This window comes from Klebsiella sp. RCJ4, assembly GCF_009025755.1.
GTDB classification, from domain to species: Bacteria; Pseudomonadota; Gammaproteobacteria; order Enterobacterales; family Enterobacteriaceae; genus Klebsiella; species Klebsiella michiganensis.
In genome coordinates this window covers 56,411-109,863 of record NZ_WCIN01000021.1, presented here as the reverse complement: position 1 = coordinate 109,863, position 53,453 = coordinate 56,411, and the positions used below count along the sequence as shown (strand labels likewise).

The window sequence follows — 53,453 nt, the reverse complement described above, 5'->3', positions numbered from 1 at the left end:
ACTCAGGAACAGATCGACGCCATTGTGGCGAAAGCCGTCGATAAAGCCCTGGCCGAACGCCAGGCGAAAATCGACGCCGCGGCTGATAAAAAAGTGGATGTTATCACCAACCCGCAGACCACCGCGGCCACGCCGGATATGGCGATCCCCTTCGGCCTGAAGTTCAGCGGCTACGCCCGCTACGGCGCGCAGTTCCAGACCGGCGATCAGAAGTTTGTCGGCGTCGATGGCTCCTATAACGGCGCCTCGGCGATCGGCCGTTTAGGCAACGAAGGCAACGGCGGCGAATTCCAGATAACCAAAGCCTTCAGGAGCAGTAAAGGCGCTATCTGGGATATCAACGTCATGTTTGACCACTGGAGCGATGAAGTTAACCTGAAAAAAGCCTACGTCGGCGTCACCAACGTGCTGGAGTCTAATCCCAACGCCTATATCTGGGCCGGCCGCGACTTCCATCAGCGCCCGCAGCAGGGGATCAACGACTACTTCTGGATGAACCACGACGGCCAGGGTGCCGGGGTGAAGAACTTTGATATCGGCGGCGTGCAGTTTGACGTGGCGGGAGTGTCGCAGGTGGAGTCCTGTAGCCCGGAAGTGATGGCGGACGAGGCCAACCCGTCGCGCATCACCTGTACCGGCGGCTCCGGTACCGGCGATAACGGCCACTACGCCCTGACCACCAAAACCCACAACATCAAGGCCGGGCCGATCGACGTTGAGGTGTACGCCAACTACGGTTTCGATTCGAAAGCGGTGGACAGCGACGAACGTCTCGACGCCTGGCAGGGCGGGCTGGTGCTGAGCCACACCAACGACAGCGGCGTCAATAAAGTGATCCTGCGCTACTCCGATAACTCGGATAACAGCGTCTACAACAAAACCGATGACCTGACCGCGATTTACGCCAGCTTTGAAGGGCTGCATAAATTCACCCGGCAGGCGCAGATCGAATATCTGCTGGCCTTCCACGACTATGACAACGGCAAGGATAACACCGATAACCGTAAAAACTACGGCGCCATTGTCCGTCCGATGTACTTCTGGAACGATGTGCACTCCACCTGGCTGGAAGCGGGCTACCAGCGCGTCGATTACGACCAGGGCGGCGATAACCACGGCTGGAAGCTGACGCTGTCGCAGAACATCGCCATCGGTATGGGGCCGGAGTTCCGCCCGATGCTGCGCTTCTACGTGACCGGCGGCCAGGTGGATAACAAGCGCACCGCGAAGGTTAACGGCATCAAAGATGAGCAGCTGGATTCGTTAAACCTTGGCGGTATGTTTGAGGCGTGGTTCTAGAAGCCGATGGATCCAACAACGAAGAGGCTGGCGTGCGCCAGCCTCTTCGCGCGTTCAGCTATCTCAATGCACCGTCAGGCGCAGGGCCAGGTCCTGCGGGTAGGGATCAAAGTAGTTCTGCGTTTGCAGATAGCGATCCGGGTATTCGGCCAGATAGTGCTTAAGCAGCGTTAACGGCGCAAGGATAGGCAGCAGCCCGGAGCGATAGTTAAGGATCACCTCCCGCAGCTCGCCGCGCTGGCGGCTGTTTAGCTGGTTACGAAAGTAGCCCTGAATATGCATCAGCACGTTGGTGTGGTTTTTACGCGAGGCGGGCTGTTTCAGGATCGTCATCAGTTTTTCGCGGTAGATCGCAAAGAAAGCCTCCAGATCCTGCCATTCGTGGAGCGAGGCAACGAACGGGCCAATCTCGCGGTATCCCGCCTGATGGTGGGCCAGCAGCTGCAGTTTATAGCGGCTATGGAAATCCAGCAGCGCGCGGCGCGTCAGGCCATTTTTGTGCAGACAGTTAAGCTCGTGCAGGGCGAAGACCCGTTCGACAAAATTTTCACGCAGCACCGGATCGTGCAGGCGGCCATCTTCTTCCACCGGCAGCCACGGATATTTCTCCATCAGCGCGGCGGTAAACAACCCTGTGCCTTCTTTTCGCCCGCGATTGCCCTTTTCATCGTACAGCCGCACGCGCTCCATGCCGCAGCTGGGCGATTTGGCGCAGACGATAAATCCCGATAGTGCGCCCAGGGTCGAGAGGTGGGCGCTGGCGAAATCGGCCATCTTCTCCGTCACGTCGTCGTGCGGTGCATGCGTGAAGCGCATGCGGATTTCCCCTTCGGTCGTTTGCACCAGCCGCAGCGCCGGGCGCGGGACGGGGAGGCCGATAGCCATCTCCGGACAGACGGGTTTAAACGCCACCCACTGCGCCAGCTCGTTCATCACAAAGCCCATGCGCTTATGCCCGCCGTCGAATCGTACGGCAGAACCGGTCAAACATCCGCTGATCCCAATGACAGGTTGTGTGTTCATGGCGTAGTCCTCTTTTATTGTGCGGTTCGGGTGAAGAAAAGGGTCACGGTGGCGACGGTAATGCCAAATTTCTTCATCTCGGTTTTGTTGAACAGGTGCGCGTCGTCCTGCAGGAACATCCAGTCGTCGAAGTGCAGGAGCCAGGTGCTACCGCTGGCCGTCACGTTCATGCTGTAGCGCCAGTGAAAAGCGTTGCCCGCCGCCTGGCCGGTCGCCACGCCGGCAATGTCGCCCGCGGTGCCTTCATAACGGTGGTCGCCGGTGCGGCGAATGCGCCATACCCGCTGCTGCTTTTCGCCATCATCGTAAATAAAGCGTTCGTGGAGCGTCAGCGTGTCGCCAACAACGTCGCCGTCAATGGCGACATGGAAGCGGCGCAGCTGTTTGCCGTTGCGATCCTGAACCATCCCCCAGGCTTCCGTTTTGCCCTGAAAGTAGTGGAAAATGTCCAGCGCCGGCTGCTGCTGGCGGTAGTCGGTCACTTCGGCGCTGCAGCCCGCCAGCGCCAGCATCAGCAGCGCGAGGCCAAGGGTCAGAATGCGTTTCATGATGTTCGCTCCGCGGTAAGCTGCACAACGCTGATGGTGCGAGCGTTAAACCCGGCTTCGCAGTAGCCGAAGTAGTAGAGCCACATGCGGCGGAAGCGATCGTCAAAGCCGAGCTTCTCAATATCCTGCCAGGCGTGGATAAATCGCTGCCGCCAGTGGGCCAGGGTGCGGGCGTAGTCCGGCCCCATATCGAACAGATCGCGCACCACAAAATCGGTGTGCCGCGTCATCAGCTCGTTCATCGCCGTGATGCTGGGCAAAAAACCGCCGGGGAAGATGTAGCGCTGAATAAAATCCACGTTTTTGCTGTAGCCGCGATAGCGCTGATCCTGGATGGTAATGGCCTGGATAGCCATTCTGCCGCCCGGGCGCAGCCGCGCCTGGCAGGTGCGAAAGAAAGCCGGCAAATAGCGTTGCCCCACGGCTTCAATCATCTCCACCGACAGCAGCTTGTCATACTGGCCGGTCAGATCGCGGTAATCGCAGAGCAGTACCTCGACGCGATCCTGCAGCCCGGCGCGGGCAATTCGCGCGTTGGCCCACTGGAACTGTTCCTGCGACAGGGTGGTGGTGGTGACCCGGCAGCCGTAGTGGCGGGCGGCGTATTCGGCCATCGCCCCCCAGCCGGTGCCAATCTCCAGGAGATGATCGCCGGGCGTAAGCGCCAGACGCTCGCAAAGGCGCGCCATTTTGGCCCGCTGGGCCTGGGTGAGATCCTGGCCGTCGTCGGTAAACAGCGCGCTGGAGTAAAGCAGCTCGTCGTCAAGGAAGTGGGCGTAAAAGTCGTTGCCCAGATCGTAATGGGCGGCGATATTTGCCTTCGCCTGCGCGCGCGAGTTGCGGCGCGTCCAGTGGCGCAGCCGCTCGACGGGCTTGCCCAGCAGCCGGAAGCCGCGCTCCAGCCGCCCCAGTACCTGGCCGTTACGTGCCAGGATCTGCAGCAGCGGCGTCAACTGCTGGCTCTCCCATTCGCCGTCCATCCAGGCCTCCGCGGCGGCGAGGCTGCCTCCGGTCAGTAAACGCCGGTAGACGCCCGAGGAGAGCACGTGCACCTCGGCGCGCAGCGCGGCGGCGGGGTCGCCAAAATGAAAGGTCTGCGCCCCTTCGCGTACGGTGAGCGCCCCTTCGCGAATGCCGCTCAACAGACGAAAGAGCAACCAGCGCGCGATACGCACGTTGCGCGGGATATCGGGTTCAAGCGCAAAGACAGGATCGGTCATGAGCGTTCACTCCTGCTGACAGGATGGTTGTACAGCGGCACGCGCTTGAGCCATAGCCGCAGCGCCTGCCAGTAGATCGCGAGGACGGTTTTCAGCGTCATCAGCGGAATGCGCAGCAGCAGCCCGCGCAGGCTGGCCCGCGTTAAAGGCGCGCGGCTCAGGGCCAGCGTGGCGTCGAAGACTTTCGCGGCCTGATGGTTCTCGATATGCATGTGCAGCGTTTTACCGGGACTGTTAAAGCGCCAGAGGTAGACCATATCCATCGGGTTAAACGGCGAGACGTGAAAGGCTTTCGCCAGCGGGCGCGCCCGTTGACCGTCTACCGCGTAGTAATGGCGCTCATTCCACGGCGTGTTGCGCACTTCGGCCAGCACCCAGCGCAGGGTACCGGCGCCGTCGTAGCAGTAGTAAAAGTTGACCGGGTTAAAATGAAAGCCCAGGTAGCGCAGTTGGGTCAGCAGCATGACGCGGCCATCCGGGCGCGCGCCGGTCAGGCTTTCCAGCCGGTTCAGAACCTGCGCTTTCAGCGGCGTGCCCAGCGGATAATCCGCATCGTAAAAAGAGGCGGCAGCAAAGCGATTGCGGCGGATACCCGCTTCGCCGAGCCGATCCAGCTCATCCAGATCGAACCAGGCCATAAAGATGTGATAGCGAAAGTGGTGCGCTTTCGGCTGAAGACGGCGGTGGCGTAATACGCCCTGATAGAGGCAGCTGTTCATGTCAGAGGTTCTCCGCCGCGATGATGCCGTTGACCACATCGAGGGCGCTGCGCACGCCATCTTCATGAAAACCGTTGTACCAGTACGCGCCGCAGAACCAGCTTCGCTGGCGGCCGTTAATCTCTTCGCGCCGCATCTGGGCGGACCAGCTTTGGGGATTAAATAGCGGGTGTTCATAGACCATACGCTTCCAGACGAAGCGCGGGTCCACCGGCGCTGGCGGATTGAGGGTGACGCAGAACAGCGGGGCGTCGGCAGGCAGGCCCTGGAGAATATTCATGTTATAGGTGACGCAGGCGCTGGCCTGATCCTGTTCGCTCAGGCGATAGTTCCAGCTGGCCCAGGCGCGCTTGCGCACCGGCAGCCAGCGGGGATCGCTGTGCAGGACCACCTCGTTTCGCTGCCAGCCGATATCCCCCAGTATTTCGCGTTCGGCGAGCGTCGGGTCCGCCAGCATGGCCAGCGCTTCGGCAGAGTGGCAGGCGAAGATCGCCTGATCGAAGTGCTGCTCCCCCGATGCCAGCTGGAGCGTGACGCTATCCTGTTGACGGATCACGTTCTGCACCGGCGCATTGAGGCGCAGGCGCAGGCGATCGCCGGACCGGGCAAGCAGGGCGCGCACGTATTCGCGCGAGCCGCCGGGCACCACGTACCACTGCGGGCGCTGGCGGATATCCAGCAGGCCGTGATTATCAAAGAAGCGCAGGAACAGCGCCAGCGGGAAGCGGCGCATCTCCTGCAGCGACGAAGACCAGATAGCGGCCCCCATCGGCAGGATATAGTGGCGTGCGAAAAAGGGGCTAAAACGGTGCCGCTCAAGGAAGGTCTGCAGCGTGGCGCCCGGGTCGAACGCTCCCGCCAGAGCCTGCTTCGCCAGGCGATTAAAGCGGACGATCTCCGTCAGCAACCCCCAGAAGGCCGGCTTTAGCAGATTGCGCCGCTGGGCGAAAAGCGAGCTCAGGCTGTGGCCGTTATACTCCAGCCCGCTTTGCGGATTGTGGACCGAAAAGCTCATCTGCGTTTTTTGACCGCTCAGCCCAAGCTCGTTAAGCAGGCCCATAAAGCGCGGATAGGTGCGATCGTTATACACGATGAATCCGGTATCGATGGCCCAGGTACCCTGCGGCGTGGCGATATCCACCGTGGCGGTATGCCCCCCCGGCGTGGACGCCGCTTCGAACAGGGTCACTTCGTGTTGCCCGGCAAGGCGCCAGGCGCAGGTCAGCCCGGCAATGCCGCTGCCAATAATCGCGATTTTCATGGGCGCACCATCCTGCGCAATAGCCTGCGCTGAAGTCCTTCAGGAAGCCCGGCCAGCAGGCGCAGAAGCAGGCAAAAGCCCGTCGGGAAGGCGATACGATCGTGCCCTTTCGCCAGGCCGCGGCGAATCGCTTTAACCGCCTGCTCCACGCTCACCTGGCCGGGCATAGAAAAATCGTTTTTACGCGTCAGCGGAGTGTCAACAAACCCCGGCGAAACGACCGTGACGGCGATCCCTCTTGGCTCCCAGTCCAGGCGCAGACTGTTGGCAAACCAGGTCAGCGCCGCTTTCGAGGCGCCATAGGCTTCGGCCCGAGGAAAGGGTAGCCAGTGCGCCATCGAGCTCACCAGCACCACGCGATTCCCGGCTGACAGCTGCGATTGAAGCGCCGCCAGGCAGTTCACCGGCCCGAGAAAATTAGTGGTGATGACCCTTTCAACCAGCCCGGCATCCACCGTTCCGTGATCGAGATATTCGCAGGTCCCGGCGCAGAGAATGATCAGATCGGCGCGGCAATCAGCGAGCGTCTGGCGACAGGCATCCCTGTCCGTCATATCGAAAGAGCGGACGCTGATGTGGGGACTGTGCTGCTGTAGCGCCGACAGACGCGACGGATCGCGGCCGCAGGCGATAACCCGGTGGCCGTCCGCAGCGAAGGACCTGGCGAGCCCGGCGCCAATGCCGGAGCTGGCGCCGGTGATGAGCACCGTCATCATGACCGCACCCTCCGTTTAGCGCCGCGCACCGCCCATCCCAGCAGGGGAAGGTGTTCGTACAGCATCTCCCCGGCGTCGTAGTAGTCACGCTGGTGAATAATTCGTTCGTCTTCAACGGTGACCACCGAGCAGCCCGCAAGCTGTAGCGCCTTCCCCCCGGCAAGTCGCGGATGCGACCAGTGCATGGTCCAGGCGACGGCAAAACGTTGACCTTCGCAGAGTGGGGCATCGAGGGTGAAACGGCAATGATCGACGTTGGCCAGCAGGTGCGAAAGATAATCCTGGATCGCGGACAGCCCCTGGTGTTGGCCAAAAGGATCGATCAGCACCGCATTCGTGTGGTACAGCGCGGCCAGCGCCGAAGGCGGCTGGGTATCCAGCGCGGCGTAGTACGCGCTAAAACGACTGATGGCGGACGACGAGGGACTCATAGGTCACTTCCTGAGTAAACAATATGGCATAGTTAAAACTTACACAATTAATATTATTTGTCCAAGTTTGGACTAAAATATTTTTTATTTTCATTGATTATCAGTTGGTTAATAACGTGTCTCTGAAGCATGCTTTTGTGGGGGTTGGAGAGAAAAGAAGAGTCAGCGGGCTTGTGCGAAAAAAGAAGAGGGGCAATTCTGAGGGACCTGCTCGTTGCGCCACGGAGCGGTGGCGCACGCAATTACAGCGCAACAATCTCCAGAGAGACAACCTGCTGCCAGCGTTCAACCTGTTTCTGGCGGGCTGCAGAGAGTTTACCGGTCGTCACCAGCAGCCATTTGCGATCCGGCAGGATCTCCGGCACCAGGGTCGCGGGGGGAGAGGGAAGGATGTCGATGCGGTGGCCCTGACCGGTGCGTTTGAGCGCTTCGAGCCAGATTTCGCAGGCGTCCGTCAGGTGCCAGCCGGTGATCAGATAGTTATCGCCGGGCGCCTTTTTGTCCCCTTCGAGGCAAAAAGAGGTGTAGGCGATAATGATGCCGTCGAGGATTTCGCGCAGCGTCATGATGGCGGGTACGTTGGCGGAAACCTGGCTACGCAGCGGGCGCAGCACTTCGGTGACCAGCTCGGGGCGGGGGGATTCACGACCGGCGTCGTAAATCAGCTGGCGCAGGGATTCGATTTTCCCCTCTTTAAGCCGCTGGAGCATGCTCTCCTGCAAGGTGATCCAGTTATTCGTCCGCCGTGCGCCAGGGCGCGCCAGCAGGGGCTTTACCTGGCTGACAGGTACCCCTTTTTTTACCCAGTCGAGGATTTTAAGCGCCTGCTGGATATCGTCATCGTTATACAGGCGATGGCCGCCATCGGTACGCTGTGGTTTAAGCAGGCCGTAGCGACGCTGCCAGGCGCGGAGCGTCGTCGCGTTTATGCCGCAAAGCTGCGCAAATTCTCCGATGGAGTAGGTCATAAGGTACACCTGATAATCAACAATACTCTCAATAATATACTACGAATAGCGGCGGGTTGAGTGCATTCCACGCGTTTGCAAACTGTAGCCTCTGCCGGAACTTAGTGAAAAGAAAAAGGAGAGAACAAATAAATCGCCACCATCCCTGAGAGGCTGACGATCGTGCTGATGATGAATCGGGTTCTGAACGGCTGCTTTTGCGTTTTGTGGCGGAACAGCTGTTGGCCGGCTATCGCGCCAGCCCAGCCGCCCAGCACCCCGAACGCCAGCAATGTGGCTTCCGGTACTCTGCGCCAGGCCCTGCGCGCCGCCATTTTATCCACGCCATAAATCACCAGCGTCAGTACGTTAATCAGCAGCAGCCATACAGCAAAGGGCCAGGAGGTAAAAAAGCTACCGATCGCTGCGAAGATCAGTAGCAGCCAGCAACACCGGTTGAGATGCATAATATGAGCCGCGGTTATTTTTCAGCGTGAATGCAAGCCGCATTATACGCATTACCCGCGACGAGAAAACTCCGCTGCTCGTATCGGATTCAGTGAGCTTATTTCGTCGGTTGACGGCTGGTGAGCAAAGTCATACCCACCGCGGCAAGCAGCAAAATGCCGCTTAAGCCAAACGCGCTTTGCCACCCCAGGCGGTCGAATGCCCAACCTCCAGCGGTTGAACCCAGCGCGATCGACAGCTGAATGACGGCGACCATCAGGCCGCCACCCGCCTCGGCATCACTGGGCAGGGTCCGCGCTATCCACGTCCACCAGCCGGTTGGCGCCGCCGTCGCCAGCATTCCCCATAAGCTTAACAGCACGGCAACGGTCCAGGCGTGGTGTCCTACCAGAAGCAACGTGCCGGCGATGAGGGCCATCAATAAAGGGATGGTCATTAAGGTCTGATAAAACCGGGCGTTGAGGAGTGTTGAAACGCCCAGGGTGCCGATAAAACCCGCGACGCCGATAGCGAGCAAAATCAGGGACAGGCCAGAGGCGCTGACGCCGGTCACCGCTTCCAGAAACGGCCGCACGTAGGTAAATAAGGCAAACTGCCCCATAAAGAAGAGTCCGCAGGCCAGCAGACCGATTGCGACGATGGAATGTCTGAGCAGGCGAAGCACGGAGCCGCGCGGCCGGCTCGCTTTATCGCTTTCCATCGCAGGCAGGCTGAAGCATTGCCAGATGAACGCGACTATCGCCAGCGGCACGAGGCAGAAAAAGGCGCCGCGCCAGCCGACGGTGGCCCCCAGATAGCTGCCAAGCGGCGCGGCCACGACGGTCGCCAGCGCGTTGCCGCCGTTGAAAATCGCCAGCGCGCGGGGAACCTGGTGCGTGGGGACCAGCCTGATGGCGGTGGCCGCCGACATCGACCAGAATCCCCCGATAACGATGCCAATCAGGGCTCTTCCCGCCATATAGATCGCATAGCTGTGGGCCAGCGCGACAATCATTCCCGAGACCGCCATCAGAACCGTCAGCCCCAGCAGAAGGTGTTTACGATTCAGACTTCCGGCAAGGTTAGAGATAGTCAGGCTGGTCAGCACCGCCAGGGCGCCGGAAATCGCAATGCCCTGGCCTGCCAGCCCCTCGGTGATGTTTAGCTCTCCGGCGATCGGCGTCAGCAGGCTGACCGGCAGAAACTCGGAAGCGATGAGGACAAAAACGCACAGCGTCATGGCAAAGACGCCGCCCCAATGGGCGTGCGGTTGAGGGGGTGGTGTATGACGACTCAGTGTGGACATGATAGGGGTATCTCTTTATTTTTCCGGCCAGATTCGGGTGCGGCCGGAGCGGACGCTATTCTTGAATAACGACTAAAACGTGGGTAAACGTCATGCGCGGGCGAGGGCAAGCCGCCCGCGACGATCGGGCGGCTTCCGGCCGTTATCTCAGGTTGGTTTTGAAAAACTGTTCAAATCTGGCAAACGGGATTTTACCGGCCGCATTATCATAGAGATCGACATGGTTCGCGCCGGGGACAATCACCAGCTCTTTCTCTTTGCTACCGATGGCCTTAAAGGCGTCTTCGGCAAAATAGCGTGAGTGGGCTTTTTCTCCGGTCACGATCAGCGTCGGGATAGTGACTTCACTGGCATAGCTCAGCAGCGGCATATTCATAAACGACAGCGGCATGGTTGCATTCCACGCGCCGGTTGAGTTCACGGAGCGGGCGTGGAAACCGCGCGGCATCCGGTAATAGTCAAAAAACTCTTTCAAAACCGGGTTCGGGTTGGCCGGCAAGGTTTCCGGCAGAATACGATCGCCTGCGCTGACGTGACCTTTCTGATCGACATAAATATCATGCCCGCCCGGCGCGAAGGTGCCGCTTTCCGCATCCTTCCAGCGCTGCGCGTTCAGATACTGCAAGACGGCGCGGCGATCGGCGGTGGTATAGCGGTCTTTACCGTCGCCAACGCCGTGGCCCATCGCGCGGCTCATGTCGTACATGACGCTGGTGGCCACCGCTTTCACCCGGGTATCCATCGCGGCGTCATTCAGCGCCATACCGCCCCAGCCGCAGATGCCGAGCAGGCCAATTCGGTTGCGGTCCACCTCGTTTTGCAATCCTAAGAAATCCACCGCCGCGCTGAAATCCTCGGTGTTGATATCCGGAGAGGCGACGTTACGCGGATGGCCGCCGCTTTCCCCCGTATAAGAAGGATCGAAGGCGAGGGTGACAAAGCCCTGTTCCGCCAGGGTCTGCGCATACAGACCGCTGGACTGCTCTTTCACCGCGCCGAAGGGGCCGCTGACGGCAATCGCCGCCAGCTTGCGCTCGCCGCGATCTTTCGGAATGTAGAGATCGCCGACCAGGGTGATCCCATAGCGGTTCTGGAAGGTCACCTTACGGTGAGTGACTTTCGCGCTTTCCGCGAAGGTTTTGTCCCATTTTTCGACCAGCGAAACGGGCGCGTTTGGATTGGTTGTCCCGGCATAGCTCATGGTGGTGACTCCACTTAGTGACGCGCATAGCAGCATGGCAGGCATGGCGGCCGTCAGTTTTCTGGTAAACGCTTTCATTAATCATTCCCCTAAAACAGCTTCCAGATACAGGTTTCATACGGACAACGCTGCGGTGCTTTGTTGCAATGCGCTGATTATAGTTAGCAGTCAGAGTGCTGATTAGCGGGTGAAAAGTGCTAAGATTCATATCATATTGTTATAAATTACGGCGCAGGCGCGGGAGGAATCATGGCAAAACGGGAAAACTATAACGATCTGTACCTGTTTATGCTGGTGGTGCGGGAGGGCAGTTTTACCGCCGCGGCGCAGCGGCTTGGGCTGGCGCAATCCGGCGTCAGCCGTGCGGTACGTGAACTTGAAGAAAGGCTGGGGGTACAGCTTCTGGTGCGTACCACCCGTAAACTCTCGCTCACCCAGGCCGGCGAGCAGCTCTATCGAACCGTTGAATCCGGCTTTGATGCGTTAGATTCGGGGCTTTCGACTCTGGCGTATTATCGCAACACCCCCACCGGTACCGTCCGCATCAATGCCAGCCAGCACGCCATTGATAAAGTGCTTCTGCCAAAGCTTTCGGTGTTCAAACAACGCTATCCCGATATCCGGCTGGAACTCATCAGTGAAAGCCGGTTTGTCGATATTATCGCGGAGCGATTTGATGCCGGGGTGCGTCTGGGGCCGGAAGTCGGCGGCGGTATGGTCGCGGTGCGCATTTCACCCGATATGGAGATGGTCGTTGTCGGCACGCCCGAGCATTTTCGCCGCTACGGTTTTCCGCAAACGCCGGCGGACCTGGTGGTTCATCCCTGTATCGCGTACCAGTTTGGCGACGGGACTATTTATGCCTGGGAACTCAATCAGGACGGTAAAAAAATCACCCACCGGCCGCAGGGACAGTGGGCCTTTGCCGACAGCTATATGGAAGCGAAGGCCGCCCGGCTGGGGTTGGGGCTGGCCTATGTCCCGCAGGAACTGGTTGCCGATGACTTAGAGCGAGGCGCGCTTATCAGAGTCCTGCAGCGTTACAGCCAGCGGCTGGAAGGCTCTTTTCTCTATTATCCCCATCGTAATGTGTCGCCCGCGCTGCGGGCGGTGATAGACACGCTGAGAATCTGAGCAAGCAGGACCCAGAGTCGGGCGCGGATCGTTGACCGGGTTTAAGGCAGTAACCGCATGCATTTATCAATCATTGTGGTTTTGCGCGGGGATGAGTGCCTTAATCCCGTTTTTCACAATAAGCTTTCTAACCACTCGGTAAATACCCGCACTTTGCGTGAGAGATGGCGGTGCGGATACAGGAGTGACAATTTGCGATCGGGGGTAGGGTTGTCAGGTAAGACTTCCACTAACAGGCCGCGATCGAGATAAGGCTGTAAAAAAACGTTCATTCCCTGGACTAATCCCAGCCCTGCCAGGCCTGCCGATAAATAGGTTTCAGAGTTATCGATGACCAGCTTGCCGGGAAGCGTCATTTCAACTGTTCCTTCTGGCGTAGAAAACGTCCACGGCATAATTTGTCGGCTGCTGCTGTTAATCCAGTTGATGGCCTGATGCTGCTGTAGATCCTCCAGCGTTTGCGGCACACCGTGGCTGGCAATATAGGACGGGCTGGCGCAGGTCGTCATTTTAATATTGCCTAACTTACGGGCGATATAGTCCCCGTCGTCCAGTTCCCCCACCCGCAGTAAGCAATCAAGACCATCGCGCAGCATATCCCGGCGGAGGTCTGAGCTACTGAGGATGATTTCGACGCCAGGGTGCTGGCGATAAAAATCAGGCAGATGGGGGACGACCAATAACGTCGCAAAAGCGACGGGCATATCCACGTGAAGCTGGCCGCGCAATACGCTATCGCTCCCAAACGACTCCAGCAGCGCATCTGCCTGGGCCAGTAAAGGTTTACTCTGCCGATAAAACGCTTCGCCGTCAGGCGTCAGGTTGATGCGCCGCGTTGTTCGCTGCATCAAACGCGTGCCGCAGTGCTGCTCAAGCAGCTGCAATGCCTTAGTGACGGCAGGACGATGAATTTGCAGGTTCTCCGCTGCCTGAGTAAAGCTACCGGACTCGACAATTTCAATAAAAATGCGTATCGATTCAAAGAGGTTTATTTGCATAGCGGGCTTCTTTTACCGGGATCGGGATATCATATTGTTACTGATTTTATAATAGTGATGCACTTTTTCGGCTATTTTTCTAAATAATATAACGTCCTACACTCCTTCCATCATGAAACTGAACCGCTCCATAGCGCTATTGTGAAGGATATTACCCCATGAAAAATAACCGAATCTGCCAGATCCTGAATATAGAAAAACCTGTTATTCAGGGGCCGTTATCGTGGTTGACCGATGCCCGTTTAGTCGCCGCTGTCAGCAATGCCGGCGGGCTTGGTGTGCTGGGACCGAATGCCGGTTTAACCGCTGAGACCGCGGTGTCCACGCCGGAAGAAACCGCCGAAAAAATGCGTGAAGAGATTCGCAAAACCAAACGGCTGACCGAAAAACCTTTCGGCGTGAACCTGATCCCCGCGGCTGAAAACGATATCTGGACCCCGCCTATTTTGCAGGTGATAAAAGAAGAGAGCGTCAGAGCCGTGGTGTATACCGGCTACGGTGAAGGAGCGCTCATACCTGCGCTGTTCAACGAATTAAAAGAGGCGGGCATTGCTATCATCTATCGCGATATTAACCCGACGCCTGAAAATACCCGCCTTGCTGAAGAAGCGGGCGCCGATATCATCGTCGCGACCGGCTTTGATGAGGGAGGTACATTGCCGGGGACCGCGCTGGGAACCTTTTCTATCGTGCCGCTGATCGCCGATGCGGTGAAGCGTGTTCCGGTGATGGCCGCGGGCGGTATTACCGACAAGCGCACCGCCAGAGCGGCGCACGCGCTCGGCGCTGAAGGGATATTTGCCGGTTCGGTTTTTATCGCGACGGAAGAAAGCAGAGTGCCGCGGTCGGTCAAAAATAAAATTATTGCCGCCAGTGGCCTGGATTTGCTGCTTTTCCGCACGCTGCCCCATTACTATCGCTCTCTGCCGGGCAGACTGGCCGAAAAACTGGTGGCGATGGATAAAGCCGGCGCCAGCAACGAGGCGCTCGGTGAAGCAATGGGGGGATTACGCGGCCTGCGCGTCGGCATGCTGGAAGGCAATGCCGATGAGGGCTATATCGCGCTCGGCACGGGTATCGGCAGCATCCGCAGCGTCAAAAGCGTAGCGGAAGTGGTCGACGCGTTAACCGTGAGTTAGCGCTCCTCAAGAGACGCAGGCTGTTCAGCTAAATCATCCGCTTGTTAGCGTGTCTGACTGAGAATAATACGGTCGAATAGACGGTCGCCCAGCCAGACGCGCAGACAGATAAGCATTTTTGCAAACCTACCCGCGGCATAGCGCGTACGTGGATTCTTACTTTTAATGGCGCTTGAAACGACATCCGCGATAACCTTCGGATCGCTGCCTGTCCCGTGCCCGTAAGTTTTTTTGATCGACGCGGCCACCATTTTCACCAGTTGGCCATAGGGGCCACTGTGTGAACGTTTGACGATGCTTTCGCTGGCAGCATCACCGAAGCCTGTCTCTATCACCCCCGGCTCGACGATCGTGACCTTAATCCCAAATCCGGCGACCTCCAGGCGCAGGCAGTCTGACCATCCTTCGAGCGCGTGTTTTGTGGCGTGGTACCAGGCACCAAGGATGCTGTACATCTTCCCTCCCATCGAGGAGATGTTGACAATATGCCCGCTACGTCTGGCTCGCATTGCAGGGAGCAGTAGCTGCGTCAGCCGTGCGGCACCAAAGAGGTTAACCTCAAATTGATAGCGTGCTTCATCAATACCGATCTCTTCTACGGGTCCATACAGGCCAAAGCCTGCATTATTGATCAGGACATCCACTCCCCCGGTTTGCGACAGAATGGCGTTTACACAGGAGACAATCTCCTCATCCCTGGCTATATCCATCCGTAACGGCTGTGCGCCAAGTTCGGCCAGATCGGCCATTTTATCGATGCTACGGGCGGCAACATATACCTGGTAACCATCCTGAATCAGGCGACGGGCAATAGCTTTACCCATCCCTGACGATGCGCCGGTGACCAGCGCGGTTTTCTTTTCCGGAGCGAACATAAGGACCTCGTTTCATGGACTGGCTACAGTTTGCCTGCAGACAGGCTCTTTTCATCTGGCCTTGTGCGCCAGTACGCTTGCTAACGGCGCCATTCGCTTCAGATCAGAAAGGAAGCCGCCTTCTGTGGAAACGACAGGAGGTAACGCGATTCTTATGGCAAGTCGGTGCTTAACAACCGCGTCATCTCGTTTGTTTAACCTGATGAGCTCTTTCCATTAAGACGCATGCTCCCTCTGACGGTTTCCGGCGTCTGTCCGGTCCAGGCCATAAATGCGCGATAGAAGGAGTTTGGATCTTCAAAGCCAAGCAGGAATGCAATCTCATAGCCGGAGAGATGGGTATGACTCAGATAGTGCCGCGCCAGGTTCTCCCGGCAAATATTGACCAATGTACGAAAATTTCCTCCCTCACTTTCAAGTCTGCGTTGAAGCGTACGTTTGCTCATACCGAGACGCTCCGCCGTTTTCTCAATAGTGGCTTCGTTACCGGGAAGAAGCTCAAGAAGTACCGCCTGTACGCGTTCAGTTGTTGAGGCCGTTTCATCTAACGTGCTGAGACGGCGGCGCAGCTCTGGTTCAAATATTTGCCACATTCCTTCGTTCACCGTTAAAAACGGGCGGAGGGCATCAGCGGCGGAAAAGCTGATGGCCGGTTTTTCTCCATGCGCTACGGCAGTACCGAAAAAGCGGGTAAGGTGGCCGTCCTGTATTCTGGCGGGAAGCTGAGGGAGCGTGACTTTCACTGCTGTGACCGGTTCGCGAGTGGCAAGTTTTAGCAGCCGCAGTAAGAAAGCAAGTTCTGCTATCTGCAGGGACGAAGGAATGTTTATCGCTGACAGCCAGCGCGGTGAAACGGTAAGGATGCCGCTGTGTTCTACGACTATTTCCAGAACCATTGGGGCGATGAGTTGCTTATATCTGGCCAGTCGCTGAACTGCCTGCATCATATTGGTGCTGCATAGTGCGGCGAAAAGCGGGGGATCAAAGACTTCAGCAGAGACTCTTTCTACCAGGGGTAAGGGAAAAGCAGGATCGTTTGTTTCTACCTCAAGGGCGCGCCAAAAACGAATATACTCCTCAATATTAAGGCCGCGCTCTGTCCTCGAAAACGTGTCGTCGGGCAATCCTGCTTTGCGCAGTAGGTGTTGAGGCTCTAAACCGGCATCTTTTAGCAGCGCCTTCCAGCCGATATTGAGAGAGATAGTACGGTTATGTGCCATTGTCAGGTTTCCGCTGGATGAGTGTTGTCCGGGTGCGATTCTTTTCCCGGAGAAGAGCATAACGTTTCAATCCTGGCGGTAACATTCATAAAGCGCCACAATTGTGGCAAATCACGCCAAATGAGAGGCGGCTGTACACCTTCCCGGAATCATTGAGTCATCCATGGGCGGCCTCTCCAGCCTGGGCCCTGGATTCATTCACGCTACCTGCGCGCCAGCTGGCGAGCATCGTGGTGTGAAAATAAAGCTTGCTATCAATCGCCATCTGTGTGATCAATAGCAAGTTGATTTACTACACAGATGCGGTAATAAACGGTTTAGCGAAGCAGTTCTCATCTCAAGCGTTATCCACAGATAATCCTTCTTTAGACTCTCCTTATCGTGATTAATTAAGCTCTGTGACGCGAATAATGTTAAAGTTTTTTGAACCTGCGACAACGATGACGGTCTAAACCCGAGTAGACAGGCTCAGAAGCTGGCGCAAACGGTGATAGTGAAGGAAAGCCCTTGTATCTCCCGTTTAGCGTGAAAAGTGCATAAGAGATAGCGTTATCCCAAAGCACACGATTATTTTATTGAAATCTACCGAACATTACGTGCCCTCGGGCAAACTAAGAAATTAACAACATTAAAAAATCGCTGGTGCAGTAATAGAGTTCAGTCTGAAGTGCGCTTCAGATGTTTCTATAAGAAGTAATGACAATGATGTCATTGTTATTCTCAACCATTCAGAGCAGCGTTTTTACGCTGTGACAGAAAAGCCGGGAAGGCGTTTTCTGTGAAATATGGCTAAATGTCCCTGCGGTAGAGAATGTTGTAGCAAAAAGAGGCTAACATCATGATTGACCACATTCATTTCAGATGCCCATGCTGTCATGGGTCACAGTACAGAACATCCACCTACGATGTTTCTGAAAAAAATCCGTTTGGCGCGAAATGCATTTTTTGTAAATCCGCAATGATTACATTTGATAACATCGCACCGCATATTTCCAGAAACTCGGCATCGCTGGCGTTACGGAAGTAAGAAAAGGCCCCGAAAAGGGCCTTTGATATCTGCAAATACCCTAAATAATTCGAGTTGCTTAAAGGCGGCCAGGACGTGAGCTTCAAGAAGCATAGATAACACCTTATCCAGGCGGCCCGTAAGGGCGAGACTCATGGATGAACCGAGTAACAAAGCCAACACATAAGCCGCTTGAAGTATGACGGGTATAGTAAGCATTATTACCATTTTGATCGGGCTGCCTGCGGGCAGCTTTTTAGTTTGTTTAAATTTAAATCACGCCGTACTTTTCTTCTCTTTGCCGATGTGCGTCAATGCGCAGCTACGCAATTCTTACGGAAATCTTGTTGCGTTCTATAATTCTTAAACCAGAACTAATCAGGTATTTCTATGCATATCCTACCGCCCGTCCGTCCGGAAGAGAGTATCCAGCGCTTAACGGCGCTCCTGACGCCAATTGCTGAAAAAATGGTCGTTGTGCCGCGGAAACGCATGACCTGGACGCATAAAAATCAACCGCAGTTGTTCCTTTTCCTTGACGGCGAGCTCTCCATACTCCGGGCCTCGGACGGTCTGTTGATTGTCACGGTTTACCACCCACACCTGTTTGGTATTGCCGAGATGATCCAGCCGGTACGCGGCCATCAGCTGCGTGCGGAAACCGAATCGACAATACTGCGCGTTGATGCGCAAAAAGCGATGGAAGCCTTTCGCCAGCACGGCGTTTGGGAAGACGTCGCCTCACTGTTGTCGTACCACACGGCTTATCTTTTCTATCGCGACGCGCTCGTCGTACAGCAGCGAACCTATGCCGTTATCCGCAATCATTTGCAGGAAATGGGCCAGCTACCCGAAGAGACCCGGATGCGGGTCTCTATCCTGGATTATATCCAGGAACGTACGCACTTATCACGCAGCAGTGTATTAAACGTGTTGTCGGCGTTAAAAAGTGGTAATTATATTGCTTTTAAACGGGGAGGGTATTTGACGGGGTGAATAAATTACCCGAGCGTTTTTAGCGCTGGCAGTTTGTCCAAAATTAAATAATAAAACGATTATCAGCGCGACGCTAATATTCTATTGTAGGCCCACTTAACTTTTGACGATGACATTTATTCGACAACGGGTCGACAATGGGATGATTATGAAGAAGACGCTTATTACGTTAATTATTGCTCATACTTTTACGGCGACTGCCGCTTTTGCTGCTGCGGAGACTGGAACCTGGTACGCGGGGTCTAAATTTGGCTGGTCGCACTACGGCGACTCCAGCACCGATCGGCAAGTCGATGTTGACCGCGATAACGTCGGCGGCGGTGTGTTTACCGGCTATCAGATTAACCCCTGGCTGGCGGTTGAAGGTGGATATGACTATTTAGGGAATATGGGCATCAATGGTCGCCATGGCGCAGCCGGTTCGCAAATGAAAAGTCAGGGGCTACAGCTTTCGTTGAAGGCCAGCTACAGCCTGACCAGCGACTGGGATCTGTACGGCCGGGCCGGCCTGATGGGCTACCGTGCGGAATCCAATGTGAATGGAAAAAATCGATTTGATACGGGCGTGCGTCCGGTGCTGGCTTTCGGTACCGAATATGCCTTTAATGACAGATGGTCGGGGCGCCTGGAGTACCAGTGGGTCAACAATGTGGGTAACGAAAACCAAATTGGCGTGAGCAGCGATGTGAGCTCCGTGATGGCCGGCATTAGCTACCGCTTTGGGCAATAAACGCATCGTACGGGAAGAGTCTCCTTTGAATAAAAGGGGCTCTTTATCTGCTAATGGTATACCTATGGTCATAATTACAGTATAGAACTGGTAGCCACAGGACCCGATAAAGTGTGATCGTGATCAACATTGATAATCGCCAATGCCTTTAAATATGATACAGGGAAAATAAATGTAATATATTAATGGTGATTTTATGGCAATTAAGGATTTTTTTAAACAGACCACACCTGGACGCCGTCGTTATGGCGTAGCGTTATTTGTCGGGGTAGTGGCAGGGATTATGTCGGCATTTGTTAAATGGGGCGCTGAAGTTCCTTTACCGCCGCGTACTTTCTCCGGTGGCAGAGATGAATTTAACCCACCTTATCTTTTCTTACGCGACTATCTGGGCATTGACCCGACGCATACGGTTTATACTTTTTCCGAACACATCATCAATCCGGTGATGGTTACGCATATTATATTCTCATTGGTATTTGCCGTTGGCTATTGTGTCGTCGCGGAGGTCTTTCCGAAAGTTAAATTATGGCAGGGGGCATGGGCCGGGATTGTCGCAACTATCGCCGTACACTGGATTTCCTTTCCGTTACTGGGCCTGACCCCCTCTTTATTGAATATTCCTGCCGATGAATATATTTCGGAACTGGTGGGGCATATTTTTTGGTTCTGGGCCATTGAGATGATTCGTCGCGATCTTCGCAACCGCATCACCCACGAACCGGACGCTGAAGTGCCTCTTGATGCGCCGTTCAGATAATTAATCCCCACAGAGCCCGCGATCTCGCGGGTTGTGTGGGGCGGGACGTAGAGATCAGGACAGAGATGAAGGCATTGTATTCAGCGCGAAGTTGAGGATCTTCTCGCCATCATATGAGGCATAGGGCAAGCTTTCAATCACGGCAATTTCTTGTGGTAAATGCAGTGCGCTAATAAATTGTTCAACCTTATACTGGATATGCGGCGCAACCAGTACGCCATCATAGGCAGGCGCGACGCTAAAGAAATTTTCAACCCCAACGGCGCTGATTAATAAATCTAATTGCCGATCGTCAGCAATTTTTTGCATTTTGCGGGCAATAATCCCTGCCGTTTCGCCAAACAGACAGCATATTAATAGTTTTTTCACGATTTAACCCTCGGTGAGATAGCGAAGCTACACTATTCCTCCTTTACTCACGAAAATGCGCGATGTATCAATATTTGAGGTTAATTTCTGCGGATATTTTTATTATGACGGAGAGCATCACAGATGCGAAAAACGTATGCCTCTGTGATGCTGTGAATGGCAGGGATGACTCTCAGGCTACCTTTTTTTACGTGAAATCAGGAAGCGATCGCCGGCTCGCGTGAGCTTCGTTCCATTTGTACAGTACTCGATAGCAAAATTAAAAAACTCATCAGAGTCGAGCTCGAAATCCAGTTCGAGTTTAATGGCGTCGCCGGACTGCAGAAGCTGCTTTGCCTGTTCCAGATTGCTGGCTTTTACTGTTCCCATCTCTTCACCTCGTTTTAGCGCTGGTGGCGTCCGGGGGCTATCCTACAGGCTTTGTTTTACGATCGCGTGACACGGCTTATTATTTGCGCTTTCTGCCGTTCGCCAGCCGTTGCCATCGCTATGGATAAGCCGATAGCGATGGCCCGGGGTTCAATCTCAGTCGACGTTATTGAAGTAGTCCCGCGCCGCCGCCTCAACGTTCTTTGCCTCAATGCCCGTTTTCTCGGTGATGGAGGCAATAAACGGCTTGAACTTCTCCGTCATCACATGACCTCCGTCCCAATGAGCGACATAAAAACGGCACTGATAACGATAAAAGTGGAGAGTTTTGTCTCCTAACGTGTAATACATATGAATCTCCGGTTCAGTATGTCGGGTGGACAACAACAAGCGATGAGCAAAGCACGCATCAACGGATTCTATCCTCCTCCCAATTCGCGGAAATTTCCAGCATGCCGTACAAAACCATCTGGAATACGTAGGGGGGAGGCATTCTCCAGCCCCGTGCTATGCAACGCCTTACGCAAAATTCAGCGCAACTTCAACGGCTTCACGCCAATCTCCGACAGGCGACTTGAAAAACGTAGATGAACTATCGATACTGTATAAAAACACAGTATTATAACGGTGAGTCTATTATGTTGTTCTATAAACCGGTTGAGTTGCGTCAGATCGTGTCGATTCCGCTGTTTAGCGACCTTGTCCCATGCGGTTTTCCCAGCCCTGCGCAGGATTATATTGAGAAGGGAATCGATCTCAATGAGCTTTGTATCAGCCATCCCGCGGCAACCTATTTTGTCATGGCGACAGGCACCTCAATGGTGGATGCCGGTATTTATGAAGGTACGCTGCTGGTGGTGGATCGCGGCCTGAAAGCGAAGCATGGGGATATCATCATTGCCTCAGTCGACGGTGAATACACGGTTAAGCGTCTTTGTACGCACCCCATCATGCAGCTCTTGCCGATGAACCCGGATTTTCCGCCAATTGTGCTGCGCAACGACGGTGAAGCGCTGGAGATTTTTGGCGTTGTCACTTTCAGCATCAACAGGCTCCGCTGATGTTTGCCCTGGTCGATGTGAATTCATTTTACGCCAGCTGTGAAATAGCCTTTCGCCCTGACTTACGCGGGCGTCCGGTGGTGGTGTTAAGCAATAACGATGGCTGCGTCATCGCCAGAAACCATGAGGCGAAACTGCTGGAAATTCCAATGGGCGCGCCGTATTTCAAAGTGAAATCACAGTTTGAACGTCATCAGGTAGCGGTGTTTAGCAGCAACTATGCCCTTTATGGCGATATGTCCCATCGCGTCATGACGATTCTCGAAGAACTGGCGCCCGCGGTGTATCAATATTCCATTGATGAAGCGTTCGTAAATTTGACCGGGATCCATCGTTCTGAGGAGCTTGAGGCGTTTGGTCGCCACGTGCGTAGTACATTACTCCAGAGTACCGGCTTGACGGTAGGGGTGGGGATCGGGCCGACGAAAACCCTGGCCAAGCTGGCGAATTATGCGGCCAAAAGGTGGCCAAAATTCGAGGGCGTTGTCGATCTCTCATTGCCGGCCAGGCAGAGAAAACTGCTGGAGAAGGTTGCCGTCGGTGAAATCTGGGGAGTGGGGCGACGGATTGCGAAAAAGCTCAATGACATGGGGATTACGACGGCTCTTCAGCTGGCCGAGACGCCCGCTTCGCTGATCAGAAAACATTTCAGCGTTGTAATGGAGCGCACCGTGCGGGAGCTGAGAGGCGAGTCGTGCCTTGAACTGGAAGAGTATATGCCGACTAAACAGCAAATTATCTGCTCGCGTTCCTTTAGTCAGAAGGTGATTGAATACGGGGCGATGCGCGAAGCCGTCTGCAGCCATGCGGTCCGCGCCGCCGAGAAGCTGCGCGCGGAGCACCAGTACTGCCGCTATGTTTCGGTCTTTGTGAAGACCAGTCCGTTCGCCGGTCATGAAGTCTATTACAGCAAAGACGCCGGCACGAAAATCCACATCCCGACGCAGGATAGCCGGGATATCGTCGCTGCGGCGCTAAAATGCCTGGATACTATCTGGCGGGAGGGATGCCGATATCAAAAGTGCGGCGTGATGCTGGGCGATTTCTTTAGCCAGGGGGTGGCGCAGTTAGGCCTGTTTGACGACTATCAGCCGCGAGCGAATAGCGAACAGCTGATGACGGTGCTTGATTTAGTTAACCGACGTGAAAAAGGCCAGCTCTGGTTTGCCGGGCAGGGAATCGAGCGCAGCTGGGAGATGAAACGGCATATGCTGTCGCCAGCCTACACCACCCGATTCAGCGATTTGCTGCGGGTGAAACTGTAGGCTGGTATGAAAGGGAGTGGTTATCCGGAGCGGCGCTCCGGACGACAAACCGTCAAACATATCGCGCAGCGCTTATTGCAGGCCCGCCAGTTCATCGGCGGTCAGCGCTAAAGTTTGCGTTGTTCCGCTTTCGGCAGACTGCGCTGCGGCTTCCAGTACCGCCATGACGGCGAGCGCTTCTAAGGGCGATACCGGGTTGCTGATTTTGCCCGTCAGCGCATCGCGGACGTGAATATAGTACTGCCGCTGATCGCCTCGTGGCGCGCTGATTTCACTGGCGCGCAGGTTGGCATCAAACACCACCAGGCTATCGTCGTCTTCGCCCCAGCTTTCGCTGCCCGGGACCACGCCCGCCAGCAGCTGGCTCTCCTGCTGGTCAGTGCGTTGTTTGACGACGCTACCTTTATCACCATGGACGGTAAAGCGGGATACGCCGCCCGCGACCAGCATGCTGCAGTGCAGAACCACTTTGTGCTGCGGATAGTTCAGCACCACGTGCGCCCAGTCGTTGATTTCCGCGCCTTCACGCAGGGTGGCGATATTCCCCTGCACCGACTGCGGCAGGCCGAACAGCTGCAGCGTCTGGTCGATCAGATGTGGACCTAAATCAAACCACAGGCCGCTGCCCGGTACGTTCTGCTCCCGCCAGCGGACGCGCACTTCTGGGCGGAATCGGTCGAAATGGGATTCAAAATGTTTAACTTTGCCGATGAGCCCCTGTTCGATAACCTGCTTCACGCCCAGATAATCGCTGTCCCAGCGGCGGTTATGGAATACCGACAGTACCCGCTGTTTCTCTTCCGCGAGGGCAATCAGTTCGCGAGCCTCCTGCATATCGAGGGTAAAGGGTTTGTCGACGACGACGTGCTTGCCGGCGTGTAAAGCCAGACGGGCAAGCGGAGCATGGGTTGCGTTAGGAGAGGCGATAACCACCAGATCGACATCCGGATGCTGGATGGCCTCTTCAGGCGATGCGATGACGGTGACTTCTGGCAGGTCACGTTTCACTTTCTCTTCATCACGCGAGGCGACAATCGCCAGATTCAGGCCGTCGACGGACTGGATCAGCGGGGCGTGAAAAGTTTTGCCGACGAAGCCGTAGCCAATCAGGGCAATATTAATGTTCTTACCGGTAGTCATAAGCATCTCCGCGTTATTAAGCATCAGCGATATGGAGCTGTATTGAGTCGTTATCCTTCAGTTCGTCCCAGGGGCGATCGAGGAAGAGCTGATGGATGTCGGCGAGTCCGGCAACCTGCCAGGGCTCGCAGTGATTCAGTTTCATATGATCGGCAACCAGCCAATGTTCCGCGCTGGCCGCCAGCATGGCGCGCTTGACTTCAGCATCCGCCTCCTGACTGGCGCTGAGGCCGAGGTCGGCGTGGAGCGCGCAGGTGCCGAGAACAGCGATATCCGCCCGATAGCGTTCCAGCAGCGAAACCGTAGCGCTACCGGCAAACAGGCGCTGCTGCATATCCCATTTCCCCCCCAGCAAAATAAGCTGAATATCCGCACGGGTGCTGAAGTGCTGGGCAATATCTAAAGAGGGGGTAATGACCGTCATTGGGCCCTGTATCTGGGTGGCGACGGCCAGCACGGTGCTCCCGGCGTCAAGAAACAGCGTGGATCCGCCGGGGATCTTCTCCGCCACCATTTTACCTAAGCGCTTCTTGGTATCCGGTAGCAGGGTGTTCCTGTTCTGCCGATTCATGGCGGAGAGATTGAGCGCGATAGCGCCGCCGTGGTTTTTCTGGGCGAGCCCCTGTTTTTCGAGGTCGCTAAGATCCCGGCGCAGCGTATCTGCAGAAACCTGCAGTCTGTCTACCAGCTCACTGATCGTGATCTGGCCTTTTTCACTGAGAATATCAATAAGATATTTTTGCCTGGCCGTTTTATGCATCGTTTGAATCCGCAAAATGCTGCAATAACTTGCATAATACAGCATTTTGCGGAAAAAGAAATCCGCACAACGCGCGGCTGCGGGGATGAGTTAATGAAGACTTTTATACGGGATGGCTTGATCAAGGGCTGAAGTCACCGTTTGAATCCACGAGGCGTGGAGGCGATAAGTCGGGATTGCAGAAAAAGACAAGCGATGAATAGTCTAAAATGATACCGAGAAATAACTTGAGTTAATGAGTGTGTTTATATCAAAATTCACTATCAGCAGCGATAGCGCTGGTTTTTGCTAGCGCTTCGTCGTGAGCTGGACTTGCTGGCGACGGTCCGGTTGGCAGAAATATAATTCATATGGATGGCATGACGTTTTCTCACTATTTCCGTTTGGGTTGAATGCTGAAAATATTAATCCCGGATGGGGCACCTCGAAGTTAATTGGTGAGGGGAATGCCCGTCACGCCAGATAGCTATTTTACTTAAAGTTCGTTGAGTGCCCGTTCTCAGGTCAAAAAATAATGTTTATGTATATCGTGTTTTTTAAAACGACGATAGCTGTACTGTGCGTATCGTTAGCTATCTGGATAATACTTGATTTACTTTCGTCAGCAGGCTAAATCGATGTTGAATATTGTTATTAAAAATAATAATCAGTTCTTTAATTTGGGATTTCATTTTTTATTGCAGGCGCTCTTCCCGGAATACGCATTCTCTACACAGGTCACCGCATCGCTTAACGAACGGCTCGTGCGTGATGCAGATGTCGTCGTACTGGATTTATGCCGCGGGGAAGAGTTCGTATGTCATCCAGAGTTGTTAAACCGTAAACCGGGATTGCTGATCGGCGTGGTTGCCAGGCTAAATCATCGAGGGAAAGGCGTTTTGCCGCTCTGCTTGAAGGAGATAGTTTTTGTTGGGCGCGATGAGAAGCTCTCTCAGGTTATTGCGAAAATTAAACTTTCATGGGTTCTGACGCCTCCGTCAGCAAAAGAAAAGCTGGCGCTTCGGTGCGATAGTTGCCCGCAGAGGACGCTTTCCCCGCAGCAGAGAATCATCGCGGCGGCAATTTATCAGGGGTTAACGGTGAACACGATTGCCAGTAAGCTATCGCTTTGCAATAAAACGGTTTTTGCCCACAAGCGTCTCATTATGTCTAAATTTGATCTACGCAATGATTTAGACCTCGTACTATTGCTGCGTCATCTGGATAACGCACGCTGGGTTGCGAAAGATAATTCTTAAAACTTGCAAACCGGCAAGATCGCTCTATTCTTATTTTGCTTACTAAAATGGAGGAAAAAGCAATGTGTACTAATTTGCATGACAACGCTCGTCAATACGCAGAAGAGAAAAAATGAACGGCTCCTGCTAGCCTGCCTTCCCGTCAGCCCAGCGTCTGGCGGCAGGTGATAATGCAGGTTAGACACCGTATTGCAAAGTTCATCAGCAACCCGCCGCCGGCGGGTTCTTTTTTTCAGCCCTCCCGCTTTTCGCCAGTGAATTCAGCAGCATGCCCTGATTAGCTCTTGCGTAACCGTCGCGTAAGGCTAGACTACGGAAATGTGCATGAGTTAACGGAGGTCCAGTGGACGCCATTAAGGGATCGGAACTGAACGTGCCGGATGCCGTTTTTGCATGGGTGTTCGACGGGCAGGGCGGCGTAAAGCCGTTGGTCGATAGTGACACCATTGATAAAGAGCATCCTTGTTGGCTGCATCTCAACTATACCCATGTGGATAGCGCGGAATGGCTGGCATCGACGCCGCTGCTGCCCAATAACGTGCGTGACGCGTTGGCCGGGGAGAGCACTCGTCCGCGAGTGACGAGGATTGGCGATGGGGCGTTAATCACGCTGCGCTGCATCAATGGCAGTACCGATGAGCGCCCGGACCAGCTGGTCGCGATGCGTCTTTATATGGATGAGCGCTTGATTGTCTCCACCCGGCAGCGCAAAGTCCTGGCGCTGGACGATGTGCTCGGCGATTTGCGCGAGGGCAACGGTCCGGTTGACGGCGGCGGCTGGCTGGTGGAGGTCTGCGATGCGCTGACCGATCACGCCAGCGAGTTTATCGAGCAGCTTCACGACCGGATTATCGATCTGGAAGATGATTTATTGGATCAGCAGGTTCCGCCGCGCGGTTTCCTGGCGCTGTTGCGTAAACAGCTTATCGTCATGCGCCGCTATATGGCGCCGCAGCGCGATGTGTATGCCAGATTAGCCAGCGAGCGTCTGCCGTGGATGACGGACGATCACCGGCGCCGGATGCAGGACATTGCCGAACGTCTGGGGCGAGGTCTGGATGAGATTGATAGCTGCATCGCCCGCACGGCGATTATGAGCGATGAGATCGCGCAGATTATGCAGGAGTCGCTATCGCGAAGAACCTATACGATGTCGTTGATGGCCATGGTTTTTCTGCCCAGTACCTTTTTAACCGGTCTCTTTGGCGTCAACCTCGGCGGCATTCCCGGCAACAGCTGGCATATGGGTTTTGCCATTTTCTGCCTAATGTTAGTCGTTCTCATTGGGGGTGTTACATGGTGGTTGCATCGTAGTAAATGGCTGTAAAGAATCGTCTTTTGTCGCGATGATGATGGTGAAAACCCGGCAATGTTTGAGCGAAATCAATAAACCATCTACCCATTCAGGGCAATATCTCTCTCGCAGGTGAATGCAACGTCAAGCGATGGGCGTTGCGCTCCATATTGTCTTACTTCCTTTTTTGAATTACTGCATAGCACAATTGATTCGTACGACGCCGACTTTAATGAGTCGGCTTTTTTTTTGCGCTCTGTTTCTCAGCTTCTACGCTTAACGGGTGTACCCGCCCACAACCGGGAGTCAATATGCGTAATGAACAGCTGAACTCAATTCCCATTCCGCCGGAACCTAACGATCCGGTACCGGTCCACGATCCCAAACCTCGCCCGCGCCCGTTACCCGACCCGCCGCCTGACGATGAGCCGATTAAATTGTCGCATCGGGAGCGGAGATCTGCGACGATACGCGCCAGCAGATTGTCCGCCCCTAAATGTAATGCGAGAAATAATTGTGACCGCTTTTTCAACTCTGAATGTTTTGCCCGCCGCCCAGCTAACTAACCTGAATGAACTGGGGTATCTCTCGATGACCCCGGTTCAGGCCGCGGCTTTGCCGGCGATTCTTGCGGGTAAAGATGTCCGCGTGCAGGCAAAAACCGGCAGCGGTAAAACGGCGGCATTCGGCCTCGGGCTACTTCAGCACGTTGACGCCTCGCTGTTCCAGACGCAGTCGCTGGTGCTGTGTCCGACCCGCGAGCTGGCGGATCAGGTCGCCGGCGAGCTGCGTCGGCTGGCGCGCTTCATGGCGAATATCAAAATTTTAACCCTCTGCGGCGGCCAGCCCTTTGGCGCCCAGCGCGATTCGCTACAGCATGCGCCGCATATTATCGTCGCCACGCCGGGGCGGTTGCTCGATCACCTGCAAAAGGGCACTGTATCGTTAGATGCCCTACAAACGCTGGTGATGGACGAAGCGGACCGCATGCTGGATATGGGCTTTAGCGATGCCATTGATGAAGTGATCCGCTTTGCGCCGGCTTCGCGCCAGACGCTGCTGTTTTCCGCCACCTGGCCGGAAGCGATAGCGGCAATCAGCGGCCGCGTACAAAACAACCCGCAGACTATTGAAATTGACGCCGTTGATGCACTGCCGGCTATCGAGCAGCAGTTTTTTGAAACCTCGCAACACGGCAAAATCGCGCTGCTGCAAAAGCTGTTGAGCCAGCATCAGCCCGCCTCCTGCGTGGTGTTCTGCAACACCAAAAAGGATTGTCAGGCCGTCTGCGACTCGCTAAACGCCGCCGGGCAAAGCGCGCTATCGCTGCATGGCGACCTTGAACAGCGCGATCGCGACCAGACGCTGGTGCGCTTTGCTAACGGGAGCGCGCGCGTGCTGGTGGCGACCGATGTTGCTGCGCGCGGGTTAGATATCAAGTCGCTTGAGCTGGTGGTGAACTATGAACTGGCCTGGGATCCGGAGGTTCACGTACACCGTATTGGCCGTACCGCCCGCGCCGGTGAAAGCGGCCTGGCGATTAGCCTCTGCGCGCCGGAAGAGGCGCAGCGCGCAAATATCCTTGCCGAAATGCTGCAAATGAAGCTCAACTGGATGAGTGGGCCGACGAATAGCAGCGTTGTGCCACTGCAGGCAGAGATGGCCACGCTATGCATTGATGGCGGCAAAAAAGCGAAGATGCGCGCGGGCGATGTGCTGGGGGCGTTGACCGGTGATATCGGTCTTGAGGGTGCAGATATCGGTAAGATCGCCGTTCATCCGGCGCATGTCTACGTTGCCGTGCGTCAGGGCGTCGCGCATAAAGCGTTTAAGCAGCTACAAAACGGGAAAATTAAAGGTAAAGCCTGCCGGGTTCGTTTGCTGAAATAAGCGCGGAAAAGGCGTCTCAGGCGCGTACCTGAGACGCAAAGACGTTATTTTACTTCCACAACATTCAGGCGCAGCTCATCCAGCTGCGCGTCATCTTCTTCCGGCTGCCAGCCGGCCGGCTGCATCGGAATCTCTTCACGATCGAACGCCAGATCGCCGCCGTCAACGACCGCAGAGCCGTGCTGAATGCTTTTAAAGTCGAACAGGTTGACGTCGCTGAGATGGGAAGGCACCACGTTCTGCATCGCGCTAAACATCGTTTCGATGCGCCCTGGATAGCGTTTGTCCCAGTCACGAAGCATGTCGGCAATGACCTGGCGCTGGAGGTTGGGCTGCGAGCCGCACAGGTTGCACGGGATAATCGGAAAACCTTTCGCCTGGGAGAAACGCTCAATATCTTTTTCCCGGCAGTAGGCCAGCGGGCGAATCACGATATGTTTACCGTCATCGCTCATCAGCTTCGGCGGCATCCCTTTCATCTTCCCGCCGTAGAACATATTCAGAAACAGAGTCTGCAGGATGTCGTCGCGGTGGTGGCCGAGGGCGATTTTGGTTGCGCCCAGCTCAGAGGCGGTGCGGTAAAGAATGCCGCGGCGCAGACGTGAGCAGAGCGAGCAGGTGGTTTTACCTTCCGGGATTTTTTCTTTAACAATGCCGTAGGTATTTTCTTCAACAATCTTGTATTCAACGCCCAGCTGCTCAAGATATTCCGGCAGGATATGCTCGGGGAAGCCCGGCTGTTTTTGATCGAGGTTGACCGCCACCAGGGAGAAGGAAATTGGCGCGCTTTTCTGCAAGTTGCGCAAAATCTCCAGCATGGTGTAGCTGTCTTTACCGCCGGAGAGGCAAACCATGATGCGGTCGCCTTCTTCAATCATATTAAAATCAGCGATCGCCTCGCCGACGTTACGGCGCAGGCGCTTCTGCAATTTGTCGATATTGTATTTTTCTTTCTTTGTAACTTGCTGATTATCAAGCATTATAAACGTTCTCTGAAACGAAAAGGCATGTAAGGGGCAAAGTTAACATCACGGTGCAAGCCTGGCGTCAGGCATTGATAGCCGATCGCCGTTCATTTCATCCATCCCTGTACTGTCGACTTTGAACACCATTTATTGCGTTTTCATGCCCCATCTGGTTAACAATGGTTAGCACCGGCTTACAGCAGCCAGCAGGCAAAAGTATGTCGCGTATGGTACGGATTCCGACGACGAATGCCAGCGCGTTTTACGGCGGCTTTCCATCTGCTAACGATAGTGCGGCGAAGTTTTGGCCTCAATCCCCCTTCCGGGCAGAAAAAAACGTCGTTTATAGGCACGCCAGCGTCACATACCCGGTGATGGACGGTATCTGGTAAAAGGGTGCGAGAATTTATTGTTCGCGATAATCAAAAAGAGTTGGCAAGGTACCTCGGTTTTTTTAAAGCAGGGGCCTTGTTCCTGCTTTTGCCATAATCCGCCAGGATCGCGATATAATTATTTGCATCCTGATAATTACACAGCGAAGGTATTTGGCGCAGGTGAATAACAGCGGTAAAGTTTGAGTAAAAATAACCTGCTACAGACTGATTCCCTACAACGCCAGAGCAGTTGGGTTTTTTCCTGATAATAATCTGAATATGTGCCTACTCAATGGGGTTTTTCCTTGCAAAACGAAGCGCTTATCCAGTCCACATTCGAATTTCTCGGATTATGAATAAGGCAATTACAAAAATTGACAGTTGCCTGATATTTTTATGAGATTTAAACTTTCACTGCAACTTATGGATTAACTTTGATTATGGGAATAAAAATGAAAAAAAGTACCGTTGCAGTAATGATGATAGCGACTTTTTCAGGATCAGCTTATGCCGAGTCAATGCAGCTAAGTCCAAACTTTTCTGCGGAAAGTTTTACTGTATCGACGTCTGCAGGGATGCTGAGTGGGAAATCACAGGAGAGAGTTTATGACGCGGATACGGGGCGAAAGGTCAGTCAACTTGACTGGAAAATAAAGAATGTCGCCATTGTGAAAGGTGATATCTCATGGGATGCCTACTCCTTTTTGACGCTGACCGCCCGAGGCTGGACGTCGTTGGCTTCAGGCTCAGGACATATGGATGACTATGACTGGATGAACGATAACCAGTCCGGTTGGACAGATCATTCATCTCATCCCAGCACCAATGTCAATTATGCCAATGAATACGATCTCAGCGTGCAGGGCTGGCTTTTCCAGGACGACAATTATAAAGCGGGCGTAATTGCGGGTTATCAGGAAACGCGTTTCAGTTGGACGGCTACCGGAGGTTCTTACAATTATGATAACGGTGCGACGACTGGCAATTTTCCGACCGGTGAGCGTGGGATAGGATACAGCCAGAGATTCTCCATGCCCTATATCGGTCTCGCGGGTCAATATCGTATCAATGACTTTGAGTTTAATGCCTTGTTTAAATTCAGTGATTGGGTCAGAGCTCATGATAACGACGAACACTATATGCGTGAACTGACCTTTCGCGAGAAATCAACTAATTCGCGTTATTATGGTACATCGGTTGATGCCGGGTATTACGTCACGCCTCATGCCAAAGTTTTTGCTGAATTCACCTATAGCAAATATGAAGAGGGCAAGGGAGGCACTCAGATTATTGACACCTATAGCGGTGAATCAGCTTCAATTGGAGGAGATGCTGCCGGCATTGCGAATAAAAACTATACCATCACAGCCGGTCTTCAATATCGATTCTAAATCATTACCGCCCGTGGATATAGCCAGCAAAATTCGCTAATCCCGGAGCGCGCTTAATCAGTATGGAGTGTCTCCCGCTCTGGGGGCACGCCATTATCCACGGACAGGATGGATTGTGGCAAGCGCAAAGGGATCGCCCAGGAATTGCTAAAAACCGGAGGTAAATGCAAGGCGCTTATCCTCGTGTGCCGGCATTTCATTTATCTCTTCGTATGCTCTACCTGTGGCGCAAAATCCGCCACGAACAAAGATACGATTCACGAATGCATCAGGTAACCTTCAGGTAGGGGCGCGAAAAGATGAGTTTGTCCGGGCGAAGAGAAGGCGATTGAACCGAAAGGGAAAAGGGCAGGCAATGATGATGCCTGCCGCCGGCAATTATTTAGCGCAATAGACGCGCGCTTCACGCGGAGTATAAATACCCAGGGTGACAAAACCCAGCAGGCCGTTGACAAAAGTCTGCTGCACTTCAGTACGGACTACTTTGTCGGCGCCGCCGCAGACTTTGGCAGCATCAATTTGCTTCGACTGGCCAATGCCGCTGACAAAGAAGTGGTGAGTGGTGACCTGCTGAGGTTGAACGGTGACGCCAGGATTTACCGAGAAGCTCTGCTGGGCGCAACCAGAAATAGCGGCTGCGGCGAAAACTACCATAATTAACTTTTTCATTTCATCCCTATAATTGTTGTAAAACATACCCATGTTCGGGCAAAGGTTTTATACAGCAAAATGAAAAAGACACAACGTACTAATTTTAATAGTACCAGGTAAATGATTCCCCTATCTGCGATGCTGCGGGTACGGCCCAGTGCTCAGATTGCGGAAAAAAAGCCCGCACAGCGGCGGGCAGAGTAGGTTTACCGCACGACCAGCACCGAACATTCCGCATGGCGGACAACGGCGGCGGCGTTAGAGCCCAGCAGATAGGTGGTGATATCGGGACGGTGCGAAGAAATGATCACCAGATCCGCGGGGAGAGACTTCGCCATAGCAAGGATTTTATCTTTTGGCGAACCCTCGGAAACGTGTAAATGGATACGGTCTTCCGGAATAGTAAACTTTTTCACAATCTCTTTCAGCCGCGATTCCGATTCGGCTTTGAGGTCATCCATCGCCGGCAGCTCTGCGGTGTAAGCCATTCCCAGCGAAGCGTAATAGGGAAGGGAGGGAATGACGGTCAGGAAATGCACCTCGGCATCATCGATTCTGGCTTCAGCTTCAACATGCTTGATAACGCGATCGGTTAATTCTGTATCGGAAATATCGATGGGCACAAGAATCATTCTGTTCATAAAACCTCCTGTTTAAGTAACCACTTAAAGTGTAGGCCATCCAGTTGATTATTGTACATTGAGCGCAATCACACTTTCGCCATCAGGCACGGCGGCGTTCAGTAAATTTACCTTTGATCACGCCGTCGTAAAAACGGCCTTTAGAAACCACCTGGAGAAAGTCGCGGAAAATGCGCGGCGGGACGCCGAGATACTGTAGGGTTTTGTTATCGCGAAAACGAATTTCAAGAATACCGGAGGACTCATCGTAGGCGATGGAATGGATACGGGATGATTTCACGGGATGATGGTGCATGGCGGGCGTCCTCTACGGCTACGGCGGTTCCTGGTAGCAATATAACATTCATCGGTCGATTATTTTAAAGCAATTGATATATTGTTTTGCTTTGAATGAAGTCGATGGCCGGGAGGGGAAGAGAAAGCCCGCCGTTGCCAGCGGGCCCGCAGATTAGAACTGGTAAACCAGGCCTAAAGCAACCACGTCATCGGTAGAGATGCCGTTGTTGGAATAGAAGCTATCGTCTTCGTCCAGCAGGTTGATTTTGTAATCAACGTAGGTGGACATATTACGGTTGAAGTAATAAGTCGCACCAATGTCAGCATATTTAACCAGATCTTTGTCACCATCGGTTTTGCTCAAATCTTTACCTTTAGACATCAGGAAAGAGACCGCCGGACGCAGACCAAAGTCGAACTGATACTGCGCAGTTACTTCAAAGTTCTGGGTTTTATTGGCGACGCCGTTGCCGTTACCGTATGGCGTCATGTTGCGGGTTTCGGAATACATGGTTGCCAGGTAAATATTGTTGGCATCGTATTTCAGGCCGGTAGTCCAGGCTTCCGCTTTATCGCCCTGTGCGGTAGTTCGGGTCATCTGATCGTTGGTACGGTCAGAAGAGGTGTAGGCAGCGGCAGCGCTGATACCCATACCGAAATCATAAGAAGTTGACAGACCAAAACCGTCGCCGTTGGCGTTACGTACGCTGCGATCGCCGTTGTTGGTGCCTTCGCCGCTGCCGGCGTTTTCATTTTTACCCTGATACTGCAGGGCGAAGTTCAGGCCGTTAACCAGACCGAAGAAGTCATTGTTACGGTAGGTCGCTACGCCGTTAGCGCGGCCGGTCATAAAGTTATCGGCCTGGGTGTAGGAGTCGCCGCCGAACTCTGGCAGCATATCGGTCCAGCCTTCTACGTCGTACAGTACGCCGTAGTTACGGCCATAGTCGAATGAACCGTAGTTAGCGAATTTCAGACCCGCAAACGCCAGACGGGTCCAGGACTGGTTGTCGGCGCCTTCGGTGTTGTTCGCCTGAACGTTATATTCCCACTGACCGTAGCCGGTCAGCTGATCGTTAATCTGAGTTTCGCCTTTGAAGCCAAGACGGACGTAGGATTGATCGCCATCTTTAGAGGAATCATCGGAGAAATAATGCAGACCATCTACCTTGCCATAGAGGTCCAGTTTATTTCCGTCTTTATTATAAATCTCAGCAGAGTGAGCAGCGCCAGCAGCTAACAATGCCGGGATAACGAGGGCCAGTACTTTTCTTTTCATTTAGACAATCCTTTAACGGTTTTTGTTTTAGCTTCCTCCTGGGAAGTGAACTCATGCTAAATGAGCAAATTAAGATATGGTAAATATCAATTGTTACGATATGAGTAAAATCTAAAATAAATAATTCAACTGAAATGGTGATAATTATAATGAATGATTTTGTGAAATACATACAAAATAAAAATTATACACGGTGATTTTAATATCGTATTATCCGCCCGTTATATGCCTTTTATTGTCATCTAAGAATTTATGTTGCCCTCCGTTCCTGAGAATGGTTTTTATTGAGCGGTAAAATGACAAGCCCGAATGAATATTCGGGCTTTTTTTATGGGTGACTAAAAAAACGTCAGTAAATTAGCTTTCGGTTGCCGGTTTTTCCACCTTACCGGCCAGCTGGGCAAGGAAGTCATAGCGTTTTTGTAAATCCGCCGTCGCATCCTTCCACAGCTGTTCCGCGACTTCCGGCTGCTGCGCGTTAAGGCGGCGGAAGCGCTGCTCGTTCAGGAGCGTTTCTGCCAGCGCGTCTGACGGCGGACGGGAGTCCAGCGCCAGCGGAAGTTTACCTTCATCGGCGCGACGTGGGTCAAAGCGATACAGCGGCCAGAATCCGGTCGCGGTCAGCTGACGCATCTGATCGTGGCTCAGCGCCAGATCGTAACCGTGTTCTTCGCAAGGGCTGTAGGCAATAATCAGCGACGGACCCGGATACGCTTCCGCTTCCTGAATCGCTTTTACCGTCTGGTTCAGCTGCGCGCCAAGGGAAATCTGCGCGACGTAAACGTGGCCGTACATCATCATGCTGACGCCGAGGTCTTTGCGCGCCTTGCGCTTACCGTGTTCGCCAAACTTGGTGACCGCCCCAAGCGGGGTGGCTTTTGATGCCTGGCCGCCGGTGTTGGAATAGCATTGGGTATCGAGCACCAGAATATTGACGTTTTCGCTCAGGCTCAGCACGTGGTCAAGACCGCCGAAGCCGATATCGTAGGCCCAGCCATCGCCACCGATTAGCCAGATCGATTTCTCGACCAGCGCGTCGGCGTCGGTTAGCAGTTCTTTCGCGTCGGCTTCATTTGCCAGAACCTTACGCAGCTCGGCCACCTGTTCGCGGCGTACTTCAGGCGTTGCTTCCGCGTGCAGCGCGTCGTTAAGCGCGGGCGGAAGTTTATCGGCGAACTGCGACAGCAGACGCATTACGCGCTGACGATGCTGATCGACGGTGAGGCGGAAACCGAGACCAAACTCGGCGTTATCCTCGAACAGCGAGTTAGCCCACGCCGGCCCGCGGCCGTTGGCATCGGTGGTGTAGGGCGTGGAAGGCAGGTTGCCGCCGTAAATCGATGAACAGCCGGTGGCGTTGGCAATCAGCATCCGGTCGCCGTAGAGCTGAGTCAGCAGCTTGATATACGGCGTTTCGCCGCAGCCGGAGCAGGCGCCGGAGTATTCGAACAGCGGGCTGATCAGCTGCGAGGTGCGGATATCGATACGTTCCAGTTTGCTGCGGTCCATTTCCGGCAGATTGAGGAAGTAGTCATAGTTCACTTTCTCTTCTTCAACGTGTTCAAGGCGCGACATCATATTGATGGCCTTGATTTCCGGGTTCTGCCTGTCTTTGGCCGGACAAACCTCGACGCAGAGATTACAGCCTGTGCAATCTTCAGGCGCGACCTGCAGAACGTACTTCTGGCCGCGCATATCGCGGGATTTAACGTCCAGAGAATGCAGGCTGGCCGGGGCATTTTCCATCGCGTCCGGGGAGACCACTTTCGCGCGGATTGCCGAGTGCGGGCAGGCGGCCACGCAGTGGTTACACTGGGTGCAAAGTTCTTCCTTCCAGATAGGGATCTCTTCGGCGATATTGCGTTTTTCCCAGCGGGTGGTGCCCATCGGCCAGGTACCGTCCGGCGGCAGGGCGGAGACCGGAAGCGCATCGCCGAGCCCGGCCAGCATGGCGGCGGTCACGGTTTTGACGAAATCCGGCGCGGCGTCGGAGACGACCGGCGGGCGGTTCGGGCTGTTGGCATCGACCTGCTGCAGCGGCACTTCCGCCAGCGACTCGCGGGCCAGGGCCAGCGCCTGCCAGTTGCGTTCGACCAGCTCCTGACCTTTGCTGCTGTAGCTTTTAGCAATCGCCCCCTGCAGCTCCGCCAGCGCGCTATCGCCCGGCAGGATCTGCGTCAGATGGAAAAAGGCCATCTGCATGACGGTGTTGATGCGCGCTCCAAGGCTACACTCGCGGGCGATTTTTGCCGCGTTAACGATATAAAACCGCGCTTTTTTCTGATTCAGCGTGGCCTGGACTTCCTGCGGCAGACGCGACCAGACCTCTTCGGCGCCGTAAGGCGTGTTGAGCAGGAAAATACCGCCGGGCTTCAGGCGTTCAACCATCTGATACTTGTCGATAAACTGCAGCTGGTGGCAGCCGACGAAATCGGCCTGCGAAATCAGATAGGAAGAACGAATCGGCTTCTCGCTAACGCGCAGATGGGAAACCGTCAGGCCGCCGGCCTTTTTCGAATCATAGACGAAATAGCCCTGCGAGAACCACGGCGTCGAGTTACCGATAATCTTGATATTGTTTTTGGTGGCCGAGACGCTACCGTCGCTGCCGAGCCCGTAAAACAGGGCTTCCAGCTTCGCCTCCGACGGCAGCGTGTTTTCTACCAGCGGCAGCGAAAGATTGGTGACGTCATCGTAGATGCCGACGGTAAAGCGCGGCTTGGGTTTAGCGGCGCTCAGTTCGTTGAATATCGCCAGAACGCACTCCGGCCCGAACTCTTTTGAAGAGAGACCGTAGCGGCCGCCAATGGTACGCGGCAGGGTTTCTCGCTCGCCGCGGTTGAAGGCTTCCGCCAGCGCGGTCATCACGTCGAGATACAGCGGCTCAGCCTGGGCGCCCGGTTCCTTGGTGCGGTCAAGCACCGCTACGGCGCGGGCGCTTACCGGCAGCGCTTCCAGCAGGTGGGCAGCGGAGAAGGGGCGGTAAAGACGAACTTTCAGTACACCGACTTTTTCACCGCGGCTCAGCAGTTCATCAACTACTTCCTCACAGGTGCCGATTGCGGAGCCCATAATCACGATAACGCGCTCGGCCTGTGGATGGCCGTAGAACTCAAACGGTTTGTACTGACGCCCGGTGGCGGCGGCAAAATCGTTCATCGCCGTTTCAACGTGCGCGTAAACCGCGTCGTACCACGGGTTAGTTGCTTCACGTGACTGGAAGTAGGTATCCGGATTCGCTGAGGTGCCGCGGATTACCGGATGTTCGGGGTTCAGGGCGCGCTGGCGATGTTCATCGATTTTATCCTGCGGCAGCAGGCTGAGAAGGGTATCGTCCGCCAGAGGGGCGATTTTGTTGATTTCGTGCGAGGTGCGGAAACCATCAAAGAAATGAATAAATGGCACCCGGCTTTGCAGCGTGGCGATATGCGAAATCAGCGCAAAATCCTGGGCTTCCTGGACGCTGCTGGCGCAGAGCATCGCGCAGCCGGTCTGACGCACTGCCATGACGTCCGAGTGATCGCCGAATATGGAGAGCGCGTGGGTTGCCACGGTGCGGGCGGCGACGTGCAGAACAAACGGCATCAGCTGGCCGGCCAGTTTGTACAGCGTCGGGATCATCAGCAGTAAACCCTGCGATGAAGTAAAAGAGGTCGAAAGGGCGCCGGTTTGCAGCGCGCCGTGTACGGCGCCGATTGCCCCGGCTTCCGACTGCATTTCGACGACGCGGGGAACATCGCCCCAGACGTTTTTCAGCCCGTTGCCCGCCCAGGCGTCCGCCTGCTCCGCCATCGTGGAGCTGGGCGTGATCGGGTAGATGGCGATAACTTCACTGGTGCGAAACGCGACTGAAGCAACCGCGCCATTACCGTCGATAGTGATCATATCAATACTCACATTGCTAAATTTTTGATAAAAAAGTTTTTATGCCCATTGATACACGCTGAGCTCTTCTGCGAAACCGCTATCGGCGCGATTCCACCGGTAGCGGATAAGTTCGTCTCTCACCTGCCTGGTAACGGGGTTGCGTTACCTGCATCGCTACGGGCAGGGTGACCGGGTTTGTGAATCACTGTTTAAGTATAGACCCCGGAGGAACATGATTTTTTGATCTCCAGTAGCGACAAAATCCATAGTTCAGATAAATTAATTCAAGGTATTACATAGGTGCCTACGTATGAACGACACCCTACACCAAAATCAGTGGCGTCATTTTTCCATAAGTAGCAGTGTGGCGAATTTCGCCAGTCAAAGCCTCCTGACCGACAACACTGCCTTAATTACCTGTAGGTAATTTATTCGAGTTTTGCTATATTTTAGATACCTGATGGTAAATGGCGTTAGAATCATTGCGATGGATAAATACGAAATCAGACGACAGCGCTTGCTCTATATCCGTGATAATTTATGCGGCGGTAAGGCTGTTGATGTGGCCCGAACCCTTGGACGGGAGCCTTCTTACGTCTCAAGGATGCTCTACCCCGAAGGCAAAAAGCAAAAGAAAAGGATAGCTGACGAGATGGTCGAACTTATTGAATCTTCGTTCAATCTGCCCCGCGGATGGATGGACGGTATCACCGGTAATATTGATATCGAGCGAGAACCGGTAGAGGATTCGCCGCAGATGCCATATGTCATTGAGGTTCTGGATGCCCAGGCCAGCGCAGGGCCGGGCTGCATTGTCTCCAGTGAGGTTGATGAAACGGTGAATAGCATCACCTATGACTCTGCCGGCGCGCTGCGGCTTTTTGGTAACCGGCCCGCAGAGCATATCAAGGTGATCACGGTCTCCGGCGATAGCATGTCCGGCACCATTGAGACCGGTGACTACATTTTTGTCGATGTCTCGAAAGACTACTTTGAAGGTGACGGCATTTATGTCTTTTCTTTTAAAGGCGCGGTGCTGGTGAAACGTCTTCAGTTCACGGCGGATGGGCTGCTCGTTCACTCGGATAACAGCAAATATGCGGACTGGACGATTGGCGAAAGCCATGAACAGTATCTGAAGATCATTGGTCGCGTGATTTATAGCCACAGCGTTAAACGCTTTGTTTAAAGGCGTTCATTGCCGCGAAGCTTCGCCATCCTGTTTCTGTCATAAACCCTGAGCTCAGCCATAAGCATTACCCGGGTATGCCACCTGTACGCCGGGCATACCTGCGGCTTCTCACCCCAATCCAGGGACACGCTGTTCAACACTACCCGCCTCGGACCTTTTCAGCTGTTTTTACGCGGCATACCACTTTTTTTCAAAAATATTTTCAATATTTTCAATTGGTTAATTTGTTTTTTTCATAAAATATACCTATAGGTATTTATTTTTAAATAACCCTGAGGTATTCTTTTGTCATCAGCTTGATAGGCAGCACTATCCGGATGATGAAGTACAACGATTCATAACTGAATCTACGTGGCTGAAAAGCCAGCGCCATGGCGCAGTGCGCTTTGGGGTGAAGCCATTGGCAAGGATCCGATTGCCGATGACATTACGCCAAAGCCCATTAAAGGAGACCGCAATGTCCCGTAAAACCGCGTTTAATGGCTCCGCTGCGGGTCGACGTCGCGCGCAGCGTTCCCACTTACAAAATCCGCAAACGCTCAGCTCAGATCTTATCCACCGGCCCACTCCGTCCCGCGCTCAGATTCAGGCAAAAGGGAAGCACCATACGCCTGAACGTATTGAGGACGCATTGCCGATTAAATTTGTGGCACAGGATATTTTTTGGCAGCGCGAAGAATATAAACGGCAAATTGAGCGAGCGACCATCATTTATCAGCAAGAATTTGCACACCAGTATGCGCAGCCAGGAACCTGGCTCTTCCAGAGGGCAATTTATGCGCTTGGTTTGCAAAAAAGAAAGAAAGTAACGGCGAGGTAACGCCTTAGTGCCAGGAAAAATGACCCTGCGCTTCGTTATTTACCATCATAACTCATAGTGAAAGAAGGGAGGGTATATGTCCGATCCTGTTTCCGGTACGTCGATAATTGTTGCTGGTGGATTAATGGGCGCTGGTATGTTTGGCCTGGTGACAGGTATTGATTATGGCGTTGTTTTTGGGGCTTTTGCCGGCGCGGTATTTTATGTTGCGACAGCGGTTAATATCACGCGTTTTAGACTCGCTGCCTATTTTATGACTTCTTTTATTGTCGGCGTTTTGGGTTCCGGGTTAATTGGTACGAAGCTGGCTATCTGGATCGGATACAATGAACGGCCTTTAGACGCGTTAGGCGCCGTGCTGATATCCGCACTGATTATTAAGATACTCACGTTCCTGAATAATCAAGAACTAACCGACCTCTACAAAATACTAACCCGCAACAGTAGTGGGCGCCCGAATGGGAAATGAACTTCCCGCGCTGCTTAATGCCGTTCTCTGCGCTTTGATCACCCTAACCTTAATGTTTTATCGGCGCGCCCGGTACAGAAGGTATCGACCATGGATATCGTATACGGCTTATTTGCTGGTAATCACTTATGCCAGCATACCGTTTCGTTATCTCTTCGGCTTGTATACGTCGACCCACTGGTTGGTTGTTACCGTGAATTTTTTTGTCTTTATTGCCGTGTTCCTGGTGAGGGGGAATATTGCGCATTTAATCGATAAATGAGGAATAAATGAATAAAGATGAGATTTTTAATGCCATTCTGGAAAAGGAGGGCGGTTATGTAAATCATCCTGATGATAAAGGAGGTCCGACAAACTGGGGGATTACTGAAGTCACCGCACGGGCTCATGGTTATGATGGCGATATGCAAAAACTGACGCGCCAACAGGCGCTGGATATTCTCAACGCTGACTACTGGATTGCGCCCCGGTTCGATCATGTTGCTGAAATATCTACCGCGATCGCTGAAAAACTGTGTGACGCCGGGGTCAATATGGGGCCTGTTCTGCCGGGTAAGTGGCTTCAACGCTGGTTAAACGCTTTTAATCATCGTGGAGTACTTTATCCGGATCTTATAACCGATGGTGTTATTGGCCCCAGGACCTTAAATGCCTTGAGCCATTATGTTATTCGAAGAGGCAGTGAAGGGGAGCTTGTACTGCTCCGGGCATTAAACTGTAGCCAGGGGCAGTATTATCTGAAGTTAGCAGAAAAAAGTGAGGCTAATAAATCATTTATATATGGTTGGTTAAGGGCTCGAGTAATGAGTTGACTGGCAATAAAATCTGCTAATCCAAAGCAGAACATCTCCTTTTACAGGAATTTCCTGAAAGGACCATTTTTATACTACAGCAAATGGAGGGCATGCTAAGTCCAAATTTTTTATAGCAGATGTGCTGATAACATATCGCAAAGTTTTGATAAAGTCGAGGGTTAATCTGTTCGATGATTAATCTATCAAGAAAACCATGTTATTAAATTTAATTAAGGATGAAAATATGCAATTCATAACACTGCCGTGGGCAACTTTGCAGGCTATTTACAGAGCAAAAAATGGTGAGGTTGTTGAAGGGAAATATGTCCGTGTGGCAGGACATTTCATTAATCTCTGGGATCCCTCTAACGAAGGCTCAGATCGAGTTAGTATTACACCGGTGTTTCAGATAGTATTTCGCAATCTTGAGGATGGAGTTCTTTATTTTGCCGGGCGTGCGATGTTTTTTGATAAAGTAAAATCAGAGTACGATGCATATTTCCATCATCCGTTTGAAGATGTCGATTCAAGCGTGATGACACAAGTCTATGCGGTAACAGATACGCAATATCTGGCCGGAACATTCTATTCTGGAGTTGTACCAAATTAATGCCCCTCCGCCCGGCTAAGTCGGCACAGCCCCTTAGCCGGGCATTTTTACTGAATGACAGAATTAGAAAACGGCTCCCCTGTGGAAAATATTATTACAGAACAAATAATTATATCGTTTCCTGCAGCGACTAAATCGCCTCATTATGATGCTTCTCAGTCGTACAGAGATTAATGTGCTCATGCTGAGAGGCTTCTGACGCGAAAAAATTTGCTAATAAATGTTAATACAGCGCATAAATACGTACTTCGCCTCTCGACGCGGCGCGCTGAGCTGCCTATTATCCTTAGGCTTGTCCATTTTAAGATGTATCTGAGGGGAGAGAAGATGCGAGCTGCGTTTTTAGTGGGATGTGCTGCGCTGTTACTGTCGGCGTGTAGTAGCAATGATGAACCTGTTCAGCAGGCAACGGCGGCGCACGTGTCGCCGGGAATGCGTGCCGCGATGAGCAGCTCCGGCCAGGCAAACTGCGCCATGGTTGGCGGCTCGTTATCGGTCGCCCGCCAGCTTGATGGCTCCGCTATCGGCATGTGCGCATTGCCGAACGGCAAGCGCTGCAGCGAGCAGGCGCTGGCAGGCGGAAGCTGCGGTAACTATTAATTCATCAGGTCGGCGAGCTTATACACCAGCGTCTGGTCGGCGGTCGCCAGCGTCAGCTGCGTTTCCGTCAGGTCGACCTGCGCGCCTTCGCGCAGCATTTTGCTCAGCGTGGCGTCCAGCGCGTTCAGCTGCGAGTCCGTGCAGAGCATGCGGGTCATCGCCAGCTCTTCAACCTTCAGCTCGCCGTCCGAGACTTTGCCCGTGCCGCTGAAGCGGTTGCACATATTACCTGAAACAGACATCTTGCCCGTAATGGGCATTTTTTCGCCGAAGCTCAGCTCCTGCGGCTTATCCGCGGCATTCAGCGGCTGCCCGTTAACGCTGGTCAGCACAAAACGGTGATGCTGAAGCTGTTCCGCTCTGGTTGACACCTTGCTGTTATAAACGCAGCCCGATAGCAACATTCCCGCCGCCAGCAGCGCAGCAAACTTGTTCATTTAGTCTCCATAAATATTTATCGTATTAATAAATGAAGGGAATTGTAACTTTATCGCAGGCGATTACTGTGGGGATTATCTGAATGTGCCCCCCGCAGAGGAGGAGCACAAAAGGGAAAGGAATATCAGACCAGCGCGTTAGGGCAGGTTTCGCCAGCATCCACCTGACGCAGGTTGTCGAGGGTGGTTTGTGAAATGCTGATCAGCGCTTCCGCGGTCAGAAACGCCTGGTGACCGGTAAACAGGACGTTATGGCAGGCAGAGAGACGGCGGAACACATCATCCTGAATCACGTCATTAGACTTATCTTCAAAGAACAGATCGCGTTCGTTCTCATACACGTCCATCCCCAGCGCGCCAATTTTCTGATGCTTAAGGGCGTCGATTGCTGCCTGCGAATCGATGAGCGCGCCGCGGCTGGTGTTGATGATCATCACCCCGTCTTTCATGCGATCGAACGCGGCATGGTTCAACAAATGGTAGTTTTCATCGGTCAGCGGGCAGTGCAGGGAGATAACGTCAGACTCCCGGTACAGGGTTTCAAGATCGACATACTCCACGCCCATATCCAGCGCGGCGGCGCTTGGGTAGGGATCAAACGCCAGCAGACGCATACCGAAGCCTTTCAGAATGCGCAGCGCGGCGACGCCGATTTTACCGGTGCCGATAACGCCGGCGGTTTTACCGTGCATGGTGAAACCGGTTAGCCCTTCAAGGGAGAAGTTCGCGTCGCGGGTGCGCTGATAGGCGCGATGAATACGGCGGTTCAGCGACATCATCATGCCGATCGCGTGCTCTGCGACCGCTTCCGGCGAGTAGGCCGGGACGCGCACCACGCGCAGGCCCAGCTCTTTCGCGGCATCGAGATCAACGTTGTTGAACCCGGCGCAGCGCAGCGCGATGTACTTCACGCCGTGGGCTTTCAGTTCTTCGAGTACCGGGCGGCTACCGTCATCGTTTACGAAGATGCACACCGCTTCACAGCCGTTGGCGGTTTTGGCGGTCTTTTCGGTTAGCAGGAAGTCAAAAAATTCCAGTTCAAAGCCGTATGCATCATTGACGTGCTGCAGATACTTCTTGTCGTACTGTTTCGTACTGTATACAGCGATTTTCATAAGACTTTTCTCCAGTGATAATACCGTCACGGTAGCATAATTAAAATAATCTTACAAATGTTAAAAACTAGTTTAATCAGCAGGTTATAGTATTAATTCTAGAGCATATCGTAGAGTTAAGAAATCTCTTTAAAAGACAATACGTTTCATTAAAAGTTGAGGCTCAGCGCCCCTGGCGCTAGCAGGACCAGCGGCCAGAGTAAACCTGAACTGACGTTAGCGAGCTGAAACTGCCAGAGAGAGGTCCCGCTGGCGCCGGTGACCAGCGGTACGGTGGCGCGCAGCGGAGAGAGAAAGCGGCTAAAAAAGACCGCCCACGCGCCGTGGCGGCGCAGGAACAGCTGGCCGCGAGCGAGGCGTTCGGCATTAAGCCAGCGTATACGATGCAGATGGTGCCGGTAGCGGTAGCCCGTCAGCCACGAGAGCCAGAATCCGCCGATGGCGCCGAGGCTGGCGCTCATCCACATTAACAAAAAATGGCCGACGCTGGCCGATGCCAGGGTGCCGAACAGCAGCAGTCCGGAGGTGCCGGGGATCAGCAGCGAGATAACGGCGCAAGATTTCGTGAACGTCAGCAGGAAAACCATCAGCAATACCAATGAATAGCGGCTCTGAGCGTATTCCATCAGCGAGATAATTAAGTCCACAGCACCATCCGTTTACGTTCGCAGGTGTGGACCAGTGTCGCAGGCGAAAACTAAACCCCGGCTAAATAGCCGGCTGGTGAATCAGATGGCGGCGACTACGCTTAAACGGGATGGAAACTTTAACTCACAGGTCGAACGTGCCACAATAGCGGCCTCTCGGCTTTTACTTATTTCGAATCAGGATATTAGCTGCCCATGAAGGGTAAATATAAAGCCGCCATCGCGCTATTATTAGCCCTCGTGCTGCTACCGCTGGCTTTGCTATTAACGCTCACCCACTGGGTGCCCACGCTGGCAGGTATCTGGCTACCGGCGGGAACCCGAATCTCACTTAATGAAAGCCCGCGACTGACGCGCTCCGCGCTGCGTATTCCGGATCTGCGCTACCTGGTCGGCGACTGCGAAATCGCGCGCGTCGCCAATGCCTCGCTCTCGCGTCCCAGCCGCTGGCGTTTACATATCAGCGAGCTGGATATAAACAGCGCCTGCCTGAACAAGCTCCCGGAAAGCGAAGCCGCGCCGGGGGCGCCGAAAACCCTCGCCGAATGGCAATCAATGCTCCCTTACAGCTGGCTGACGATTGACAATCTGCGCCTGTCACCGTGGGAGAAATGGCAGGGGCGGCTGGTGATGTCGCTGACGCCGCAGCAGCAGGATATCGGCTATGCCGGTAAAGAGGTTACCCTCCAGGCGCGGCTGCGCGGCCAGGCGCTGACGGTCAGTGATTTTTCCGCGCGTCTGGTGGAAGATCAGGCGCCGGTGAAGCTGGTGGGCGAGTTTCAGATGCCGCTGGTGCCGGACGGTTTGCCGGTCGACGGCCACCTGTTCAGCACCTTTGAATTTCCACAAACTCCCGGTCTTGTCGATGCCGAGCTGGAGTGGCAGAAGAACCGCGGGCAGCTGCTGGTCACGCCGCGCGGTGAAGTGGAGCCGATGCTTGACCTGCCGTGGGAAATCACCCCGGATCGTATCGTCATCAGCGATGGCCGCTGGCACACCGAATACGCGGGCAACGCGTTGAGCGGCCGGGTTGCGCTTTCGCTGGGCAACTGGCAGCAGGGCACCGAGCAGATGCAGGTCAGCGGGCGTCTTAACGTGCTCACTCAGGGCCAGGCCGGGAAGGGCAACGCCGTGCTGAATATCGGCCCCGGTAAGCTGAGCATGGACAGCAGCGACATGCCGCTACAGCTGACCGGCGAGGCCAAGCTCGGCGATCTGATTTTTTATGCCCGACTGCCCGCGCAGCTGAGCGGGCCGCTTACCGCGCCGGTGCTCAATTTTCACCCCGGCGCGCTGCTGCGTTCGCGCGGGCGGGTCATCGATTCGTTGAATATCGATGAAATCCGCTGGCCTCTGGCGGGCGTCAAAGTGACGCAACAGGGCGTTGATGGCCGCCTGCAGGCTATTCTGCGCGCCCATGAGCAGGAGATGGGGGATTTTATCCTGCATCTTGATGGCCAGGCCGACAACTTTATGCCCGACCGCGGCCGCTGGCAGTGGCGCTACTGGGGCGATGGCCATTTCACCCCGATGCAGGCGCGCTGGGATGTTAAAGGCGCGGGCGAATGGGTTGATAGCGCCATTGTACTCAACAGCCTGTCGACCGGTTTCGATAAGCTGCAGTATGGATCCATGCTGGTGAGTACCCCGCGCCTGACGCTGGAAAAACCGATCCACTGGCTGCGCGATGAGCAGCATCCCAAACTGACCGGCGCGCTGTCGCTGGATGCCGGGAAAACCACCTTCAGCGGCGGCAGCGAACTGCCGCCGTCAACGCTTAAGTTCAACATTGATGGCCGCGATCCGACCTGGTTCCGGTTCAGCGGCTCCCTGCATGCGCAAAAAATTGGCCCCGTGCGCGTTACCGGGCGCTGGGACGGCGAACGTCTGCGCGGTGAGGCGTGGTGGCCAAAACAGTCGCTGACCGTTTTCCAGCCGTTGGTGCCGCCGGAGTGGAAGATGAACCTGCGTGAGGGAACGCTCTACGCGCAGGTGGCTTTCTCCGCCGCCGCCGAACAGGGCTTCGAGGCGGGCGGTCACGGTGTGCTCAAAGACGGCAGCGCCTGGATGCCGGATAACCAGATCAACGGCGTCGATTTTGTGCTGCCGTTCCGCTTTAGCGACGCCACCTGGCAGCTTGGCACCCGCCATCCGGTATCGCTGCGCATCGGCGAAGTCGTCAACCAGTTCACCGCGCGCAATCTGACGGCGGATCTCCAGGGCGCATATCCCTGGAGTGAAGACGCGCCTTTACAGTTGAGCAACGTCAGCGTCGATATTCTCGGCGGCAAGCTGACCATGCAGCAGCTGCGGATGCCGCAGCACGATCCGGCGCTGCTGCGTCTGCAAAATATCTCCAGCAGCGAGTTAATTAGCGCGATTAAAGTGAAGCAGTTCGCCGTGTCCGGCCCGTTTAACGGTGCGCTGCCGCTGTGGCTGGATAACGATAAATGGATTATCAAGGACGGCTGGTTCAGCAATCCGGGGCCGATGACGATGCGTCTTGATAAAGACACGGCAGACGCGCTGGTGGCCGACAACGTCTCCGCCGGGGCGGCCATTAACTGGCTGCGCTATATGGAAGTGGCCACCTCGTGGACGCGGATCAACCTCGATAACCTCGGCGTGCTGACGCTGAAGGCGACGATTAGCGGCACCAGCCGGGTAGAAGGCAAAAGCAATACGGTGCACTTAAACTACTCCCATGAAGAGAATATTTTTGACCTGTGGCGCAGCTTGCGTTTCGGCGACAATCTGCAGGCGTGGCTGGAGCAGAACGCCAGGCTGCCCGCGCCGCGCTGTCAGGACAGTCATACCTGTAAGGAACAACAATAATGATCAAACTATTCGCCGCCTTTCTGGCCACCGCGCTGCTGGCGGGCTGTACGCCGCGTATTGAAATCGCGGCATCGAAAGAGCCGATCACCATCAATATGAACGTCAAAATTGAGCATGAAATTCATATCAAGCTGGATAAAGACGTTGAGAATCTGCTCAAATCGCGTAGCGATCTGTTCTGAGGCGATGATGAGAATACGACTGATAACCGCCGCGCTGGCGCTGGTGCTGTTCAGCGCTCAGGCGCAGGCCCTGACCCTGAATGAGGCTCGCCAGCAGGGGCGGGTCGGCGAAACCCTCAACGGCTATCTTGAACCGCTGCGTCAGGATAAAGAAACCCTTGAGCTGGTGAAGCAGATCAACGCCGCCCGCAGCGACAGCTATCAGCAGCTGGCGGATGACAATAATCTACCGGTGGATCAGGTGGCGAAAATGGCCGGTCAGAAGCTGGTCGCCAGGGCGCAGCCGGGCGAGTACGTGAAGGGCCTTAACGGCAAATGGCTGAAAAAATAGCTATCGGCAGCGCTTGCGATACTCCCCCGGCGAGACGCCGAAGCGCTGCTTAAAGGCGGTGGAAAAATGGCTATGATCGCTGAAGCCCCAGCTGTAGCCGATCCCCGCCAGCTTTTCGTCATCATGGGCGCTTTGCAGCGCGCGGGCGCACAAATCGAGCCGACGATTCTTGATATATTGCGCCACCACCAGCCCCTTTTCCGCAAATAGCCGATAGAGGCTGCGCACCGACATGCCGGTTTCGCTGGCCAGCCACTCCGGGCGCAGATGTTCCGCCTGAATCGACTCATCGATTAACGCCATGATTTTCTGAAACTGCTTATCGCGCCGGGACGGCTGGGCCTCCTGATGATGCAGCATCGGGCGCAGCAGGCAGACGATGGCCTCCAACGCCGCTTTGCTTTCGCTGGCCGAGAGTTCAGGGCTGTTCATGCTTTCATGCAGCAGGCGCTGGCTGAGCTGGACCATCGGCAGGCTTTTCGCCAGCCGGGTAGCGATGCTGATTTCACTGCTGCGCAGCTGTTGCTCCAGCAGCGATCTTGGCAGCAGCAGGGAGGCCTGACGCGAGGTTTGCTGCCAGATAATTGAACAGGGACGAGACGCGTCGATCAGGGTGATATCGCCGCTTTCCAGCATCGCCTGGCGGCCATCCTGCTCGATCGTCGCCTGGCCCGCGAGCTGGAAGACGGTATAAAACCAGGCGTCGTTATCGCGCTGGATCTCTTGTCGGGTGCGGTAAAGATTAATGCCGCAGGCGGTCACCGTGCTGACTTTCAGGTCGCCGGCATAGCTGGCGTCGATCTCACCGTGGAAATTATCAGCCAGCGGACGGGCGGCGAACTGCCCGCAGACCTGATTGATTTTTGCTAACCAGTGCTGGTAGTTCTGCCCACGATTTGCCGTACTCATCGCGCATCCCTTGTAATAATAATGTTTTTGCATTGTTGCACTTATGATGCCGGAGGCAAGGGTCAACGGCGGAGTATATGAAAGAACTATTACCTGCTGCACATTTTCTGTCCGCCTCATCGACTTAATTGCGGCGCCTGTCACAGCGGCAACAGCGAATGTCACAGAGAAAAAAGCGTGAATCGCGACCCCGGCATAAACTGAAATCACTATCCGTGAAGAATAAGGAAGGGGTATGTCCACATCACAGGTCGCGCTACTCGCCAGCGTGCAGCAGTTTTTAGACAGACAGCATGGGTTGTATCTTGACGGTGCGCAGCAGGCGGCAGAGAGCGAAAAGCGCTTAACCGTCTGGGATCCGGCCACCGGTCAGGCTATCGCCAGCACCGCGGATGCTAACGCCGCGGATGTCGATCGGGCGGTGATGTCCGCCTGGCGCGCTTTCGTTTCCCGCAGCTGGGCAGGGCGTACGCCCGCCGACCGCGAACGGATCCTGCTGCGTTTCGCCGATCTGGTGGAGCAGCACGGCGAGGAGCTGGCGCAGCTGGAGACCCTTGAACAGGGAAAATCGATTAACATTTCCCGCGCCTTTGAAGTGGGCTGCACGCTGAACTGGATGCGCTATACCGCCGGGCTGACCACTAAAATCAGCGGCCGCACCCTCGACGTATCGATCCCCTTCCCGCAGGGCGCACGCTATCAGGCGTGGACCAAAAAAGAGCCGGTGGGCGTGGTGGCCGGGATCGTGCCGTGGAATTTCCCGTTGATGATCGGCATGTGGAAAGTGATGCCCGCGCTGGCGGCTGGCTGCTCGATCGTCATTAAGCCGTCGGAAACCACGCCGCTGACCCTGCTGCGGGTAGCGGAACTGGCAACCGAGGCCGGCGTGCCGGACGGCGTTTTTAACGTGGTGACCGGCAGCGGCGCCGGGTGCGGCGCGGCGCTGACCTCTCATCCTCAGGTCGCCAAGGTGAGCTTTACCGGATCGACCGCTACCGGTAAACAGATTGCCCGCGTGGCCGCTGACCGACTGACCCGGGTCACGCTGGAGCTGGGCGGCAAGAACCCGGCCATCGTGCTGAAAGATGCCGATCCGCAGTGGGTTATTGAGGGATTAATGACCGGTAGCTTTCTGAATCAGGGGCAGGTATGCGCCGCCAGTTCGCGAATTTATATTGAAGCGCCGCTGTTCGATACGCTGGTGAGCGGCTTCGAGCAGGCGGTGAAGTCGCTACAGGTCGGGCCCGGTATGCTCGAGAGCAGCCAGATTAACCCGGTGGTGTCGCAGGCGCACTGCGCAAAAGTGGCGGCCTATCTTGCTGAAGCCCGTCAGCAGAAGGCAGAGCTGATTAGCGGTAACGTGGGGCCGAATGCGCAGGGCTACTATATTGCGCCAACGCTGGTGATTAATCCCGACGCCGGGCTGCGCCTTAGCCGGGAAGAGGTTTTCGGTCCGGTGGTGAACCTGGTACGCGTGGCCGACGGGGAAGAGGCGCTGCGCCTGGCCAACGACAGCGATTTTGGCCTGACCGCCAGCGTCTGGACCCGCGACCTGAGCCAGGCGCTGAGCTATACCGATCGCCTGCAGGCGGGGACGGTGTGGGTTAACAGCCATACGCTGATCGACGCCAACCTGCCGTTCGGCGGCATGAAGCAGTCCGGTACCGGCCGCGATTTCGGCCCCGACTGGCTGGACGACTGGTGCGAAACGAAGTCGGTCTGCGTACGCTACTAGCCGCCTTTTCCCCGGTGGCGGCTGGCGCCTTACCGGGGCTACAAGCGCGTAACTTGCGGATTCTGTCGCCAGTCCTGCGGCAAAATCCGCGCCTCGATACCTCAAATCCGGCTCATCTCCGTATGCCCGGTGGCGCCTTTCTCCGGGAGTAAACCGTCACTCCAGCAAGGACGGGTCGGCGTCGATCATCATCTCCTTCATCTCTGCAAAATGCTGGCGTGAAAAGTCGGCGATCCCCTCCCAGTCCTGCGCGGTTTTCTCCGCCACCGCAGCGGAGAGCACTTTCAGCGGCTGCCCCGTTGACCAGGCGGTCACCAGAATCTGGCAGGCGCGCTCCAGAGTCCAGATATCATCGAAAGCCTCGCCAATTGACGGTGCGGTCACCAGTACGCCGTGGTTGCCCATCAGCAGCCGGCGCTTGTCGGCCAGCAGCGACGCCAGACGCGCGCCTTCCGCCGTGGTGTCCGCCATGCCGCCGTATAACCTATCGACGGCTACCCGATTGAAATAGCGCGCCGTGTTCTGATCGATCGGCGGGATATGCGGCGTCTCGAGGCAAGCAACGCTGGTGGTATACACCGGATGCAGGTGCAGCACCACCCGCACCTCCGGCAGGCGCTGGTGGATCTGCCCGTGAATCGCCCACGCCGTGGCGTCCACGTCCGCTCGCCGGGCGCAGGCTTCATCATCGGCGTCCAGCAGCAGCAGGTCGCTGGCGCGGATGCGCGAAAAGTGTTTCCACTTCGGATTCAGCAGGAATTTTTTGCCGTCCGCCGAGATGGCCGCGCTAAAGTGGTTGGCCACCGCTTCGTGCATCCCGAGATGGGCGATGATGCGAAAGGTCGCCGCCAGGTCGATACGCGTCTGTTCTTCATAAGAGCGGGCCATATGATTACTCCGCTTTCGGCATCAGAGTCTGCAGATCCTCTGGCGTCGGCGCCTGGAAGTTATATTTCTTCAGCAGCGCGGCGTATTCCGGCGTCGCGCTGTATTTCTTCAGCCCTTCCTCCAGCGCGGTTTTCACTTCGCTATTGCCTTTTTTCACCCCAAAGCCGTTGAGCACCGGATAGATCAAGGTTTCGGAAGAGATGATCACCCGATCGCCAAGCTTGTCGATCACGCCGCGCGCCACCGCCGCATCGGTGATTTGCGCCTCAACCGCCCGCGAGAGCAGCGCCTGGGTGGTTTGCGGGTCGGTGGTGTATTCACTGAGCGCTATCGGCTTCAGGCCCTTTTTCACGCAGTAGTCGGCGGAGAGCTTTTGCAGCTGCGCCAGCCATGACGTCGCCCCCATTGAACCAATTTTGTGGCCGCAAAACGCTTCCGGCGTTTTCGGCTGATAGTCGCTGCCTTTCAGCGCGAGGATCGCTTCGCCGCTTTTCAGATAGGGCACCATATCGATAACCTTCAGACGCTCGGCGGTGATGTACATCGACGAGTTGGTGATATCGAAGCGTCCGCCCTGCAAGCCCGGAATCAAATTCGGAAACCGGGTATCAATATTCACCGCCTCGCGGCCCATAGCTTTCGCCAGCCCGGCAAGAAACTCGATATCGAACCCTGCGGGCTTGTTGTTTTCCATATATTCATACGGGAAAAAGGTCATATCCGAACCGGCGGTGATTTTCCCCGGCTGCTGGAAGGCCTGAGTGCTAAAGGACGACAGGGCGCCAGCGGTGCAAAGGAGCAGGGCAGCAGGGCGGAAAGCTTTAAAACGTTTCATACAACCTCCAGAGAGTGGGCAAATTACATGCTGGCGCGATCGGTACCGGCCTGCTGGACGAAAAAGGATGAGCCGCGCGGTTTTTGCGGCAGGCGTAAATGATTCACGGTACTGCGCACCAGGCCGCTCTCTTCCCCGGCAACCATCTGCCCGGCGTGCGCGCTGGGCAGCGGATTTTCGCCGTACGGCAGGGCATCTTCCGCCGCGTAGACGCTGATAAACAGCGTCCGCGGCAGGTCGGTTTC

Annotated in this window: 55 protein-coding genes and 3 pseudogenes (1 of these 58 cut by a window edge); 25 read left to right on the top strand and 33 right to left on the bottom strand. The window is 54.8% G+C overall.

The annotated features are described in order from the left end of the window. Positions 1–1,299, top strand: a 1,299-nt coding sequence (locus F8562_RS06410; protein WP_151891894.1) for a carbohydrate porin, incomplete at its 5' end; no start/stop codon positions are given. A gap of 63 nt (positions 1,300–1,362) precedes the next feature. Here F8562_RS06410 and F8562_RS06405 read toward each other — a convergent pair. From F8562_RS06405 to F8562_RS06355, 11 genes are all read right to left on the bottom strand, one after another. Beyond that, positions 1,363–2,322, bottom strand: a complete 960-nt coding sequence (locus F8562_RS06405; protein WP_089046360.1) for a YbgA family protein — start codon at positions 2,320–2,322, stop codon at positions 1,363–1,365. Positions 2,323–2,336: 14 nt separating this feature from the next. Then, on the bottom strand, positions 2,337–2,870 hold the full coding sequence (locus F8562_RS06400; protein ID WP_014229094.1) for a DUF3833 domain-containing protein: 534 nt from the start codon (positions 2,868–2,870) through the stop codon (positions 2,337–2,339). Further along, positions 2,867–4,090, bottom strand: coding sequence for an SAM-dependent methyltransferase (locus F8562_RS06395; RefSeq protein WP_014838292.1), 1,224 nt, complete (start codon positions 4,088–4,090; stop codon positions 2,867–2,869). The genes F8562_RS06400 and F8562_RS06395 overlap by 4 nt, the downstream gene beginning before the upstream one ends. Next, positions 4,087–4,809 (bottom strand): DUF1365 domain-containing protein, encoded by a 723-nt coding sequence (locus tag F8562_RS06390; RefSeq protein ID WP_014838293.1) that lies wholly within the window; start codon positions 4,807–4,809, stop codon positions 4,087–4,089. Before F8562_RS06390 ends, F8562_RS06395 begins: the two co-directional genes overlap by 4 nt. 1 nt (position 4,810) lies before the next feature. Further along, positions 4,811–6,070, bottom strand: coding sequence for an NAD(P)/FAD-dependent oxidoreductase (locus F8562_RS06385; protein ID WP_014838294.1), 1,260 nt, complete (start codon positions 6,068–6,070; stop codon positions 4,811–4,813). Next, complete coding sequence (locus F8562_RS06380; RefSeq protein ID WP_004850270.1) at positions 6,067–6,786, bottom strand: SDR family NAD(P)-dependent oxidoreductase; 720 nt, start codon at positions 6,784–6,786, stop codon at positions 6,067–6,069. Before F8562_RS06380 ends, F8562_RS06385 begins: the two co-directional genes overlap by 4 nt. Beyond that, complete coding sequence (locus tag F8562_RS06375) at positions 6,783–7,217, bottom strand: nuclear transport factor 2 family protein (RefSeq protein ID WP_014838295.1); 435 nt, start codon at positions 7,215–7,217, stop codon at positions 6,783–6,785. Before F8562_RS06375 ends, F8562_RS06380 begins: the two co-directional genes overlap by 4 nt. A gap of 242 nt (positions 7,218–7,459) precedes the next feature. Next, positions 7,460–8,185 carry a MerR family transcriptional regulator gene (locus F8562_RS06370; protein WP_014838296.1) on the bottom strand — a complete coding sequence of 242 codons (726 nt, stop codon included), beginning with the start codon at positions 8,183–8,185 and terminating at the stop codon, positions 7,460–7,462. Between the two features lie 101 nt (positions 8,186–8,286). Beyond that, complete coding sequence (locus tag F8562_RS06365; RefSeq protein ID WP_014838297.1) at positions 8,287–8,631, bottom strand: DUF1294 domain-containing protein; 345 nt, start codon at positions 8,629–8,631, stop codon at positions 8,287–8,289. 98 nt (positions 8,632–8,729) lie between these two features. Continuing rightward, positions 8,730–9,917, bottom strand: coding sequence for an MFS transporter (locus F8562_RS06360; RefSeq protein ID WP_162140791.1), 1,188 nt, complete (start codon positions 9,915–9,917; stop codon positions 8,730–8,732). Positions 9,918–10,059: 142 nt separating this feature from the next. Beyond that, on the bottom strand, positions 10,060–11,196 hold the full coding sequence (locus F8562_RS06355) for an alpha/beta hydrolase (protein WP_014229103.1): 1,137 nt from the start codon (positions 11,194–11,196) through the stop codon (positions 10,060–10,062). A gap of 171 nt (positions 11,197–11,367) precedes the next feature. Between F8562_RS06355 and F8562_RS06350 the strand changes: the two genes are divergently transcribed. Next, on the top strand, positions 11,368–12,252 hold the full coding sequence (locus F8562_RS06350; protein WP_014838299.1) for a LysR family transcriptional regulator: 885 nt from the start codon (positions 11,368–11,370) through the stop codon (positions 12,250–12,252). 113 nt (positions 12,253–12,365) lie between these two features. On the opposite strand, the gene F8562_RS06345 is transcribed toward F8562_RS06350, so the two are convergent. Beyond that, complete coding sequence (locus F8562_RS06345; RefSeq protein ID WP_014838300.1) at positions 12,366–13,250, bottom strand: LysR family transcriptional regulator; 885 nt, start codon at positions 13,248–13,250, stop codon at positions 12,366–12,368. Between the two features lie 158 nt (positions 13,251–13,408). Between F8562_RS06345 and F8562_RS06340 the strand changes: the two genes are divergently transcribed. Further along, positions 13,409–14,389 carry an NAD(P)H-dependent flavin oxidoreductase gene (locus F8562_RS06340; RefSeq protein ID WP_014838301.1) on the top strand — a complete coding sequence of 327 codons (981 nt, stop codon included), beginning with the start codon at positions 13,409–13,411 and terminating at the stop codon, positions 14,387–14,389. A gap of 44 nt (positions 14,390–14,433) precedes the next feature. Here F8562_RS06340 and F8562_RS06335 read toward each other — a convergent pair whose 3' ends face one another. Beyond that, the gene (locus F8562_RS06335) at positions 14,434–15,264 is read right to left on the bottom strand and encodes an oxidoreductase (RefSeq protein ID WP_014838302.1); all 831 of its coding nucleotides are present in this window, start codon (positions 15,262–15,264) and stop codon (positions 14,434–14,436) included. A 194-nt stretch (positions 15,265–15,458) separates the two neighbouring features. After that, a complete protein-coding gene (locus tag F8562_RS06330) occupies positions 15,459–16,484 on the bottom strand; it encodes an AraC family transcriptional regulator (protein ID WP_042934340.1) in 1,026 nt (341 codons plus the stop codon). An 838-nt stretch (positions 16,485–17,322) separates the two neighbouring features. On the opposite strand from F8562_RS06330, the gene F8562_RS06325 reads away from it, so the two are divergent. From F8562_RS06325 to F8562_RS06310, 4 genes and pseudogenes are all read left to right on the top strand, one after another. Then, the gene (locus tag F8562_RS06325; RefSeq protein WP_071532263.1) at positions 17,323–17,511 is read left to right on the top strand and encodes a cold-shock protein; all 189 of its coding nucleotides are present in this window, start codon (positions 17,323–17,325) and stop codon (positions 17,509–17,511) included. A gap of 369 nt (positions 17,512–17,880) precedes the next feature. Then, a pseudogene (locus F8562_RS06320) lies at positions 17,881–18,509 on the top strand (helix-turn-helix domain-containing protein). A gap of 125 nt (positions 18,510–18,634) precedes the next feature. After that, entirely contained in the window at positions 18,635–19,216 is a 582-nt protein-coding gene (locus tag F8562_RS06315) for an outer membrane beta-barrel protein (protein ID WP_042934341.1), read from the top strand. Positions 19,217–19,412: 196 nt separating this feature from the next. After that, entirely contained in the window at positions 19,413–19,976 is a 564-nt protein-coding gene (locus F8562_RS06310) for a YagU family protein (protein WP_004850292.1), read from the top strand. Positions 19,977–20,030: 54 nt separating this feature from the next. Here the strand turns inward: F8562_RS06310 and F8562_RS06305 are convergent, their stop codons facing one another. The 3 genes from F8562_RS06305 to F8562_RS06295 all read right to left on the bottom strand — a co-directional run bounded on the left by F8562_RS06305 (position 20,031) and on the right by F8562_RS06295 (position 21,065). Continuing rightward, positions 20,031–20,345 carry a PTS sugar transporter subunit IIB gene (locus F8562_RS06305; protein ID WP_014838306.1) on the bottom strand — a complete coding sequence of 105 codons (315 nt, stop codon included), beginning with the start codon at positions 20,343–20,345 and terminating at the stop codon, positions 20,031–20,033. Positions 20,346–20,522: 177 nt separating this feature from the next. Beyond that, entirely contained in the window at positions 20,523–20,714 is a 192-nt protein-coding gene (locus tag F8562_RS06300; protein WP_004850297.1) for a hypothetical protein, read from the bottom strand. Positions 20,715–20,870: 156 nt separating this feature from the next. Then, positions 20,871–21,065 carry a hypothetical protein gene (locus F8562_RS06295; RefSeq protein ID WP_014229113.1) on the bottom strand — a complete coding sequence of 65 codons (195 nt, stop codon included), beginning with the start codon at positions 21,063–21,065 and terminating at the stop codon, positions 20,871–20,873. 287 nt (positions 21,066–21,352) lie between these two features. Here F8562_RS06295 and umuD point away from each other — a divergent pair, with 287 nt between their 5' ends. Then, a complete protein-coding gene (gene umuD / locus F8562_RS06290; protein ID WP_004850301.1) occupies positions 21,353–21,775 on the top strand; it encodes a translesion error-prone DNA polymerase V autoproteolytic subunit in 423 nt (140 codons plus the stop codon). Then, positions 21,775–23,040, top strand: coding sequence for a translesion error-prone DNA polymerase V subunit UmuC (gene umuC / locus F8562_RS06285; protein ID WP_014229114.1), 1,266 nt, complete (start codon positions 21,775–21,777; stop codon positions 23,038–23,040). The genes umuD and umuC overlap by 1 nt, the downstream gene beginning before the upstream one ends. Before the next feature lie 72 nt (positions 23,041–23,112). Here the strand turns inward: umuC and F8562_RS06280 are convergent, their stop codons facing one another. Further along, a complete protein-coding gene (locus F8562_RS06280; RefSeq protein WP_177331765.1) occupies positions 23,113–24,204 on the bottom strand; it encodes an oxidoreductase in 1,092 nt (363 codons plus the stop codon). Then, entirely contained in the window at positions 24,197–24,940 is a 744-nt protein-coding gene (locus tag F8562_RS06275; protein WP_014838308.1) for a DeoR/GlpR family DNA-binding transcription regulator, read from the bottom strand. The genes F8562_RS06280 and F8562_RS06275 overlap by 8 nt, the downstream gene beginning before the upstream one ends. A 617-nt stretch (positions 24,941–25,557) precedes the next feature. On the opposite strand from F8562_RS06275, the gene F8562_RS06270 reads away from it, so the two are divergent. From F8562_RS06270 to dbpA, 4 genes and pseudogenes are all read left to right on the top strand, one after another. After that, positions 25,558–26,178 carry a helix-turn-helix transcriptional regulator gene (locus F8562_RS06270; RefSeq protein ID WP_042934083.1) on the top strand — a complete coding sequence of 207 codons (621 nt, stop codon included), beginning with the start codon at positions 25,558–25,560 and terminating at the stop codon, positions 26,176–26,178. A 343-nt stretch (positions 26,179–26,521) separates the two neighbouring features. Continuing rightward, positions 26,522–27,505 (top strand): zinc transporter ZntB, encoded by a 984-nt coding sequence (gene zntB / locus F8562_RS06265; RefSeq protein ID WP_004850311.1) that lies wholly within the window; start codon positions 26,522–26,524, stop codon positions 27,503–27,505. Between the two features lie 278 nt (positions 27,506–27,783). Beyond that, a pseudogene (locus F8562_RS29680) lies at positions 27,784–27,948 on the top strand (hypothetical protein); the annotation flags it as partial. A 40-nt stretch (positions 27,949–27,988) separates the two neighbouring features. Then, entirely contained in the window at positions 27,989–29,362 is a 1,374-nt protein-coding gene (gene dbpA, locus F8562_RS06260; RefSeq protein ID WP_014229118.1) for an ATP-dependent RNA helicase DbpA, read from the top strand. A gap of 44 nt (positions 29,363–29,406) precedes the next feature. Here the strand turns inward: dbpA and ttcA are convergent, their stop codons facing one another. Then, a complete protein-coding gene (ttcA, locus tag F8562_RS06255) occupies positions 29,407–30,342 on the bottom strand; it encodes a tRNA 2-thiocytidine(32) synthetase TtcA (RefSeq protein WP_014838310.1) in 936 nt (311 codons plus the stop codon). 48 nt (positions 30,343–30,390) lie between these two features. Then, positions 30,391–30,611: pseudogene (locus F8562_RS29750) on the bottom strand (site-specific integrase); the annotation flags it as partial. A 542-nt stretch (positions 30,612–31,153) separates the two neighbouring features. On the opposite strand from F8562_RS29750, the gene F8562_RS06245 reads away from it, so the two are divergent. After that, entirely contained in the window at positions 31,154–32,092 is a 939-nt protein-coding gene (locus F8562_RS06245; protein ID WP_042934342.1) for an omptin family outer membrane protease, read from the top strand. Positions 32,093–32,470: 378 nt separating this feature from the next. On the opposite strand, the gene F8562_RS06240 is transcribed toward F8562_RS06245, so the two are convergent. The 5 genes from F8562_RS06240 to nifJ all read right to left on the bottom strand — a co-directional run bounded on the left by F8562_RS06240 (position 32,471) and on the right by nifJ (position 38,824). Continuing rightward, complete coding sequence (locus F8562_RS06240; RefSeq protein ID WP_014229121.1) at positions 32,471–32,761, bottom strand: Bor family protein; 291 nt, start codon at positions 32,759–32,761, stop codon at positions 32,471–32,473. A 188-nt stretch (positions 32,762–32,949) separates the two neighbouring features. Beyond that, positions 32,950–33,384, bottom strand: coding sequence for a universal stress protein UspF (uspF, locus tag F8562_RS06235; RefSeq protein ID WP_004850323.1), 435 nt, complete (start codon positions 33,382–33,384; stop codon positions 32,950–32,952). A gap of 82 nt (positions 33,385–33,466) precedes the next feature. Then, on the bottom strand, positions 33,467–33,679 hold the full coding sequence (locus F8562_RS06230; protein ID WP_004850325.1) for a KTSC domain-containing protein: 213 nt from the start codon (positions 33,677–33,679) through the stop codon (positions 33,467–33,469). Between the two features lie 153 nt (positions 33,680–33,832). Then, positions 33,833–34,939 (bottom strand): porin OmpC, encoded by a 1,107-nt coding sequence (ompC, locus tag F8562_RS06225; RefSeq protein WP_009652979.1) that lies wholly within the window; start codon positions 34,937–34,939, stop codon positions 33,833–33,835. Positions 34,940–35,296: 357 nt separating this feature from the next. Then, positions 35,297–38,824: a pyruvate:ferredoxin (flavodoxin) oxidoreductase gene (gene nifJ, locus F8562_RS06215; protein WP_014838312.1), complete on the bottom strand. Its 3,528-nt coding sequence runs from the start codon at positions 38,822–38,824 to the stop codon at positions 35,297–35,299. Positions 38,825–39,293: 469 nt separating this feature from the next. On the opposite strand from nifJ, the gene F8562_RS06210 reads away from it, so the two are divergent. From F8562_RS06210 to F8562_RS06180, 7 genes are all read left to right on the top strand, one after another. Further along, complete coding sequence (locus F8562_RS06210; RefSeq protein ID WP_046877232.1) at positions 39,294–39,995, top strand: helix-turn-helix transcriptional regulator; 702 nt, start codon at positions 39,294–39,296, stop codon at positions 39,993–39,995. 460 nt (positions 39,996–40,455) lie between these two features. Beyond that, entirely contained in the window at positions 40,456–40,818 is a 363-nt protein-coding gene (locus tag F8562_RS06205; protein ID WP_014229124.1) for a hypothetical protein, read from the top strand. A 76-nt stretch (positions 40,819–40,894) separates the two neighbouring features. Then, complete coding sequence (locus F8562_RS06200; protein ID WP_014838313.1) at positions 40,895–41,287, top strand: phage holin family protein; 393 nt, start codon at positions 40,895–40,897, stop codon at positions 41,285–41,287. After that, complete coding sequence (locus F8562_RS06195) at positions 41,277–41,549, top strand: phage holin family protein (protein WP_032749344.1); 273 nt, start codon at positions 41,277–41,279, stop codon at positions 41,547–41,549. The genes F8562_RS06200 and F8562_RS06195 overlap by 11 nt, the downstream gene beginning before the upstream one ends. Positions 41,550–41,556: 7 nt before the next feature. After that, positions 41,557–42,099, top strand: a complete 543-nt coding sequence (locus F8562_RS06190) for a glycoside hydrolase family 108 protein (protein ID WP_014838315.1) — start codon at positions 41,557–41,559, stop codon at positions 42,097–42,099. Between the two features lie 226 nt (positions 42,100–42,325). Then, complete coding sequence (locus tag F8562_RS06185; protein ID WP_032693413.1) at positions 42,326–42,691, top strand: hypothetical protein; 366 nt, start codon at positions 42,326–42,328, stop codon at positions 42,689–42,691. Positions 42,692–43,018: 327 nt separating this feature from the next. Then, entirely contained in the window at positions 43,019–43,291 is a 273-nt protein-coding gene (locus F8562_RS06180) for a DUF333 domain-containing protein (RefSeq protein WP_004101621.1), read from the top strand. On the opposite strand, the gene hslJ is transcribed toward F8562_RS06180, so the two are convergent. The 3 genes from hslJ to F8562_RS06165 form a co-directional block, all read right to left on the bottom strand. Further along, a complete protein-coding gene (gene hslJ / locus F8562_RS06175; RefSeq protein ID WP_014229134.1) occupies positions 43,288–43,728 on the bottom strand; it encodes a heat shock protein HslJ in 441 nt (146 codons plus the stop codon). The two genes, F8562_RS06180 and hslJ, sit on opposite strands and share 4 nt — an antisense overlap. Positions 43,729–43,853: 125 nt before the next feature. Then, complete coding sequence (locus F8562_RS06170; RefSeq protein ID WP_004112629.1) at positions 43,854–44,843, bottom strand: 2-hydroxyacid dehydrogenase; 990 nt, start codon at positions 44,841–44,843, stop codon at positions 43,854–43,856. 149 nt (positions 44,844–44,992) lie between these two features. After that, positions 44,993–45,490 (bottom strand): DedA family protein, encoded by a 498-nt coding sequence (locus tag F8562_RS06165; RefSeq protein ID WP_004850371.1) that lies wholly within the window; start codon positions 45,488–45,490, stop codon positions 44,993–44,995. A 195-nt stretch (positions 45,491–45,685) separates the two neighbouring features. Here F8562_RS06165 and F8562_RS06160 point away from each other — a divergent pair, with 195 nt between their 5' ends. From F8562_RS06160 to F8562_RS06150, 3 genes are read left to right on the top strand one after another with little or no spacing between them, the layout of a single operon-like run. Beyond that, complete coding sequence (locus tag F8562_RS06160) at positions 45,686–48,325, top strand: YdbH family protein (protein WP_032693415.1); 2,640 nt, start codon at positions 45,686–45,688, stop codon at positions 48,323–48,325. After that, a complete protein-coding gene (locus F8562_RS06155) occupies positions 48,325–48,510 on the top strand; it encodes a YnbE family lipoprotein (protein ID WP_004121063.1) in 186 nt (61 codons plus the stop codon). The genes F8562_RS06160 and F8562_RS06155 overlap by 1 nt, the downstream gene beginning before the upstream one ends. A 7-nt stretch (positions 48,511–48,517) precedes the next feature. Then, a complete protein-coding gene (locus F8562_RS06150; protein ID WP_014838317.1) occupies positions 48,518–48,841 on the top strand; it encodes a YdbL family protein in 324 nt (107 codons plus the stop codon). Here the strand turns inward: F8562_RS06150 and feaR are convergent, their stop codons facing one another. Continuing rightward, positions 48,842–49,750 carry a transcriptional regulator FeaR gene (feaR, locus tag F8562_RS06145; RefSeq protein ID WP_014229138.1) on the bottom strand — a complete coding sequence of 303 codons (909 nt, stop codon included), beginning with the start codon at positions 49,748–49,750 and terminating at the stop codon, positions 48,842–48,844. A gap of 235 nt (positions 49,751–49,985) precedes the next feature. On the opposite strand from feaR, the gene F8562_RS06140 reads away from it, so the two are divergent. Then, the gene (locus tag F8562_RS06140) at positions 49,986–51,485 is read left to right on the top strand and encodes an aldehyde dehydrogenase family protein (protein WP_014229139.1); all 1,500 of its coding nucleotides are present in this window, start codon (positions 49,986–49,988) and stop codon (positions 51,483–51,485) included. 156 nt (positions 51,486–51,641) lie between these two features. Here F8562_RS06140 and F8562_RS06135 read toward each other — a convergent pair whose 3' ends face one another. The 3 genes in view from F8562_RS06135 to F8562_RS06125 are tightly spaced (at most 23 nt apart) and all read right to left on the bottom strand, a layout consistent with a single transcriptional unit that may run on beyond the window. After that, the gene (locus F8562_RS06135; RefSeq protein ID WP_014838318.1) at positions 51,642–52,373 is read right to left on the bottom strand and encodes a class II aldolase and adducin N-terminal domain-containing protein; all 732 of its coding nucleotides are present in this window, start codon (positions 52,371–52,373) and stop codon (positions 51,642–51,644) included. A gap of 4 nt (positions 52,374–52,377) precedes the next feature. Then, positions 52,378–53,208 (bottom strand): ABC transporter substrate-binding protein, encoded by an 831-nt coding sequence (locus tag F8562_RS06130; RefSeq protein WP_014838319.1) that lies wholly within the window; start codon positions 53,206–53,208, stop codon positions 52,378–52,380. A gap of 23 nt (positions 53,209–53,231) precedes the next feature. After that, positions 53,232–53,453, bottom strand: the end of a protein-coding gene (locus tag F8562_RS06125) for a phytanoyl-CoA dioxygenase family protein (RefSeq protein ID WP_014838320.1). Its footprint extends 651 nt past the window's final position; the window shows 222 of its 873 coding nt (coding positions 652–873); its start codon lies beyond the right edge, outside the window — the gene reads right to left on this strand; its stop codon occupies positions 53,232–53,234.

Excerpts from the sequence above, each read along its gene's own strand:
- F8562_RS06405 (WP_089046360.1), bottom strand. The coding sequence starts at position 2,322 with ATGAACACACAACCTGTCATTGGGATCAGCGGATGTTTGACCGGTTCT.
- F8562_RS06400 (WP_014229094.1), bottom strand. The coding sequence starts at position 2,870 with ATGAAACGCATTCTGACCCTTGGCCTCGCGCTGCTGATGCTGGCGCTG.
- F8562_RS06395 (WP_014838292.1), bottom strand. The coding sequence starts at position 4,090 with ATGACCGATCCTGTCTTTGCGCTTGAACCCGATATCCCGCGCAACGTG.
- F8562_RS06390 (WP_014838293.1), bottom strand. The coding sequence starts at position 4,809 with ATGAACAGCTGCCTCTATCAGGGCGTATTACGCCACCGCCGTCTTCAG.
- F8562_RS06385 (WP_014838294.1), bottom strand. The coding sequence starts at position 6,070 with ATGAAAATCGCGATTATTGGCAGCGGCATTGCCGGGCTGACCTGCGCC.
- F8562_RS06380 (WP_004850270.1), bottom strand. The coding sequence starts at position 6,786 with ATGATGACGGTGCTCATCACCGGCGCCAGCTCCGGCATTGGCGCCGGG.
- F8562_RS06375 (WP_014838295.1), bottom strand. The coding sequence starts at position 7,217 with ATGAGTCCCTCGTCGTCCGCCATCAGTCGTTTTAGCGCGTACTACGCC.
- F8562_RS06370 (WP_014838296.1), bottom strand. The coding sequence starts at position 8,185 with ATGACCTACTCCATCGGAGAATTTGCGCAGCTTTGCGGCATAAACGCG.
- F8562_RS06365 (WP_014838297.1), bottom strand. The coding sequence starts at position 8,631 with ATGCATCTCAACCGGTGTTGCTGGCTGCTACTGATCTTCGCAGCGATC.
- F8562_RS06360 (WP_162140791.1), bottom strand. The coding sequence starts at position 9,917 with ATGTCCACACTGAGTCGTCATACACCACCCCCTCAACCGCACGCCCAT.
- F8562_RS06355 (WP_014229103.1), bottom strand. The coding sequence starts at position 11,196 with ATGAAAGCGTTTACCAGAAAACTGACGGCCGCCATGCCTGCCATGCTG.
- F8562_RS06350 (WP_014838299.1), top strand. The coding sequence starts at position 11,368 with ATGGCAAAACGGGAAAACTATAACGATCTGTACCTGTTTATGCTGGTG.
- F8562_RS06345 (WP_014838300.1), bottom strand. The coding sequence starts at position 13,250 with ATGCAAATAAACCTCTTTGAATCGATACGCATTTTTATTGAAATTGTC.
- F8562_RS06340 (WP_014838301.1), top strand. The coding sequence starts at position 13,409 with ATGAAAAATAACCGAATCTGCCAGATCCTGAATATAGAAAAACCTGTT.
- F8562_RS06335 (WP_014838302.1), bottom strand. The coding sequence starts at position 15,264 with ATGTTCGCTCCGGAAAAGAAAACCGCGCTGGTCACCGGCGCATCGTCA.
- F8562_RS06330 (WP_042934340.1), bottom strand. The coding sequence starts at position 16,484 with ATGGCACATAACCGTACTATCTCTCTCAATATCGGCTGGAAGGCGCTG.
- F8562_RS06325 (WP_071532263.1), top strand. The coding sequence starts at position 17,323 with ATGATTGACCACATTCATTTCAGATGCCCATGCTGTCATGGGTCACAG.
- F8562_RS06315 (WP_042934341.1), top strand. The coding sequence starts at position 18,635 with ATGAAGAAGACGCTTATTACGTTAATTATTGCTCATACTTTTACGGCG.
- F8562_RS06310 (WP_004850292.1), top strand. The coding sequence starts at position 19,413 with ATGGCAATTAAGGATTTTTTTAAACAGACCACACCTGGACGCCGTCGT.
- F8562_RS06300 (WP_004850297.1), bottom strand. The coding sequence starts at position 20,714 with ATGGGAACAGTAAAAGCCAGCAATCTGGAACAGGCAAAGCAGCTTCTG.
- F8562_RS06295 (WP_014229113.1), bottom strand. The coding sequence starts at position 21,065 with ATGTATTACACGTTAGGAGACAAAACTCTCCACTTTTATCGTTATCAG.
- umuD (WP_004850301.1), top strand. The coding sequence starts at position 21,353 with ATGTTGTTCTATAAACCGGTTGAGTTGCGTCAGATCGTGTCGATTCCG.
- umuC (WP_014229114.1), top strand. The coding sequence starts at position 21,775 with ATGTTTGCCCTGGTCGATGTGAATTCATTTTACGCCAGCTGTGAAATA.
- F8562_RS06280 (WP_177331765.1), bottom strand. The coding sequence starts at position 24,204 with ATGCTTAATAACGCGGAGATGCTTATGACTACCGGTAAGAACATTAAT.
- F8562_RS06275 (WP_014838308.1), bottom strand. The coding sequence starts at position 24,940 with ATGCATAAAACGGCCAGGCAAAAATATCTTATTGATATTCTCAGTGAA.
- F8562_RS06270 (WP_042934083.1), top strand. The coding sequence starts at position 25,558 with ATGTTGAATATTGTTATTAAAAATAATAATCAGTTCTTTAATTTGGGA.
- ttcA (WP_014838310.1), bottom strand. The coding sequence starts at position 30,342 with ATGCTTGATAATCAGCAAGTTACAAAGAAAGAAAAATACAATATCGAC.
- F8562_RS06245 (WP_042934342.1), top strand. The coding sequence starts at position 31,154 with ATGAAAAAAAGTACCGTTGCAGTAATGATGATAGCGACTTTTTCAGGA.
- F8562_RS06240 (WP_014229121.1), bottom strand. The coding sequence starts at position 32,761 with ATGAAAAAGTTAATTATGGTAGTTTTCGCCGCAGCCGCTATTTCTGGT.
- uspF (WP_004850323.1), bottom strand. The coding sequence starts at position 33,384 with ATGAACAGAATGATTCTTGTGCCCATCGATATTTCCGATACAGAATTA.
- F8562_RS06230 (WP_004850325.1), bottom strand. The coding sequence starts at position 33,679 with ATGCACCATCATCCCGTGAAATCATCCCGTATCCATTCCATCGCCTAC.
- ompC (WP_009652979.1), bottom strand. The coding sequence starts at position 34,939 with ATGAAAAGAAAAGTACTGGCCCTCGTTATCCCGGCATTGTTAGCTGCT.
- nifJ (WP_014838312.1), bottom strand. The coding sequence starts at position 38,824 with ATGATCACTATCGACGGTAATGGCGCGGTTGCTTCAGTCGCGTTTCGC.
- F8562_RS06210 (WP_046877232.1), top strand. The coding sequence starts at position 39,294 with ATGGATAAATACGAAATCAGACGACAGCGCTTGCTCTATATCCGTGAT.
- F8562_RS06205 (WP_014229124.1), top strand. The coding sequence starts at position 40,456 with ATGTCCCGTAAAACCGCGTTTAATGGCTCCGCTGCGGGTCGACGTCGC.
- F8562_RS06200 (WP_014838313.1), top strand. The coding sequence starts at position 40,895 with ATGTCCGATCCTGTTTCCGGTACGTCGATAATTGTTGCTGGTGGATTA.
- F8562_RS06195 (WP_032749344.1), top strand. The coding sequence starts at position 41,277 with ATGGGAAATGAACTTCCCGCGCTGCTTAATGCCGTTCTCTGCGCTTTG.
- F8562_RS06190 (WP_014838315.1), top strand. The coding sequence starts at position 41,557 with ATGAATAAAGATGAGATTTTTAATGCCATTCTGGAAAAGGAGGGCGGT.
- F8562_RS06185 (WP_032693413.1), top strand. The coding sequence starts at position 42,326 with ATGCAATTCATAACACTGCCGTGGGCAACTTTGCAGGCTATTTACAGA.
- F8562_RS06180 (WP_004101621.1), top strand. The coding sequence starts at position 43,019 with ATGCGAGCTGCGTTTTTAGTGGGATGTGCTGCGCTGTTACTGTCGGCG.
- hslJ (WP_014229134.1), bottom strand. The coding sequence starts at position 43,728 with ATGAACAAGTTTGCTGCGCTGCTGGCGGCGGGAATGTTGCTATCGGGC.
- F8562_RS06170 (WP_004112629.1), bottom strand. The coding sequence starts at position 44,843 with ATGAAAATCGCTGTATACAGTACGAAACAGTACGACAAGAAGTATCTG.
- F8562_RS06160 (WP_032693415.1), top strand. The coding sequence starts at position 45,686 with ATGAAGGGTAAATATAAAGCCGCCATCGCGCTATTATTAGCCCTCGTG.
- F8562_RS06155 (WP_004121063.1), top strand. The coding sequence starts at position 48,325 with ATGATCAAACTATTCGCCGCCTTTCTGGCCACCGCGCTGCTGGCGGGC.
- F8562_RS06150 (WP_014838317.1), top strand. The coding sequence starts at position 48,518 with ATGAGAATACGACTGATAACCGCCGCGCTGGCGCTGGTGCTGTTCAGC.
- feaR (WP_014229138.1), bottom strand. The coding sequence starts at position 49,750 with ATGAGTACGGCAAATCGTGGGCAGAACTACCAGCACTGGTTAGCAAAA.
- F8562_RS06140 (WP_014229139.1), top strand. The coding sequence starts at position 49,986 with ATGTCCACATCACAGGTCGCGCTACTCGCCAGCGTGCAGCAGTTTTTA.
- F8562_RS06135 (WP_014838318.1), bottom strand. The coding sequence starts at position 52,373 with ATGGCCCGCTCTTATGAAGAACAGACGCGTATCGACCTGGCGGCGACC.
- F8562_RS06130 (WP_014838319.1), bottom strand. The coding sequence starts at position 53,208 with ATGAAACGTTTTAAAGCTTTCCGCCCTGCTGCCCTGCTCCTTTGCACC.